At 65.8% G+C, this 55,691-nt stretch carries 60 protein-coding genes (2 of these 60 only partly in view); 34 read left to right on the top strand and 26 right to left on the bottom strand.

Annotation, left to right across the window (positions count from 1 at the left end):
• Positions 1–725, top strand: the 3' portion of a protein-coding gene (gene dnaJ, locus AC1DKN_RS07425; RefSeq protein ID WP_028276700.1) for a molecular chaperone DnaJ. The gene continues 406 nt to the left of window position 1, outside the view; the window shows 725 of its 1,131 coding nt (coding positions 407–1,131); its start codon lies off the left edge, out of view; its stop codon occupies positions 723–725.
• A 2-nt stretch (positions 726–727) separates the two neighbouring features.
• The gene (locus AC1DKN_RS07420) at positions 728–1,516 is read left to right on the top strand and encodes a 16S rRNA (uracil(1498)-N(3))-methyltransferase (protein ID WP_476849273.1); all 789 of its coding nucleotides are present in this window, start codon (positions 728–730) and stop codon (positions 1,514–1,516) included.
• A 50-nt stretch (positions 1,517–1,566) separates the two neighbouring features.
• Here the strand turns inward: AC1DKN_RS07420 and AC1DKN_RS07415 are convergent, their stop codons facing one another.
• The 3 genes from AC1DKN_RS07415 to AC1DKN_RS07405 form a co-directional block, all read right to left on the bottom strand.
• On the bottom strand, positions 1,567–2,448 hold the full coding sequence (locus tag AC1DKN_RS07415; RefSeq protein ID WP_476870897.1) for a GerMN domain-containing protein: 882 nt from the start codon (positions 2,446–2,448) through the stop codon (positions 1,567–1,569).
• 399 nt (positions 2,449–2,847) lie between these two features.
• The gene (gene srmL, locus AC1DKN_RS07410; protein WP_476870896.1) at positions 2,848–3,966 is read right to left on the bottom strand and encodes a PheS-related mystery ligase SrmL; all 1,119 of its coding nucleotides are present in this window, start codon (positions 3,964–3,966) and stop codon (positions 2,848–2,850) included.
• 313 nt (positions 3,967–4,279) lie between these two features.
• Positions 4,280–4,678 (bottom strand): NUDIX domain-containing protein, encoded by a 399-nt coding sequence (locus AC1DKN_RS07405; RefSeq protein ID WP_476870895.1) that lies wholly within the window; start codon positions 4,676–4,678, stop codon positions 4,280–4,282.
• 213 nt (positions 4,679–4,891) lie between these two features.
• Here AC1DKN_RS07405 and AC1DKN_RS07400 point away from each other — a divergent pair, with 213 nt between their 5' ends.
• Together AC1DKN_RS07400 and AC1DKN_RS07395 are read left to right on the top strand one after the other, a co-directional pair.
• Positions 4,892–5,965, top strand: coding sequence for a DNA polymerase IV (locus AC1DKN_RS07400; protein ID WP_476870894.1), 1,074 nt, complete (start codon positions 4,892–4,894; stop codon positions 5,963–5,965).
• Positions 5,966–6,053: 88 nt separating this feature from the next.
• Entirely contained in the window at positions 6,054–6,551 is a 498-nt protein-coding gene (locus AC1DKN_RS07395) for a GNAT family N-acetyltransferase (RefSeq protein WP_230009229.1), read from the top strand.
• A gap of 55 nt (positions 6,552–6,606) precedes the next feature.
• On the opposite strand, the gene AC1DKN_RS07390 is transcribed toward AC1DKN_RS07395, so the two are convergent.
• Together AC1DKN_RS07390 and AC1DKN_RS07385 are read right to left on the bottom strand one after the other, a co-directional pair.
• Positions 6,607–7,122 (bottom strand): GNAT family N-acetyltransferase, encoded by a 516-nt coding sequence (locus AC1DKN_RS07390; protein ID WP_476870893.1) that lies wholly within the window; start codon positions 7,120–7,122, stop codon positions 6,607–6,609.
• 46 nt (positions 7,123–7,168) lie between these two features.
• Positions 7,169–7,612 (bottom strand): GNAT family N-acetyltransferase, encoded by a 444-nt coding sequence (locus tag AC1DKN_RS07385; protein ID WP_476870892.1) that lies wholly within the window; start codon positions 7,610–7,612, stop codon positions 7,169–7,171.
• Between the two features lie 111 nt (positions 7,613–7,723).
• On the opposite strand from AC1DKN_RS07385, the gene AC1DKN_RS07380 reads away from it, so the two are divergent.
• Both AC1DKN_RS07380 and AC1DKN_RS07375 read left to right on the top strand, forming a co-directional pair.
• Positions 7,724–7,918 carry a hypothetical protein gene (locus AC1DKN_RS07380; protein ID WP_476849267.1) on the top strand — a complete coding sequence of 65 codons (195 nt, stop codon included), beginning with the start codon at positions 7,724–7,726 and terminating at the stop codon, positions 7,916–7,918.
• Between the two features lie 26 nt (positions 7,919–7,944).
• Complete coding sequence (locus AC1DKN_RS07375) at positions 7,945–8,991, top strand: NAD-dependent epimerase/dehydratase family protein (protein WP_476870891.1); 1,047 nt, start codon at positions 7,945–7,947, stop codon at positions 8,989–8,991.
• Here the strand turns inward: AC1DKN_RS07375 and AC1DKN_RS07370 are convergent.
• Positions 8,986–9,657 (bottom strand): class I SAM-dependent DNA methyltransferase, encoded by a 672-nt coding sequence (locus AC1DKN_RS07370; protein ID WP_476870890.1) that lies wholly within the window; start codon positions 9,655–9,657, stop codon positions 8,986–8,988. The genes AC1DKN_RS07375 and AC1DKN_RS07370 overlap by 6 nt on opposite strands.
• Positions 9,658–9,825: 168 nt before the next feature.
• On the opposite strand from AC1DKN_RS07370, the gene AC1DKN_RS07365 reads away from it, so the two are divergent.
• The 6 genes from AC1DKN_RS07365 (at position 9,826) to AC1DKN_RS07340 (ending at position 16,173) form a co-directional block, all read left to right on the top strand.
• Positions 9,826–10,341, top strand: a complete 516-nt coding sequence (locus AC1DKN_RS07365; protein ID WP_476870889.1) for a flavin reductase family protein — start codon at positions 9,826–9,828, stop codon at positions 10,339–10,341.
• 305 nt (positions 10,342–10,646) lie between these two features.
• Positions 10,647–11,741, top strand: a complete 1,095-nt coding sequence (locus tag AC1DKN_RS07360; protein WP_476870888.1) for a PhoH family protein — start codon at positions 10,647–10,649, stop codon at positions 11,739–11,741.
• The gene (ybeY, locus tag AC1DKN_RS07355; RefSeq protein WP_028276709.1) at positions 11,731–12,204 is read left to right on the top strand and encodes an rRNA maturation RNase YbeY; all 474 of its coding nucleotides are present in this window, start codon (positions 11,731–11,733) and stop codon (positions 12,202–12,204) included. The genes AC1DKN_RS07360 and ybeY overlap by 11 nt, the downstream gene beginning before the upstream one ends.
• A complete protein-coding gene (locus AC1DKN_RS07350; RefSeq protein WP_223917363.1) occupies positions 12,201–13,532 on the top strand; it encodes a hemolysin family protein in 1,332 nt (443 codons plus the stop codon). The genes ybeY and AC1DKN_RS07350 overlap by 4 nt, the downstream gene beginning before the upstream one ends.
• A complete protein-coding gene (gene era, locus AC1DKN_RS07345) occupies positions 13,516–14,475 on the top strand; it encodes a GTPase Era (protein WP_476870887.1) in 960 nt (319 codons plus the stop codon). The genes AC1DKN_RS07350 and era overlap by 17 nt, the downstream gene beginning before the upstream one ends.
• 132 nt (positions 14,476–14,607) lie before the next feature.
• Positions 14,608–16,173, top strand: a complete 1,566-nt coding sequence (locus AC1DKN_RS07340) for an LCP family protein (protein ID WP_476870886.1) — start codon at positions 14,608–14,610, stop codon at positions 16,171–16,173.
• A 127-nt stretch (positions 16,174–16,300) separates the two neighbouring features.
• Here the strand turns inward: AC1DKN_RS07340 and AC1DKN_RS07335 are convergent, their stop codons facing one another.
• From AC1DKN_RS07335 to AC1DKN_RS07320, 4 genes are all read right to left on the bottom strand, one after another.
• On the bottom strand, positions 16,301–16,882 hold the full coding sequence (locus tag AC1DKN_RS07335) for a dihydrofolate reductase family protein (RefSeq protein ID WP_476870935.1): 582 nt from the start codon (positions 16,880–16,882) through the stop codon (positions 16,301–16,303).
• A 159-nt stretch (positions 16,883–17,041) separates the two neighbouring features.
• Positions 17,042–17,809, bottom strand: a complete 768-nt coding sequence (locus AC1DKN_RS07330) for a cation diffusion facilitator family transporter (protein ID WP_476870885.1) — start codon at positions 17,807–17,809, stop codon at positions 17,042–17,044.
• Entirely contained in the window at positions 17,809–18,135 is a 327-nt protein-coding gene (locus AC1DKN_RS07325) for an ArsR/SmtB family transcription factor (RefSeq protein ID WP_028276714.1), read from the bottom strand. Before AC1DKN_RS07325 ends, AC1DKN_RS07330 begins: the two co-directional genes overlap by 1 nt.
• Before the next feature lie 89 nt (positions 18,136–18,224).
• Positions 18,225–20,177: a M13 family metallopeptidase gene (locus AC1DKN_RS07320; protein ID WP_476870884.1), complete on the bottom strand. Its 1,953-nt coding sequence runs from the start codon at positions 20,175–20,177 to the stop codon at positions 18,225–18,227.
• Between the two features lie 252 nt (positions 20,178–20,429).
• On the opposite strand from AC1DKN_RS07320, the gene leuA reads away from it, so the two are divergent.
• The 3 genes from leuA to AC1DKN_RS07305 all read left to right on the top strand — a co-directional run bounded on the left by leuA (position 20,430) and on the right by AC1DKN_RS07305 (position 23,975).
• Positions 20,430–22,169, top strand: a complete 1,740-nt coding sequence (gene leuA / locus AC1DKN_RS07315) for a 2-isopropylmalate synthase (protein ID WP_028276716.1) — start codon at positions 20,430–20,432, stop codon at positions 22,167–22,169.
• 181 nt (positions 22,170–22,350) lie between these two features.
• Positions 22,351–23,103, top strand: a complete 753-nt coding sequence (recO, locus tag AC1DKN_RS07310) for a DNA repair protein RecO (protein WP_476870883.1) — start codon at positions 22,351–22,353, stop codon at positions 23,101–23,103.
• 20 nt (positions 23,104–23,123) lie between these two features.
• Complete coding sequence (locus tag AC1DKN_RS07305; RefSeq protein WP_476849340.1) at positions 23,124–23,975, top strand: isoprenyl transferase; 852 nt, start codon at positions 23,124–23,126, stop codon at positions 23,973–23,975.
• A 6-nt stretch (positions 23,976–23,981) separates the two neighbouring features.
• On the opposite strand, the gene AC1DKN_RS07300 is transcribed toward AC1DKN_RS07305, so the two are convergent.
• Positions 23,982–24,953, bottom strand: coding sequence for an alpha/beta hydrolase (locus AC1DKN_RS07300; RefSeq protein ID WP_476849260.1), 972 nt, complete (start codon positions 24,951–24,953; stop codon positions 23,982–23,984).
• 36 nt (positions 24,954–24,989) lie between these two features.
• Positions 24,990–26,684 carry an FAD-binding dehydrogenase gene (locus tag AC1DKN_RS07295; protein ID WP_476870882.1) on the bottom strand — a complete coding sequence of 565 codons (1,695 nt, stop codon included), beginning with the start codon at positions 26,682–26,684 and terminating at the stop codon, positions 24,990–24,992.
• A 163-nt stretch (positions 26,685–26,847) separates the two neighbouring features.
• On the opposite strand from AC1DKN_RS07295, the gene AC1DKN_RS07290 reads away from it, so the two are divergent.
• Entirely contained in the window at positions 26,848–27,921 is a 1,074-nt protein-coding gene (locus tag AC1DKN_RS07290) for a quinone-dependent dihydroorotate dehydrogenase (protein ID WP_476870881.1), read from the top strand.
• Between the two features lie 102 nt (positions 27,922–28,023).
• Here the strand turns inward: AC1DKN_RS07290 and AC1DKN_RS07285 are convergent, their stop codons facing one another.
• Positions 28,024–28,623 (bottom strand): DUF3043 domain-containing protein, encoded by a 600-nt coding sequence (locus AC1DKN_RS07285; RefSeq protein WP_223917351.1) that lies wholly within the window; start codon positions 28,621–28,623, stop codon positions 28,024–28,026.
• A 106-nt stretch (positions 28,624–28,729) separates the two neighbouring features.
• On the opposite strand from AC1DKN_RS07285, the gene AC1DKN_RS07280 reads away from it, so the two are divergent.
• The 5 genes from AC1DKN_RS07280 to AC1DKN_RS07260 all read left to right on the top strand — a co-directional run bounded on the left by AC1DKN_RS07280 (position 28,730) and on the right by AC1DKN_RS07260 (position 33,929).
• On the top strand, positions 28,730–30,160 hold the full coding sequence (locus AC1DKN_RS07280; protein WP_476870880.1) for a M20/M25/M40 family metallo-hydrolase: 1,431 nt from the start codon (positions 28,730–28,732) through the stop codon (positions 30,158–30,160).
• A 169-nt stretch (positions 30,161–30,329) separates the two neighbouring features.
• Complete coding sequence (locus AC1DKN_RS07275) at positions 30,330–30,719, top strand: HesB/IscA family protein (protein WP_028276724.1); 390 nt, start codon at positions 30,330–30,332, stop codon at positions 30,717–30,719.
• Positions 30,720–30,926: 207 nt separating this feature from the next.
• Entirely contained in the window at positions 30,927–31,799 is an 873-nt protein-coding gene (gene ctaC / locus AC1DKN_RS07270) for an aa3-type cytochrome oxidase subunit II (protein ID WP_028276725.1), read from the top strand.
• A 10-nt stretch (positions 31,800–31,809) separates the two neighbouring features.
• Positions 31,810–33,531, top strand: coding sequence for an aa3-type cytochrome oxidase subunit I (gene ctaD / locus AC1DKN_RS07265; RefSeq protein ID WP_223917347.1), 1,722 nt, complete (start codon positions 31,810–31,812; stop codon positions 33,529–33,531).
• The gene (locus tag AC1DKN_RS07260) at positions 33,528–33,929 is read left to right on the top strand and encodes a cytochrome c oxidase subunit 4 (protein WP_018773077.1); all 402 of its coding nucleotides are present in this window, start codon (positions 33,528–33,530) and stop codon (positions 33,927–33,929) included. The genes ctaD and AC1DKN_RS07260 overlap by 4 nt, the downstream gene beginning before the upstream one ends.
• Before the next feature lie 196 nt (positions 33,930–34,125).
• Here AC1DKN_RS07260 and AC1DKN_RS07255 read toward each other — a convergent pair whose 3' ends face one another.
• Entirely contained in the window at positions 34,126–34,419 is a 294-nt protein-coding gene (locus AC1DKN_RS07255) for an HPr family phosphocarrier protein (protein WP_028276727.1), read from the bottom strand.
• 273 nt (positions 34,420–34,692) lie between these two features.
• Between AC1DKN_RS07255 and AC1DKN_RS07250 the strand changes: the two genes are divergently transcribed.
• Positions 34,693–35,484: a GntR family transcriptional regulator gene (locus AC1DKN_RS07250; RefSeq protein WP_028276728.1), complete on the top strand. Its 792-nt coding sequence runs from the start codon at positions 34,693–34,695 to the stop codon at positions 35,482–35,484.
• Between the two features lie 152 nt (positions 35,485–35,636).
• Here the strand turns inward: AC1DKN_RS07250 and qcrB are convergent, their stop codons facing one another.
• From qcrB to ctaE, 4 genes are all read right to left on the bottom strand, one after another.
• Positions 35,637–37,313: a cytochrome bc1 complex cytochrome b subunit gene (qcrB, locus tag AC1DKN_RS07245; protein ID WP_476857040.1), complete on the bottom strand. Its 1,677-nt coding sequence runs from the start codon at positions 37,311–37,313 to the stop codon at positions 35,637–35,639.
• Entirely contained in the window at positions 37,291–38,364 is a 1,074-nt protein-coding gene (qcrA, locus tag AC1DKN_RS07240; RefSeq protein ID WP_028276730.1) for a cytochrome bc1 complex Rieske iron-sulfur subunit, read from the bottom strand. The genes qcrB and qcrA overlap by 23 nt, the downstream gene beginning before the upstream one ends.
• A 100-nt stretch (positions 38,365–38,464) precedes the next feature.
• Positions 38,465–39,253, bottom strand: coding sequence for a cytochrome bc1 complex diheme cytochrome c subunit (gene qcrC / locus AC1DKN_RS07235; protein ID WP_476849256.1), 789 nt, complete (start codon positions 39,251–39,253; stop codon positions 38,465–38,467).
• 85 nt (positions 39,254–39,338) lie between these two features.
• On the bottom strand, positions 39,339–39,977 hold the full coding sequence (gene ctaE / locus AC1DKN_RS07230; RefSeq protein WP_230009034.1) for an aa3-type cytochrome oxidase subunit III: 639 nt from the start codon (positions 39,975–39,977) through the stop codon (positions 39,339–39,341).
• A gap of 148 nt (positions 39,978–40,125) precedes the next feature.
• Here ctaE and trpD point away from each other — a divergent pair, with 148 nt between their 5' ends.
• A complete protein-coding gene (trpD, locus tag AC1DKN_RS07225; protein ID WP_476858457.1) occupies positions 40,126–41,187 on the top strand; it encodes an anthranilate phosphoribosyltransferase in 1,062 nt (353 codons plus the stop codon).
• A gap of 74 nt (positions 41,188–41,261) precedes the next feature.
• Here trpD and AC1DKN_RS07220 read toward each other — a convergent pair whose 3' ends face one another.
• Positions 41,262–41,543 (bottom strand): Lrp/AsnC family transcriptional regulator, encoded by a 282-nt coding sequence (locus AC1DKN_RS07220; protein WP_028276733.1) that lies wholly within the window; start codon positions 41,541–41,543, stop codon positions 41,262–41,264.
• A gap of 88 nt (positions 41,544–41,631) precedes the next feature.
• Positions 41,632–42,075, bottom strand: a complete 444-nt coding sequence (locus AC1DKN_RS07215; protein ID WP_476870879.1) for a DUF3054 domain-containing protein — start codon at positions 42,073–42,075, stop codon at positions 41,632–41,634.
• Positions 42,076–42,214: 139 nt separating this feature from the next.
• On the opposite strand from AC1DKN_RS07215, the gene AC1DKN_RS07210 reads away from it, so the two are divergent.
• From AC1DKN_RS07210 to AC1DKN_RS07200, 3 genes are all read left to right on the top strand, one after another.
• Positions 42,215–42,691: a VOC family protein gene (locus AC1DKN_RS07210; protein WP_476857038.1), complete on the top strand. Its 477-nt coding sequence runs from the start codon at positions 42,215–42,217 to the stop codon at positions 42,689–42,691.
• 94 nt (positions 42,692–42,785) lie between these two features.
• On the top strand, positions 42,786–42,941 hold the full coding sequence (locus AC1DKN_RS07205; RefSeq protein ID WP_476870878.1) for a hypothetical protein: 156 nt from the start codon (positions 42,786–42,788) through the stop codon (positions 42,939–42,941).
• Between the two features lie 170 nt (positions 42,942–43,111).
• Positions 43,112–43,504: an SHOCT domain-containing protein gene (locus tag AC1DKN_RS07200; protein ID WP_476849251.1), complete on the top strand. Its 393-nt coding sequence runs from the start codon at positions 43,112–43,114 to the stop codon at positions 43,502–43,504.
• Positions 43,505–43,552: 48 nt separating this feature from the next.
• Here the strand turns inward: AC1DKN_RS07200 and AC1DKN_RS07195 are convergent, their stop codons facing one another.
• The 4 genes from AC1DKN_RS07195 to AC1DKN_RS07180 form a co-directional block, all read right to left on the bottom strand.
• On the bottom strand, positions 43,553–44,167 hold the full coding sequence (locus AC1DKN_RS07195; RefSeq protein WP_476849339.1) for a response regulator: 615 nt from the start codon (positions 44,165–44,167) through the stop codon (positions 43,553–43,555).
• 71 nt (positions 44,168–44,238) lie between these two features.
• Positions 44,239–45,375 (bottom strand): sensor histidine kinase, encoded by a 1,137-nt coding sequence (locus tag AC1DKN_RS07190; RefSeq protein WP_476870877.1) that lies wholly within the window; start codon positions 45,373–45,375, stop codon positions 44,239–44,241.
• 230 nt (positions 45,376–45,605) lie between these two features.
• Positions 45,606–45,992, bottom strand: a complete 387-nt coding sequence (locus AC1DKN_RS07185; protein ID WP_476857036.1) for a hypothetical protein — start codon at positions 45,990–45,992, stop codon at positions 45,606–45,608.
• A 118-nt stretch (positions 45,993–46,110) separates the two neighbouring features.
• Positions 46,111–47,472, bottom strand: a complete 1,362-nt coding sequence (locus AC1DKN_RS07180) for a DJ-1/PfpI family protein (RefSeq protein WP_476870876.1) — start codon at positions 47,470–47,472, stop codon at positions 46,111–46,113.
• Positions 47,473–47,761: 289 nt separating this feature from the next.
• Here AC1DKN_RS07180 and AC1DKN_RS07175 point away from each other — a divergent pair, with 289 nt between their 5' ends.
• The 5 genes from AC1DKN_RS07175 to AC1DKN_RS07155 all read left to right on the top strand — a co-directional run bounded on the left by AC1DKN_RS07175 (position 47,762) and on the right by AC1DKN_RS07155 (position 52,331).
• Positions 47,762–48,151 (top strand): VOC family protein, encoded by a 390-nt coding sequence (locus tag AC1DKN_RS07175; RefSeq protein ID WP_476855789.1) that lies wholly within the window; start codon positions 47,762–47,764, stop codon positions 48,149–48,151.
• Between the two features lie 123 nt (positions 48,152–48,274).
• Positions 48,275–49,465: a Fic family protein gene (locus AC1DKN_RS07170; RefSeq protein WP_476855790.1), complete on the top strand. Its 1,191-nt coding sequence runs from the start codon at positions 48,275–48,277 to the stop codon at positions 49,463–49,465.
• Between the two features lie 105 nt (positions 49,466–49,570).
• Positions 49,571–50,332, top strand: a complete 762-nt coding sequence (locus tag AC1DKN_RS07165) for a MerR family transcriptional regulator (protein ID WP_476870875.1) — start codon at positions 49,571–49,573, stop codon at positions 50,330–50,332.
• 115 nt (positions 50,333–50,447) lie between these two features.
• Complete coding sequence (locus AC1DKN_RS07160; RefSeq protein ID WP_052355065.1) at positions 50,448–50,897, top strand: cupredoxin domain-containing protein; 450 nt, start codon at positions 50,448–50,450, stop codon at positions 50,895–50,897.
• A 60-nt stretch (positions 50,898–50,957) separates the two neighbouring features.
• Positions 50,958–52,331 carry an FAD-binding oxidoreductase gene (locus tag AC1DKN_RS07155; protein WP_476870874.1) on the top strand — a complete coding sequence of 458 codons (1,374 nt, stop codon included), beginning with the start codon at positions 50,958–50,960 and terminating at the stop codon, positions 52,329–52,331.
• Between the two features lie 46 nt (positions 52,332–52,377).
• Here the strand turns inward: AC1DKN_RS07155 and AC1DKN_RS07150 are convergent, their stop codons facing one another.
• On the bottom strand, positions 52,378–53,430 hold the full coding sequence (locus AC1DKN_RS07150; RefSeq protein ID WP_476870873.1) for a S66 family peptidase: 1,053 nt from the start codon (positions 53,428–53,430) through the stop codon (positions 52,378–52,380).
• A 141-nt stretch (positions 53,431–53,571) separates the two neighbouring features.
• On the opposite strand from AC1DKN_RS07150, the gene AC1DKN_RS07145 reads away from it, so the two are divergent.
• From AC1DKN_RS07145 to AC1DKN_RS07135, 3 genes are all read left to right on the top strand, one after another.
• Positions 53,572–53,904 carry a hypothetical protein gene (locus AC1DKN_RS07145; RefSeq protein WP_476849242.1) on the top strand — a complete coding sequence of 111 codons (333 nt, stop codon included), beginning with the start codon at positions 53,572–53,574 and terminating at the stop codon, positions 53,902–53,904.
• A 160-nt stretch (positions 53,905–54,064) separates the two neighbouring features.
• Entirely contained in the window at positions 54,065–54,304 is a 240-nt protein-coding gene (locus tag AC1DKN_RS07140; RefSeq protein ID WP_476849241.1) for a hypothetical protein, read from the top strand.
• A gap of 201 nt (positions 54,305–54,505) precedes the next feature.
• The gene (locus AC1DKN_RS07135; protein ID WP_476870872.1) at positions 54,506–54,994 is read left to right on the top strand and encodes a GNAT family N-acetyltransferase; all 489 of its coding nucleotides are present in this window, start codon (positions 54,506–54,508) and stop codon (positions 54,992–54,994) included.
• Positions 54,995–55,445: 451 nt separating this feature from the next.
• On the opposite strand, the gene AC1DKN_RS07130 is transcribed toward AC1DKN_RS07135, so the two are convergent.
• Positions 55,446–55,691, bottom strand: the final stretch of a protein-coding gene (locus AC1DKN_RS07130; RefSeq protein WP_476870871.1) for a ScbR family autoregulator-binding transcription factor. 429 nt of this gene lie beyond the right edge of the window; 246 of the gene's 675 nt are visible here — the last part of the coding sequence; its start codon lies off the right edge, out of view — the gene reads right to left on this strand; its stop codon occupies positions 55,446–55,448.

The following is a 55,691-nucleotide window of genomic DNA, read 5'->3' as shown; positions in this document are numbered from 1 at the left end:
TCGACACGGCCGTCATCTGCCCCACCTGCGAGGGATCCTGCTGCCGGGAGGGCACCCACCCGGTCCGCTGCGACATCTGTGGCGGCAGCGGTCAGGTCCAGCGCGCCGTGCGGTCCATCCTGGGCCAGGTCATGACGTCCGCCCCCTGCGGGTCTTGCGAGGGCTTCGGCACCGTCATCAAGGACCCGTGCAACGAATGCAGCGGCCAGGGCCGGATCCGCAGCCGCCGCTCGCTGACCGTCAAGGTCCCGGCCGGCGTGGCCACCGGCACCCGCATCCAGCTGTCCGGCCAGGGCGAGGCCGGCCCTGCCGGCGGCCCCGCCGGGGACCTGTACGTGGAGATCAGGGTCAACAACGACGCCACTTACGTGCGCGAGGGCGATGACCTGCACGCGAGCCTCAACATTCCCATGACGGCGGCCGCCCTCGGCACCGAAATATCCCTCGACACCTTCGACGGACAGCAGGAGATCGACGTCAAGGCCGGCACCCAGTCCGGCGAGATCATCACCCTTCGCGGTCTTGGCGTCACGCACCTGCGCGGCCACGGCCGCGGCGATCTGAAGGTGCACCTGCAGGTGGAAACACCGGTCAAGCTCGATCACGTCCAGGAGGAACTTCTCCGCCAGCTGGCCAAGCACCGTGGCGAGCACCTCACGGAAGGAAAGCTTGCGGCCAGCGGCGGCGTCTTCGCCAAACTGCGGGACCGGCTCGGTAACCTGTAGCGGTGAGTAACCCGGTCTTCTTCACCGCCCCAGGCACCCTGGACCAGCAGGTCCCCGGCTCGGCCTTCGTCCTCGAGGGAACCGAGGCCCGCCACGCCGTCACCGTCAAACGGATCGGCGTCGGCGAAGCGGTCGACATCGCGGACGGCGCAGGCAAGCGCCTGACCGGCACCGTGACAGCCGTCGCTGCCGGGGAGCTGAGCGTCGAATGCGTGGACCTGGCTGAGGAACCACGGCCAGGAACACGGCTGGTCCTGGTCCAGGCCCTGGCGAAGGGCGACCGCGATGAACTGGCGGCCGAGACCGCGACCGAGTTGGGCATCGACGCCGTCATTCCCTGGCAGGCCGAGCGGTCCATTGTGCGGTGGAAGGCTGAGCGGGCCGCGAAGGCGCATGCCAAGTGGCAGTCGGTGGTGACGGCAGCCGCCAAACAGGCGCGCCGGGCATGGATTCCCGAGGTCCGGGCCGCCGTCGACGGCGCCGGGTTGCAGGCGGCCGTAACGGCGGCAGACCTCGCCGTCATCCTGCACGAAGACGCCGTGCGCCCGCTGCGGCAGGTACTCGAGGCCTGGCTGGAAAGTGTTGGGCCCGGCGATGTGGTGGCAGATGATGCCGGATCCCGTGAGGTCCTGCTGATCGTGGGTCCGGAAGGCGGCATCAGCCCGCGGGAGGTGACCCGGCTTTGCGACGCCGGCGCAGTTACGGCCCTTTTGGGGCACCATGTGCTGCGTTCGTCCACGGCCGGGCCCGCCGCCACTGTGCTGGCCAGTGACATCCTCGGCCGCTGGTGACCTGCGGCAGCCGCCGCCGCAGGTGACGTGATGCCTTGTTGAGGTGACGGCTACTTGACCGTGAACCCGCGGGTGTCCTGGAATACTTCCTTGGCGCTGTCGGATGCGTCCACCTGGGACACCCGGACCTCGTAATTGCCCGGGCCGAGGTTCACGGACAAGGTGAACAGCCCGGGCCGGGCTGCATTGGCGGAGGCGGTGGCGCTGCCGTTGAGATACGCGGTCTTGGCGTTGTCGCCGTCGCCGTCGACCTTGAGGATCGCCCAGCGGAGCTTCCCGCCCTGGACGGTGCTGCGGCCGCTGATCTTGACCGAACCGTCGGCCACGGACGTGCCCTCCTGCGGATCAATGATCCACACTGGTGCCACCATCCCGGCGCTGCGGGAGGTCGGCTCGCCCAGGCGGACATGGTTGAAGGCGACGTAGTCGGTGTGACCGTCCACCAGCACAACCACCTGGACCTGCTGTCCGGCATCGATGAGGCCGGCGCTGGCCGCGGCAGCTGTCGCCGTGTAGACGAGCTGCTGGATGGCGCGCTCGGCCATGGCCGCATCCACGTTGCTGTTGAAGGCATCAGCGGAGACATCCACCGTGATGACGTTCTTGCCGGAAATCGACGTCGCCAGCTTCTTCGGATTTTGCCAGGGCGTGAAAAAATCCGGGTCCAGTGGCTTCTGCGACATCATGACCCGCAGGGCGCGGGTGACGGGATTGTCCTGATCCGGAACGTCGCGGAACTCGCGGTAGAGAAACGCGTTGTCATTGCCACGGCCGATCCAATACACCGGAGCCTTGTTCGACGTCTGGGCAGTCTCCAGCGGTGCGCTCGTGGTGGGGGCGCCCGACGCCGGGGCGGGAATGAGCTCTGATGGGCTGCTGGAATTCGTGATGCCGCTCTGCGGCGTCGCCACGCAGCCGGACAGGACGAGCACGGCAGGCAGCGCCAACGCCAGCGCGACGCGGCGGACGCGCCCCGCCGATGGCTGCTGAACTCCACGCTTCCTGATGCCGCTGTCCCTTCGTCGTACGCCCCGCGTTCCGCGGTGATGATCCGTTTGTAGCCGTCGTCGGCCGTCGACGGCCGCCCCATCCCTCACCGGCCGGAGACCGGCCCGGCGATCCCGGGACAGCCGGATTCCAGCATGGCACACGGGCGCGGCGCGGCAGCCGGGTTTGGGCCCTGGCGTCGGAACTGCAACGGGAACGATATGAGGCCGATACAAAGTTGATACCTAATGGCGTCCGCTTGTGGTTCCTGGCACTGACATGGTCCGGCCGCGTCTCCATGCCTGCCGTGCCAGCAGCCCGATGGTGAACTGGCACGGCAGGCACTATCCTGCGATGAGTTCCTTGACGGGCCCCTCGTGCAGGGCCAGGTAGACGTCGTCCCGGATCCGATTCGCCTCCGGGTCTGTCATGGTCCGGGCGAGGGGACGCAGCACCAGGCGTATCAGTGCATTGGCCTGCCCATCGCTGAGGCGGAGTCGTTTCCTCGCCGCTGCGGGGAGGTCAGCGCAGGGCGTCAGGGCCAGGAGTTCGACACTTTCCAGATCGTCGGCCTTTGCGCCCAACGCTGTTCGCACCCGGTCTCCAAGCACTTCGGTATCCAGGTCAGCGGGAATGACGATGGAGATGTCCCGGCGGATGGAGGGCATCTGGGAAACTGGATTCCACCGGGACAGGTCCAGCATCTGCTGGTCCATCTTCCGGTCTGTGGACCGAAGCAGCCTGATGTCGGGGATGCCCTTGCGGAGCATGAGGGCGCGGTCCAATCCCATGCCCAGAGCCAGTCCCGACCACTTGGTGGGATCCAGGCCGGCCCCGGAGAACAGATGCGGCGCGATGAGCCCGCACTCGGCGAGTTCGAGCCACTCCCCGTCCGCGAGGACATCGACCTGCAAGCCTTCTTCGGTGTAGGGGTGATCTGCCGGAACTGCGCGCCAGGGTGCTCCTGGAAGCACCGCCTGCACCAGCGATCCGACCATTTCCTGCAGGTTGCCGGCGTCGAGTTGCCCCCGTGAGCTGACGCGCCATAGGTCGACCTGGTGGGGAGTTCCCACATGGGTGCGGTCGATGCAATCGCGCCGGTAGACCAGACCTGGGACCGCCCAGAGCTCGTCCATGGATTGGTCCGCGTGCAGTGCACGCAGCAGCTGCGGGATGGAAGCCGACGTGTGGCTTCGGAGCATGACCGTCGGGCTGAGATAGCGGGAATACCTTTGATCCCGCGTCACATCTGATTCCTTGAACCCCAAGCGGTCGTAATTGTCGGCCACGCTCACCAGCGGGCTGTGGCGGACGATTCGTTGTGGCACTCTCCATTCGCGGCTGAGCGCGTCGAGGATGCCCTGCAACAGCGGCTGCATTGCATGGGGCCCGCCGTCCGGATCTGAAAGATCGCGGATGGTCAAAGCGTCGTGGAGCTCGGAGGGACTGAGATATGAGGGCATTGCAGGTCCTTGTTTTCGGATTTCGAGTGGTGGGTTGACTTCCCCCGACTCAAACCCGGCGCCAGGACCTAGGCGCGCGCCTCAGAGCCCTCGCGGCCGGGGACCGGCCGGGGGCATATAAATCGACGCGAAAGTTGCATGCGCCGACTATACCCCCGATGCGCACCCGGCACGCGTTTCCTCGAGCCGGACGGTCTGGTTCCATATGCCAAGGTGCTCCGAAGGCCGACACCTATCAGAACCCATCCGCGGGCCGGCCTTTATCAGAATGCGTGTAAGTCTGTCCTCTTCAGGCGCCGCCGTTTCTTAAACTTCAAAGGTGTTGAAGTACTTCGGTGTAATGGGCGTGCGCGAGGTCCAGTCCGAGGGCATCGTTAGGGCTGAACCAGCGTATTTCGGAGTGCTCATCCCTGGCCAAGTTGGCAGGATCGCCGGTCCACATTTCCAGGACCCACCCCGAGAGCGCCAACCCCTCAGGTGAGCCCTCGTTGTCCTGGACCCTAAACGTGGGAGCGTTCGTAGGCGGGACGACGTTGACTGCGATTTCTTCGAGGAGCTCCCTGGCCAGCGCCTCGCCGGCTGATTCGCCGTCCTCGATGTGGCCGCCCGGGAAGTCCCACATACCCGGGTACCATTTCGATGTCGGGACCCGGCGGCACATCAGAACGCCTCGTGGCCCGAAGAGTACGCCGACGGCAATGCGGTGGGTCATCGCATCAGTCGATCACGGGGGCATCCAGCACACAAATTATCCCGTGGGGTCAGGCACGAACCCGCGGACCTCCCGCGCACAGCGGCAAGCGGCGGCGATCTTGGCGGCCCGCTCCAATGCTTCGTCACGGGAGGGCGCGTCGACGACGGCGAGTCCGGCCAGGCTTGGTGGAGGGCCGATGCTTGCAAGGGATGTTTAGGGCACACTGGTGGCGTGAGCGGAATCCCATGGGTGCTGCACGTCGATCTCGACCAGTTCATCGCGGCGGTCGAAGTGCTCCGGCGGCCGGAGCTTGCTGGCAAGCCGATCATTGTCGGCGGTCGGGGCGACCCCACGGAACGCGCCGTGGTGTCGACGGCATCCTACGAAGCGAGGGCATTCGGCGTGGGTTCCGGAATGCCCTTACGCATTGCGGCCCGGAAAGTGCCCGATGCTGTGATCCTGCCCGTCGATCAGGAGGCTTACCTCGCGGCGTCCGAAACGGTCATGGCTACCCTGCGCGCGCAGCCCGGCGCCACAGTGCAGGTGCTGGGGTGGGATGAAGCTTTTGTAGGCACCGAGACAGAGAATCCGGAAGCCTACGCCCGGCAGGTGCAGGCCGCTGTCCTGGAGCGAACGCAGCTGCACTGCAGCGTGGGCATCGGCGACACCCTGGTACGAGCCAAGGTCGCCACCGGTTTCGGCAAACCGGCCGGCGTCTTCCGTCTCACTGCCGCGAACTGGCTCGACGTCATGGGCAGTCGGCCCACCAAGGAGCTCTGGGGCGTCGGAACCAAGGTGTCGGGCAGGCTGGCCAAACTCGGCATCAACACAGTGGCCGAGCTAGCCGCGTCCGACCCCCGGGACCTGGTCCCGGAGTTCGGCCCCAGGATGGGACCTTGGTACGCGGAGCTCGGACGCGGGGACGGCGCCAGCGTTGTGGACGACACCCCGTGGGTTGCCCGCGGGCATAGCCGGGAGACCACCTTCCAGCGCGACCTGACTGAACCCGCCCAGGTCGACGACGCCGTGAGGGAGCTGACAGCGCGCGTCCTGGAGGATGTTGTGGCCGAAGGTCGGCCCGTGGTTGGGCTGACCCTCAAGGTCCGGTACGCGCCGTTCGTCACCAAGACCCACGCGAGGAAGCTTCCCGAGACATTCGACCGGAACGAAATCCTCGCGCAGGCGTTGGACCTCGCAGCCGGAATCGAAGCAGACCGTCCGATCCGGCTCCTGGGCCTGCGGGCCGAAATGGCAATGCCCGACGATGCCCGAAAGGGACATACGCCGACACGCGGCGGCTGGTGACGGCGTCGCTTCCTCCCCGGTGCGGCGTTCCGCCGGCCGGCCGCAAAATGACCCTGGGAAGCCCTCAAGTCAAAGTTAGGCTGGGACGATGGAATATCAGATCCGCCAGGCCGCGGTCGAGGACGCTGATGCCGTGGTTAGGATGCACACCCTGGCCCATGAGGAATGCTACGGGCACCTATTGTCCCCGGCGTTCTTCGATGCCCGCCGTGCCAGCATGCCGCTGCGCGTGGAAAAACGCCGGCCGTATCTGGACAGCGCCCAGCCGCGAATCATCGCCATGGACGAGAGCAATGAAATAGTTGGATTTGCCGACGCAGGCACGGGGCGTGACGATGACCTGCCCGGCGAACTTGAGCTTTACTCCATTTACACTCTGAGGCGCACCCATGGCACTGGGCTCGGGGTCGCCCTGTTGAAAGCCGCCCTCGGCGATTTACCCGCCTACCTGTGGGTCCTTGAGGCCAACGTGCGCGCTCAGGCCTTTTACGTCAAGAACGGTTTTCAGCCCGATGGGACGCGTAAGTTGCTTTCACCCGAGTGGGAGGAACTACCTGAAATACGGATGGTCCGCTCCGACATTTAGCCGGGCAGGGGCCACGCTAAACGTCGGCTGAGGTCACCCTTCGTTTCGTGCGTTATCAGGTGGTGCTGACCGACGAAAAGACGAGCGAATCCTGCCACTGTCCACGAATGAGTTTGTCCGCCCTCCGCACTCCTACCGGGACCAATCCGATCTTTTCCAGCACCCTCGCAGAAGCGGTGTTTTCAGGTCTGCAGGTTGCGGTAATGTCCTGCAGTTTGAGAGTTCCTTGGCCGAACCTGAGGAGGGCGGCTGCGGCCTCAGTGGCATATCCGCGCCCCCAGTGGTCAGCATCAATCACGTACCCCAGCTCGCCCCGGCCACGATCAATGCCGAGTCCGACAGAACCAAAGGGTTCGCCCCTGGGAAAAGTGACAGCAAGAGTGAAGTTTGTCCGGTTCGAACCGCGTTGCGCCGCCGAGCACATTTTAAGGAATTCCAGCGTTTCGCCGGTTGTATTCGGTCCCCAGTCCACGTATTCGGCGATCCTCAAGTCGGAAGCGAATGAATGTACCGCAGCGAAATCATCCAGGGTGTACTCGCGCAGCAGGAGACGATCAGTCTGCAATTCCATGTGTCCATCATGCCGGAGCCGGCGCAGCGGCCTGGCGGGCCGTGGGTCAAAACCTGAGAATGTTCAATTCCGCGGCCGGTTCGAAACCAAGCCGTGCATAAAAGCCGCGTGCTGCATCGGAGGGGGAAAGCACCATCCGTACGGCCTTGATGCCTTGCGCGAACTGGATCGATGCCTCCACGAGCCGGCCTCCGATTCCGGCGTTCCGAAACTCCGGGAGCACGTAGGCGTTGCCCAGATAGACCCACCGGGACGATTCCGTTCCGGGTTTGGGCATCCGCTCGAAAATCATCAGGTTGAGCATCCCGACGAGTTCGCCGCCGTAGTCGGCCACAAAGAACTTTCGGGGACTGGCATTCATCCACTCCATGAAGACGGCGTCGAAGGTGGGATCGTCCATGGGCGCGGGGTCCTGTTCCGCCGCCCACGTGGCCCTTAGCGTCGCAAGGCTGGGCACATCGTCTGGGCGCCCTTCGCGAATGATGAACATGGAAGTACCCTACTTTGGCGGGGCGCCCGCCTCCCACTGAAGGTCCGCAGGGCGACCTCGAAGAAGCGGCACGACGCTGAGCCTGACATCGACACAAACCAGGTCGGCCTCATGATCGCGGATCAGTTTCCGGGGTGGGCCGGGCTCCGTCTGAAGCCGGTGTCATCCAGCGGGACGGACAACGTCATGCTCACGCTCGGTGACCGGCTCGTCGTCCGGCTTCCCCGCACGGCCGCCGCGGTTCCCGCGCTCTCCAAGGAGTGGAAATACCCGAGGCTTCTTGGTCCCGGCATCGCCTTCGCCTGACGCACCCGTCCGTTAGAGTCGGACAAATGAAACGGGCTGTGATCCTTGGAGGCACTGGCGTTCTCGGCCGCGCGATTGCGTGGCGGCTGATCCGTGCCGGCTGGGCCGTGGACGTGACGGGCCGGGACCGGACCAAGATGCCGGCTGACCTGGCTGCCGCCGGTGCCCGATTTATCGCCGCCGAACGTCGTGACGACGCCGCACTGGCCGGGGTGATGGCCGGTGGTGCCGATCTCCTCGTGGACGCGGTGTGCTACACCGAGGCCGACGCCCGGCAACTCCTGCCGCACCTGGCCGCGGTGACCTCTGCCGTCATGCTCTCGAGCAAGGCTGTGTACGTTGACGCCGCCGGCAACCACGTCAATTCCGAGGTAGCGCCCCGCTTTGATGCGCCGATCCTCGAGAACAATCCGACCATGCGGCCGGGAACCGGGGACTACCAATCCCGGGAAGGCTATGGCGCCAACAAGGTGGCTGCAGAGAACACCCTCCTGGGCAGCGGCCATCCCGTGACGGTGATCCGGGCGTCCAAGGTACATGGTGAGGGCGCGGCCCTGCCCCGGGAATGGATGTTCGTCAAACGGGTGCTCGACCGGCGCCGGGCCGTGTTCCTGGCCCATGCTGGGCAGGGCGCGGACCACACGACGGCAGCGGTGAACACGGCGGCCCTCGTGGAACGGGTTGCCGCCGTGCCCGCGGCACGAATCCTCAACAGCGCCGATCCAGATGCGCCGAATGCCCGGCAGATCGCCGCAGCAATTGCCCGCTACCTGGGCCACCACTGGGAAGAGGTGCTTCTGGATGACAGCGCACCCACGGGCCTCGGTGACCATCCGTGGGATTTCCGGCCTCCGCTGGTACTGAGCACCAAGGCCTCCCTTAACCTCGCCTATGAACCTGTTGGGACATACGCTCAGACCATCCCGCATCAGGTGGACTGGCTGGTGAAGGCGGCAGCGGCCGGAGCCATGCCGGGAACCGGCGATCCGTCCCTCAAGCACTATCTCGACTACTCCCGTGAAGAGCAGTTCACCGCTGGTTCGACCCTGCGAACACGCCAACGTCCGCTATGAGGGACTAAGTGTTGAAGACACGAAGGGTTTGTCGACGAGGATGGCGGCCTGTGGATGTTTTTCCTTGGCCCTCGGTGAACGCACCAACTGGGCGCGCATCACAAAGCCTTGTTCGGTGAACCGGAGCGCCACCTCTTCGGGTGCGTGCAGTTCCGCCCGGAGCTGGACGTCGTGTCCGTAGGCACGGTCAATCGTGCGGTGGCCGCTGCCGGCGTGGAAGGCGACGAGCGCCGAACCGCCAGGGCGGAGCGCCCTCCAGAACTCGCGCGCGATCGCCGGCAGCGCCGTCGGGGGAGAGTGGATGATCGAATACCAGGCGAGGACGCCGTCCGCAGCTGCGTCCGCTTGGGGCAGGTCCGTCAGCTCTCCCAGCTCGAACAACAGCCCGGGATGCAGTTGTTGCGCGATCCGGACCATTTCGGGCGACAGGTCGACTCCGCTGACGTTCAGCCCCGCCTGGCCGAGATAACTGCTCATTCGTCCGGCACCGCATCCGACGTCGATCACCGTCCGGTCCGCCGTGCCGCGCATGTGGGCGATGAAATGGTCCATCATGGCCATATCCAGCGGGGCCTCGAAACTGGTATCCGGGATCACCGCTGAATAGGTCTCGGCCACTGTGTCGTACGCGGATCTGACGTCCATCAAATTTTCCTGGGTTGCCATCAACCGAGCCTAACGGCCATGGCCGGCGAACGCCTGGTGCCGAATTCTTACGTCATGCAACGGGTCCGTGACGCGTTGTGTCGTTGCGCGACTGTGCGTTGCAGCCGGGCTTGGGAACCCGCGTCCGCGGTGGTTGATTGGGGCTACCAGCGCTCGAAAGGACCCGCCATGACGGAACATTCTGACCCCAGCCCGAAGGAACTCCGCCACATTCTCGGACACTTCGCCACCGGCCTGACGGTGATCACTGCAGCAACCCAGCACGGGCCGGCCGGTTTCACATGCCAGTCCTTCGCCTCCCTGTCCCTGGAGCCGGCCCTGGTCACATTCAGCCCCGCACGGACATCGAGCACCTGGCCGCAGTTGCGTGCGGCGGGACGGTTTACCGTGAACATCCTGGCCGCAGAGCACCAGCTTCTGGCGGGGCAGTTCGCGCGCTCGGGGACGGACAAGTTCGCCGGCGTCGGCCATTCGCCCTCGCCGCTGGGCAACCCCGTCCTGGATAACGCCCTGGCCTGGGTTGATTGCGAACTCCACCAGGAGTACGACGGCGGCGACCACACGATCGTCCTCGGCGCCGTCCGCGCCCTGGGCGCCCGCCCCGACGCTGAGCCCCTGCTCTTCTACAAGGGACGCTACGCCGGCGTCGGGTCCCGCGCCGGCGCGCTGGAGAGCGCGGCCTGACCGTGTCGGAACCGAAGGCGGAACCGAAGCCGGAGCGGGAGCCGAAGCCGGAGCGGGAACCCGGCAAAGCGGAACAGCCGTGCCCGGCAACAGGCGCCCACTGGCTGGAGGGGTGGGTCGTCTTCGGAAACGCCTACCCGTAACAGCCGGCGCCGGCTGCCCTCCGGCGTCGGCCGCGCCGCGCTGGCGTAAGATGGAAGCACCCGTAGACCCTGGCCGCGGGCGGTGCGAACCGCCGTCGGCACGGATCACGGCGACAGACCATATTCATACTGGAGGGGACCAGAGGCCCGCGGGCCAACACCATGACTGAAGCAGCGAACGGCAAGGCCCGGTTCAGCGCCCGAGAACGCACCGCAGGGGAATTTCCCCACTCCCTACCAGGGCTGCGGACGGAGGTGGTCTTGTTCGACGACTCAGAGCAGATGGTCCAGTCGCTGGGCAGCCATGACGAAGCCTTAAGGTTCATCGAAAACCAGTTCCCCGCCGTCGATTTCCACGTCCGGGGCAACGAGCTCGCGATCAGCGGTCCTGCCGCCGACGTGCCGCGGATCATGCGGCTGCTCAACGAGGTGCGCGGGCTGGTGGCCCGAGGCACCGTCATCACCCCGGCCGTGCTGCAGCAGCTCGTCTCCCTGCTGCGCAGCCAGTCGCTGCAGAACCCCGTGGAAGTGCTGACCACCAACATCCTCTCCACCCGCGGGAAGACCATCCGGCCCAAGACGCTGAACCAGAAGAACTATGTGGACGCGATCGACGCCAACACCGTGATCTTCGGGATCGGTCCGGCCGGTACCGGCAAGACCTACCTGGCAATGGCCAAGGCCGTCCAGGCCCTGCAGCAGAAGGAAGTCAGCCGCATCATCCTGACCCGTCCCGCCGTCGAGGCGGGGGAGCGGCTCGGCTTCCTGCCGGGCACCCTGAGTGACAAGATCGACCCCTATCTGCGGCCCCTGTACGACGCCCTGCACGACATGATGGACCCCGAATCCATTCCCCGCCTCATGGCCGCCGGCACCATCGAGGTCGCCCCGCTGGCCTACATGCGGGGCCGCACGCTTAACGATGCCTTCATCATCCTCGATGAGGCGCAGAACACCACGCCGGAACAGATGAAGATGTTCCTGACCCGTCTGGGCTTCGGCTCCAAGATGGTGGTCACCGGTGACATCACCCAGGTGGACCTACCCTTCGGCACCCGCTCGGGGCTCAGGATCGTCGAGGAGATCCTGCAGGGGATCGAGGACGTCAACTTCTCGATCCTGGATGCCTCCGACGTCGTCCGGCACCGCCTGGTGGGGGATATCGTCAACGCCTACAGCATCTGGGACGAAGTCCAAAGGAACCGGGTCAAGCACTCCGTTGCCCGGGAAACGCGGGAGAACACGCATGAGCATTGAGGTCAACAACGAATCCGGCGTCGTCGTGGACGAGGCCGGGCTCGTGGCGCTGTCGCGTTTCATCTTCGAAAGCCTTTACATCCACCCGCAGGCGGAGCTGTCCATCCTGCTCGTGGACGAACCGGCCATGGAAAAGCTGCACCTCGAACTGATGGACGAGCCAGGCTCCACCGACGTCCTCTCCGTCCCCATGGACGAGCTGACCCCGGGCACGCCGGACAAGCCGACGCCGCAGGGCATGCTCGGCGACATCGCCATCTGCCCCCAGGTGGCCGAGGTCCAGGCCCGCAACGCCGGCCACTCCACCCAGGACGAGATGCTGCTGCTGACCACGCACGGCATCCTGCACCTGCTGGGTTATGACCACGCCGAGCCGGAAGAGAAGGAAGAGATGTTCGGGCTGCAGCGCGAACTCCTGACCGCCTTCACCGGCAAAGCGGCCCCGTCCGAGACGGTTCAGTGACCCCACTGATCCTTGCCGGCATGGCGCTGGTGTTCCTTAGCTTTGCCGCAGTGCTGACCGCTGCCGAGTCCGCGTTCAACTTCCTGCCCCGGCACGACGCCGAGCAAGCGGTCCTGAATAGCAGAGGCACCTCACTCAAACGCATCCTGGCCCAGCCCGTGGGGCACATGCGCGCCCTGCGGTTCTGGCGGGTCTGGTTCGAGATGGCCGCCGCCGTCGCCGTGACCGTGCTCCTTTACAGCATGCTGGACAACGTCTGGCTGGCCGGGCTGGCGGCCACCGGCATCATGGCGCTGCTCGGCTTCGTGATCGTGGGGGTGTCCCCGCGGCAGCTCGGCCGGGTCCACTCCGCCGCCCTGGTCCGGTTCAGCGCCCCGCTCGTCCGGTCCCTCTACGCCGTGCTCGGCCCGATTCCGGGCTGGCTGGTGCGGCTCGGCAGCGTCGTAGCTCCCGGCGCGCCGGCCGACAGCGAGGCATTCTTCAGCGAGGAAGAATTCCGCGAACTCGTGGACCGGGCCACCGAGTCCGACGTGATCGAGGACAACGAGGCCGAGCTGATCCAGTCGGTCTTCGACTTCGGGGACACCCTGGTCCGCTCCGTTATGGTGCCCAGGACCGACATCCTCACGATTGACTCCGGATCCAGCCTGCACCGGGCGATGTCGCTGTTCCTGCGCTCCGGGTACTCGCGGATTCCGGTCATCGGCGAAAACACGGACCAGATCCTGGGCATTGTGTACCTGAAGGACGTTGCCGCCTCGCTCCACAACCTCGGCCCGCACGAGGAACCGCCGGTGGTGGACGAGGTGGCCCGCGAGGTCCGCTACGTGCCGGACTCGAAGCTCGTCAGCGACCTGCTCCGCGAACTCCAGAAGGAATCCACGCATGTTGCGATCGTCATCGACGAATACGGCGGAACGGCGGGGCTGGTCACGCTCGAGGACCTCATCGAGGAGATCGTCGGCGAAATCGTGGACGAATACGACACCGAAAGCGCCGAGGCCGTGGCACTGGGGGACGGAAGCTACCGGGTCAGCGCCCGCATGAGCATCGATGACCTCGGCGAACTCTTCGACCTCGAGCTCGACGACGACGAAGTAGACACCGTGGGCGGCCTGCTCGCCAAGGCCCTCGGGCGGGTGCCGATTGTCGGCAGCACCGTCCAGGTCCACGGACTGTCCCTCCGCGCCGACAGGCTGGAGGGCCGGCGGAACCGCGTCAGCCACATCATTGCGGCCGCCGTAGCAAAAGAACAAACTGACCTTGAAGACCTTCTCGACGAGGCCGCACCAATCCAACAGGGAGTCTCACGTGAGCAAGCAGAATAAGTCCGACGGCGACGCAGCCTACGGCGGCTACCGCGCCGGTTTCTCGGTGCTGGTCGGACGGCCCAATGCGGGCAAGTCCACCCTCACCAACGCCCTGGTCGGCCAAAAAGTCGCGATCACCTCGGCCAAGCCCCAGACCACGCGCCACACAATCCGTGGCATCGTGCACCGGGACGACGCCCAGTTGATCCTCGTTGACACCCCGGGCCTGCACCGCCCGCGCACGCTGCTGGGGAAGCGGCTGAACGAACTGGTCGCCGATACCCTCGCCGAGGTCGACGCGATCGGCTTCTGCCTGCCGGCCAACGAAAAAATCGGCCCGGGGGACAAGTTCATTGCCGCCCAGCTCGCCGCCATCCCCAACAAGCCCATCATCGCGATCGTGACCAAGGCCGACACCGTCGACCGGCAGGCCCTCACCGAGCAGTTGCTCGCCGTCGCCGCCCTGGGCCGCGAGGTCCTCGGCGAGGACGGCTGGAAGGACATCGTCCCGGTCTCCGCCACGGACGGCTTCCAGGTCGAGACCCTTGCCGACGTCCTGATCGGTCACATGCCGGCGTCGCCGCCGCTGTATCCGGACGGTCACCTGACGGACGAGCCGGAAGCGGTGATGATCGCCGAACTCATCCGGGAAGCAGCCCTCGAAGGCGTCCGCGACGAATTGCCGCACTCCCTGGCCGTCGTCGTCGATGAAATCGTTCCGCGGGAAGGCCGGCCCGAGGACCGCCCGTTCCTGGACGTCCGCGTCAACCTGTACGTCGAGCGGCCCTCCCAGAAGGCCATCATCATCGGCAAGGGCGGCGCCCGGCTCCGCGAGGTCGGCACCAACGCGCGCAAGGCGATCGAGGCGCTGCTCGGTGCCCGGATCTACCTTGACCTGCACGTCAAGGTCGCCAAGGACTGGCAGCGCGACCCGAAGCAGCTCGTCAAACTGGGCTTCTGAGACGCGCTGTTCTTAGGCCGCTATTTTGACCGTTGGCCCTTCCCGCCGCTCCCAAGAGAGGGCCATCGGCGTTTTCTCAGATTCGGACTCTAAAATGGGCTGACTCCCCGTTCGTTTAGGAAGGCTCAACAAGTGGTTCGACCCCGTGACAACCGTGCCGACGGATCCGCCCCGCCGGCCCGGTCAACAGCCGCTGCCCGGCACACGGCCGATCCCGCCGTTGGCCCGGCCCGCCACCTCGGCTCCGCCCGCCGGACCCCCACCTGGCTGAAAATCTTCACGGGCGTGGTGGCCGTGCTCTTGGTCGGCGTGATCGCTTTTGGCGCCTACTGGACCATCCGGCTCCAGGGCAACCTCACCAAGGCCCCACTGAGCGCCGGCAGCATCAAGACCGAGGGTGCCGTGAACGATTCGACGGACCGGATGCAGATCCTGATCCTCGGCTCGGACACGCGCGACGGGAAGAACTCGCAGTACGGCACCAGCGATGACGCGACCGGATATGGGCACTCGGACGTGATGATGCTGATGGACATCTCCGCGGACAACAAGCGGGTCAACGTCGTCAGCTTCCCCCGCGACCTGCTGGTCGACATCCCCAAGTGCAAGGACCCGAAAACCAACAAGGAGTATCCGGCCCAGACCGGCGTCATGATTAACTCGGCGATGTCCGAGGCCGGCATCGGCTGCGCCGTGGACACCGTCAACAAGCTCACTGGCCTGGAGATCGACCACTTCATGATGGCCGACTTCAACGCCGTCAAGGAACTCTCCAACGCCGTGGGCGGCGTGTCAGTGTGTGTCAGCGACGCCGTGTATGACCCCGACTCGAAGCTGCGCCTGCCCAAGGGCACCTCCACCGTCCAGGGCGAGCAGGCATTGTCGTTCGTGCGCACCAGGCACGCCTTCGGCGACGGCGGCGACCTCGGCCGGATCAAGGCCCAGCAGGGCTTCCTGTCCGCGCTGACCCGGAAAATCAAGGACGACGGCACCCTCACCAACCCGGCCCGGATGCTCGGCATCGCGGACGCGATCACCAAGAACCTGACCATCGACGACGGCCTGGCCTCGGTGCCGACGCTGCTGACCGTGGGCAACCGGCTCAAGAACATCGACGTCGGCAAGGTAGCCTTCGTGGCCACGCCGACAGTCCCGGCCGAAACGGACATCAACCGGCTGCAGCTGGCCGAGCCCGCGGCATCCCAGCTGTTCGCCGCCATGCGCAACGACGTGGACCTGACGGATCCGACCGCGAAGCCGAGCGCTTCCCCGAGCGCCAGCGCCACGCCGACGCCCAGCCCCACCGCCCCGACCTATGACAAGACCCTGCAGCCCGTCACTGTGGCCAACGGCTCGGGTGTTCCGGCCCGGACCCAGGAGATCATGCAGGCCATCAAGGGCGCCGGCTTCACCCAGGTGGGCCAGTTGACTGCTCCGCCCGTCGCCGCGACGGCGGTCTACTACGGTGCGGATTACGCTGACGTGGCCGGGGACGTCGCGGCCCTGCTCGGTGTGGCGCCGGACCGGGTGCTCCCGGCCGCCGGAGTTGCCGGTGTCCAGGTCTACCTGGGCAGTGACTTCGCGAACGGGACGCCGACCGCCGCCGCCGCTGCCCCGCAGCTGCCCAAGGACATCGTCAACCAGACAGCCGGCGACACCGTTTGCCAGCAGGCCAACCCGGCACTGATCACCCGCTGACCCGGCAGCCAGGAAGGCCCCCGTTCAGATTTTCCTGAACGGGGGCCTTCTTTTTGTCATGGATGTTGGACGGCGGCCTTTGGAAGTTCTTCCACGTCCTGCTGGGTCGTGGCACACGGCGTGGACCTCAACGGCGCACCCGATAGCGCAGGTGAAGCACCCGGTTGCCCTGAATCACCACGTCGGGATCCTCCAACAGGTGCTGTGCGTGGACCGACCCGAAGTAGCGCTTGCCGGACCCGAGCACGACGGGTACGACGTCCATGCGCACCTCGTCGACCAGGCCCGCGGCAAGCATCTGGCCACCGACGTCACCAGCGGCGACCTCGACGATGCGGTCACCCGCAAGCTCTTGCGCCTTGGCCATGGCAGCCTCGACGCCGTCGACGAAGTGAAACGGCGCCTCGGGGTCCCAGCCCTCGGGCTGCGGCCGGTGCGTCACGACGACCACGTGATCGATCCCGCTCGGGGGTTTCCCGTCCCAGCCGTCCGTCAGGTCGAAGACGTGGCGGCCGACGAGGGTCGCCCCGATCTGGTCCCAGTACGGCCGGGTGTAGTCGTAGGAGGCCTGGGACACCTTCACCCCGCCGCTCTCGTCCAACGGGACGTCACCGTTGGACAACCAGTCGAACAGCGGTCCGGGCTGGTCATTCTCGTCCGCGACGAAGCCGTCCACCGACACCGAGCTGTACATGACCACCTTGCCCACGGGGCACTCCTCTGCTTTGGGGTGCCCCCACATTAGCGTGCCGTGAGCTGTCGCTCCAGTAAGAAATCAAGCGGCCGGCAGCGGCGACGAGCTCCTTGACCCGCTGTGCCAGATGAGTGCTGCTGACACCGCGGCTTCCGCAACCGGAAGCACTACCGACTACGCATGCTGCTCATCGGCGGCGGACTGTCCCACCCCCACCTCAGGTAGGAAGAGCGCCTTTGGGGGTGTTGAATCGGCACCGCATCCGTCACAGCAGGCCGGCTCCGTGGCCGTCGGAAGGGTGTCTGCCGCCGTATGGGGGACCGTGCAGCAGATGTCGCCGCGCCAGGCGTTGATGCCCTCCCGGAGGGCGATCGCGGCGATGACCAGCGCAGCGCCGGCATCGGCCCACCACCAGCCAAGGGTGCTGTTCAGCACCAAACCCGCGAGCAGGACTGCCGACAGATACGTGCAGAGCAGGGTCTGTTTGGAGTCAGCCACCGCCGTGCGTGATCCGAGCTCCCGGCCGGCCCGGCGCTGGAGCCAGGACAGGACCGGCATGATCACCAGGCTCAGTGCGGCAATCACGATGCCCGGGGTCGAGTGCTGTGCCTCGCCGGCGCCGAGAAGTGACCTGATTGCCTCGGCGGAGACAAAGGCCGCCAGCGCGAAGAATGAGACAGCGATAATCCGCAAGGTGAGGTGTTCACGCCGTTCAGGGTCCTTGGTGGAAAACTGCCACGACAGGGCCAGCGCCGACGCGACCTCAATGATGGAATCCAGGCCAAAGCCGAGGAGCGCCGACGAGTCCGCCGTACCCCCGGCCCACAAAGCCACAACGGCCTCGATGAGGTTATAGCTGATGGTGGCCGCCGCGAACAAGCGGATCCGGCGGCTGAGGACGGCGCTGCGGGCCGGGCCCGGCGACAGTTGGAGGGAAGCCATCACAGCGTGCACGTCCCGTCGGGTGCGCAGCAGGCCGGGTCCACCGCCAGCACGACGCCCAGAAGATCTTTCAGGGCATGGCCGAGGCGCTGATCGGCGAGCTCATAGCGGGTCCGTCGCCCCTCCGGCACGGCAACGACCAGCCCGCATCCCCGCAGGCACGTCAGGTGGTTCGACATGCTCTGCCGGGATACCCCGAGGGAATCCGCCAGCTCAGAGGGATAGGACGGCGCAGCCGTGAGGGCAAGCAGGATTTCTGCCCGTGTCGGATCTGACACGGCATAACCGAACCGTGCCAGCACCGGGGCATGCGTAAGAGTCTCCATCAATCGAAAGTACAGCTGTCGATGTATTCACGCAAGCGTGTACGCACAGCCCTCCCCGGCTGGGTCGGTGCCAGTGACCGGGCCCCCGGTCACCAGATGCTGACGCGCTCCTGCGGTGCCATCCACATGCCGTCCCGGTCCGTGACGCCGAATGCTGCATGGAAGGCGTCGAGGTTCTTGGCGATGGCGTTCGTGCGGAACTCGTTTGGGGAGTGCGGATCCGTCGCCAGCCGGCGGATGGCCTCTTCGGTCCGGATGACCTGCCGCCACCCCGCGGCCCAGGACGCGAAGAAACGCTGCACCCCGGTCAGGCCATCGAGCACCGGCGGTTCCTGCCCGTCGAGGCTGATCAGGTAGGCCTTGTAGCCGATGGTGAGCCCGCCCAGGTCGCCGATGTTCTCGCCCAAGGTCAGCTTGCCGTTGACTGTGTGGCCGGGGGCTGCCGTGGGGGAAAGGGCATCGAACTGCGCCACGAGCCGGGCGGCCAGAGCCTCGAACGCGGTGCGGTCATCCTCCGTCCACCAGTTGCGCAGCAGGCCGCTGCCGTCGTACTGCGAGCCCTGGTCATCGAAGCCGTGGCCGATTTCATGGCCGATCACGGCACCGATGCCGCCGTAGTTGACGGCGTCATCGGCGTCGGCAGTGAAGAACGGGGGCTGCAGCATGGCCGCAGGGAACACGATCTCGTTCAGGAGCGGATGGTAGTAGGCGTTGACTGTCTGGGGCGTCATCAGCCACTTCTCGCGGTCCACGGGCTTGCCGACCTCGTCGAGGTGGCGGTCGACGTCGGCGCTGTGCGCGCGCTCCACGTTCCCCAGCAGATCGGCGGGGTCGATCTCCACCGCGGAGTAGTCGATCCACTTATCCGGGAAGCCGATCTTGGCGCGGAAGGAGTCCAGCTTCTTCAGGGCCTCGAGCTTGGTTGCCTCGCCCATCCAGGTCAGCCCGGTGATGGACTCGCGGTACGCCTCGATCAGGTTGGCCACGAGGGTCTGCATGCGCGCCTTGTGCCCCTCCGGGAAGTGTCCGGCCACGTAGATCTGCCCGACCGCCTCACCCAGGGCCGCCTCGACCACCGCGACGCCGCGCTTCCAGCGGTCCTTGATCCGCGGCGTACCGCTCAGGGTGGTGCCATAGAACGCGAAGTTCGCGTCCACGAACTCGGAAGACAGGTACGGGGCGGCCGCGCTGACCACGCGCATGGCGAGCCATTCCTGCCAGATCGCCAGCGGTTCGGAATCCAGCAGCGAGGCCGCGCCGGAGAAGAAGTCGGGGGTGCTCACCACCAGCTCGGCGCGCTTCTCCGGCTCGATGCCGGCCGCGTCGAACCAGTCCGCCAGCAGGGGGAACAGCTCCGCGGCTTCTGCGGCGGACTTCAAGTTGTACGTCTTTTGCGGATTCCGCAATGTCACGTTGTCCCAGTGGTGCGAAGCCAGCGCAGTTTCCAGAGCCACCACGCGTCCGGCAGCCCCCTCAGGGTCGGCAACCTCCGCGAGGCCCAGCATGGCCCCCACGTGTGCACGGTAGGCCTGGACCATCGGGGCGAACTTCGCTTCCCGGTAATAAGACTCATCCGGCAGGCCGAGGCCGCCCTGGCCCGTGTAGAGCAGGACCCGGTCCGGGTTTCCGGCATCCGGGGCGGGGTAAATATAAAAGAGCCCGGACACATCGGCGCGGAACAGCCGTCCGGCCAGCGCCACGAGTTCGGGCACCGACGTCGTCGCGAACACCTGCGCCAGCCGCGCCCGGAGCGGGTCCAGGCCCTTGGCCTCGACCGCCGCTTCGTCCATGAAGCTGTTGTACAGGTCCCCGATCTTGCGCTCGATGCCGGTCGCCTCCGCACCGCGTGCGGCGGCCTGCTCGATGATCTCCTTCACCGCGAGCTCCGACGCGTCGCGCAAGGCGGTGAAGGTGCCCTCCAGCGGTCGGTCGTCCGGGATGACCGTAGTGTTGAGCCAGCCGCCATTCACATGCTGGTACAGGTCATCCTGCGGGCGGACGCTGGCGTCGATGGTGGACAGATCGATCCCCGAAAGTGGCACGGATGCTCCTTTGAGAGGCAGTCCGGCCCGGAGCGTTTGCCGGCGCGCGGTCTGCATGGTGGACGTTACGGTGGTCTGGCTCCTTCATCTTACGCACCCGTGTTACTGTGAAAAGGTGCGCGCAGAACTGCTCCTTCTTAGCTGCCGCGGCGAGGCCTCAGACGCGATCTAGCGCAAGGCCCACCCTCGCTGCGGAGTTTGTGTTGCCCGGCCACCCTTTCACCAAGAATCACAGAAAAGGCCCCGATTGTAATGCGAAACGCACAGAAGCCCTCAGGAATGCCGGTCCACCGTTACATCCCGTTCCAGGACCAGATCACCGTTGAACTGCCGGACCGCACCTGGCCGGACAAAGTCATCACCAAGGCCCCGCGCTGGTGCGCCGTGGACCTGCGCGACGGCAACCAGGCCCTCATCGATCCCATGAGCCCGGCCCGCAAGCTGAAGATGTTCGACCTGCTGGTCCGGATGGGCTACAAGGAGATCGAGGTCGGGTTCCCCTCGGCATCGCAGACGGACTTCGACTTCGTCCGGCAGCTGATCGAGGGCAACCACATCCCGGACGACGTCACGATCCAGGTGCTGACCCAGGCCCGCGAACACCTGATCGAGCGGACCTATGAGTCCCTGGTCGGGGCGAAGCAGGCAATCGTCCACCTCTACAACTCCACGTCCGTCCTGCAGCGCCGTGTGGTCTTCAACCAGGACGAGGACGGCATCCTCGACATCGCCCTGCAGGGTGCGCGGTTGTGCAAGAAGTACGAGGAAACCCTCGCCGATACGCACATCACCTACGAATACTCGCCCGAGTCCTTCACCGGCACCGAGCTGGAGTACGCCATCAGGGTCTGCAACGCGATCGCCGACGTCTTCGAGGCCTCGGCGGACCGTCAGGTCATCATCAACCTGCCTGCCACCGTGGAAATGGCCACCCCCAATGTCTACGCCGACTCCATCGAGTGGATGAGCCGGAATCTGCACCCGCGCGAAGGCATCATCCTGTCCCTGCACCCGCATAACGACCGCGGCACCGGCGTCGCCGCCGCCGAGCTGGGCTACCTGGCCGGGGCAGACCGGATCGAGGGCTGTCTCTTCGGCAACGGCGAGCGGACCGGCAACGTGGACCTGGTGACCCTGGGCCTGAACATGTTCGTCCAGGGCATCGACCCGATGATCGACTTCTCCGACATCGACGAAATCCGCCGCACGGTGGAGTACTGCAACCAGCTGCCGGTGGCCGAGCGGTCCCCGTACGGCGGAGACCTCGTCTTCACGGCGTTCTCCGGTTCGCACCAGGACGCGATCAAGAAGGGCCTGGAGGCCCTCGAAAAGGACGCGGCCGCGGCGGGCAAGGACGTGGCCGACTACACGTGGCAAGTCCCGTACCTGCCGGTGGACCCGAAGGACCTCGGCCGGAGCTACGAGGCGGTCATCCGGGTCAACTCGCAGTCCGGCAAGGGCGGCGTCGCCTACCTGCTCAAGAACGAGCACAGCCTGGACCTGCCGCGCCGCGCCCAGATCGAGTTCTCCGGCGTCATCCAGAAACGGACCGACACGGTCGGCGGAGAAGTCAGCGGACCCCAGCTGTGGCAGGTCTTCCAGGACGAATACCTGCCCTCGGGCTCTGCCGACACGCAGTGGGGCCGCTACGCCCTCGGTTCGATCAGCACGGAGACGGACGAAGACGGCGACATGACCCTGACCGCCGCCCTGAAGATCGACGGGACCCAGGTCCGCCGGACCGGGACCGGGAACGGCCCCATCGCGGCCCTGCTGAGCATCCTGCGCGAGGACGGCGTGGACGTCCGGGTCCTGGACTACAGCGAACACGCACTCTCCGAGGGTGGCAGTGCCCTGGCCGCCGCGTATGTCGAATGCGCCGTGGGGGAGCGCGTGCTCTGGGGCGTGGGGATCGATGCCAACACGAGCACGTCAGCCCTCAAGGCCGTCATCTCGGCCGTGAACCGCGCCATCCGGGACGCCCGCGCCTGATCCGTCCGCGCCTGATCCGTCCCCGGACGGGCAGGCACTGGCGAACCAATGCATGACTGCGCCGCCGGAACACTCCGGCGGCGCAGTATTTTGCCTCAGTCTTTTATCTCAGTCTTTTACCGTTCTGCCTCGGCGGCGCTGCCCATGCCGTGATTCCGTAAAGACAGTGCGAAGATTAACTGTGGTCCAACAATCCTTTGCAGCGCGTGCCTACCGTGATGACGCCGTCGTGCTGCGCACCCATAAGCTGGGCGAGGCCGACCGGATCATCACCCTGCTGACCAAGCACCACGGCCAGGTGCGGGCGGTGGCCAAGGGGGTCCGGCGCACCAGCAGCCGGTTCGGCGCCAGGCTGGAACCGTTCATGGTGGCCGATCTCCAGCTGATTTCCGGACGCACCCTGGACGTCGTCACGCAGGCCGTGGCCAAGGGCGCCTACGGCGGGAACATCGCCGCGGACTATGGCCGGTACACGGTGGCGGCCGCCATGACCGAGACGGCGGAGAAGCTCACCGACGTCGACGGCGAAGCCGGCACCGCCCAGTACAACCTGCTGGTGGGGGCCCTCGCGTCCCTGAGCCGGGGCGACCACGCCCCCGAACTCATCCTGGATTCCTACCTGCTCCGCGCCCTCGCGACCGGCGGCTGGGCGCCCAGCTTCACCGACTGCGCCCGGTGCGGTGTGCCCGGGCCGCACACCGCCTTTTCCGCGCCGCTCGGCGGCATGGTCTGCCACGGGTGCCGGCCGCCGGGATCGCCCGCGCCAGCCCCGGAGACAGTGCTCCTCATGGGTGCCCTGCTCACCGGAAACTGGACGACGGCGGATGCCTCCGCGTCCGTCCACCGCCGGGAAGCGGCAGGCCTGGTAGCCAGCTACCTCCAGTGGCACCTGGAACGAGTCCTGAAATCCCTCAAACATGTGGAGCGAACGTAAAAGTGGCATTGGGAAGAAGCCTGGGAAAGAACCTGGAGAAAAGCCAGACGAAACAGTCCAACGGTCCGCGGCGGACCACCCCGGTGGTGGCTCCCTACCCGCATCCGTCCGGCGCTGTTCCGCCCGCGATTCCCGCGGAGTTCATCCCGCGGCATGTGGCGATCGTCATGGACGGCAACGGGCGCTGGGCGAACCAGCGCGGCCTGCCCCGGATCGAGGGCCACAAAGCAGGGGAGCCTGCCCTGCTGGACGTCATGGCCGGCGCGATCGAGCTGGGGATCGAATACGTCAGTGTGTACGCCTTCTCCACCGAGAACTGGCGGCGGTCCCCTGAGGAGGTGCGCTTCCTGATGGGCTTCAACAAGGACGTCCTGCGCCGGCAGCGGAACCAGCTCGATGAATGGGGGGTACGGATCCGCTGGTCCGGGCGGCGCCCGAAGCTGTGGGGCTCGGTGATCCGCGAACTCGAAGAGGCCGAGGACTACACCCGGGGCAACAGCACCTGCACCTTGAACATGTGCGTCAACTACGGCGGACGGGCCGAGATCGCCGACGCCGTCTCCGCGATCGCGGAGGAAGTGGCCCAGGGCCGGCTGAAGCCGGGGGCCATCACCGAGCGGACCATCCAGAAGTTCCTCGACGAGCCGGACCTGCCCGACGTGGACCTGTTCCTGCGCAGTTCCGGGGAACAGCGGCTCTCCAACTTCATGCTCTGGCAGTCGGCCTATGCCGAGTTCGTGTTCATGGACACCCTGTGGCCGGACGTGGACCGGCGGACGCTGTGGGATGCCGTCGAGATCTATGCACAGCGGGACCGCCGCTACGGTGGAGCCATCGACGCCGCTCCCGCCGCGGGCGGCCAGGTCAGCTGATCCGCGTCAGTCGTAGACGTACGCCCTGATCCACCGGGACAGCCGGGCATAGGCGTCCGCGCGGACCCGCGGGGCGGAGAGGAAGACGTCATGCAGGGCGCCGTCAATCCGCTCCAGCGTCACGGTGCGGCCCAGGCTGAGCGCGCGGAGGGCGATTGTGTTCACGTCCAGGACCGCGTCCGTGCGGCGCATGGACTCCTTCCAGAACATCCCGTTGGCGCTGGCGCCCGAGATGAGCACCAGGATGGGCACATCGATGTTCAGGCCACGCGCCACCTTGGACTGCCCGGCGAGCACGGCGCTGAGCCAGCCGGCGCGGACCGGAAAGGCGTGCGGCGGACGGTAGGCATCGTCCAGGGCCCATTCGCCTTCCGCGGCGCTGCTGATGCTGCGCCAGTAGAAGGCCCGCTCAGGCAGCCGGATCACCGACTCCGGCCAGAACCGGGCGAACGGCTCCACCATGGTCCGCGCGGCCCGGCGCAGGGCGGGGCTGCCGTGGACTTCCAGCCATGGGCTGTCCAGGACCAGTTGTGACACCATCCCCGGATGCCGGTCGGCCCACAGCGCCGCGATCAGGCCGCCGGTGGAGTGTCCCATCAGCGTCACCTGCGGCGCCGCACCGTCCGGCCTGAGGGAACCGATGATCCCGAGCGCTGCAGTGATCTCGGCGTCGTAGTTGTCCAGGTCCGCGACGTAGCCGCCGTGGGTGCCCGGACGCAGGCTGCGGCCATGGTTGTGCATGTCGAGGGCGAAAAACTCAAACCCCTGCCCCGCCCAGAATTCCGCGAGCTCCTCATTGAAGAAGTAGTCACTCCAGCCGTGCAGGAACAGCACCGCCCGGGCCGGCAGCGCCGATGGTGCCGGCGGGAGCGGGGTATGGCGGACCAGGGTGGCAGTGCGCAGCACACCGTCAGGGCTGACGGCCTCAAAGGTGCACGCCTGGAAATCATCCCCGAGAATGTCGGTCCGCCACTGCATCGACTTTCCTCCTGTGTTGCTGAGAGCCTGCCCGGACTAGGACGCGGACGCAGCGGCCCGGCCCGCGGAACGTCCGGAGAAGAGGCATCCGCCCAGGAACGTTCCCTCGAGGGCCCGGTAGCCGTGGATTCCGCCGCCGCCAAACCCTGCGGCTTCACCGGCCGCGAACAGCCCGGGCACGGGCTGCCCGGCGGCATCCAGGACCCGCGACTGCAGGTCCGTCTGCACACCGCCAAGGCTCTTGCGCGTCAGGACCGAGAGCCGGACGGCGAGCAGGGGACCGTGCCGCGGATCCAGCAGCCGGTGCGGCGGGGCGACCCTCATGATCTTGTCGGTGGCGAAACGCCGCGCTGCCCGGATCGCCGCCAGCTGCGGATCCTTGCCCATCCCGCTGGCAAACTGCCGGTCCCGGTCGCGGATCAGCTGCTCCAGGGCAGCGGGGTCGATGAGCTGCCCGCCCGTCAGATCGTTCATCTGCCCGGCGAGCCCGGCGGGGTCCGCTGCCTGCAGGAAGTCGACCCCGCGGTCCAGGAACCGCTGCAGCGGTGTATCGCTGCCGGGCTTCAGCCGTGAGACCAGCCGACGGACGTCCTTGCCCGTGAGATCCGGGTTCTGCTCGGATCCTGACAGCGCGAACTCCTTCAGCGCGATGCTGCGGTTCAAGACGAACCATGAATGGGCATGTCCCGTGGCCAGGATGTGGCGCAGGGCGCCGAGCGAATCGAAACCCGGAAACAGGGGAGGCGGGAGCATCCGCCCCGTCGCGTCCAGCCACAGGGCCGACGGTCCGGGCAGGATCCGGATGCCGTGCCGCGGCCAGACCGGGGCATGGTTGTGGATACCCTCCGGGTAATGCCACATCCGGTCCCCGTTGATGAGGTGTCCGCCGGCGCGGCCCACGGCCGGGAGGAAGTCCCCGTCCACGGATGCCGGAACGCCACTCAACATCCGCTCCGGCGCCGCGCCGCCCGGCCATTGCTTGCGGACCACATCGTGGTTGCCGCCGATGCCGCCGGATGTCACCACCACGGCCGCGGCCGCAGCCTCGAAAGTACCGTCCGGGCGTCGGGAAGAGCTTTCGCCCCGGCCTGCGCCACTGGCTTCGAGCAGTTCGCCGCGCACGCCGCTCACCCGGCCCGCGGTTTTCACGAGCCCGGTGGCGCGGTGGCGGAAATGGAAGGACACGCGGCCGGCGGCTTCGCCTTCGCGCAGTTTGGCAAGGAAGGGGGCCACCAGCGCAGGGCCCGTGCCCCACGCGACATGGAAGCGCGGGACAGTGTTGCCGTGGCCGTCCGGGCCGTAGCCGCCGCGTTCGGCCCACTGCACCAGGGGAAACAGCCCGACGCCCAGCGAGGCGAGCCAGGCACGCTTCTCACCGGCGGCGAAGTTCACGTACGCCGCCGCCCACTCCTTTGCCAGGGCGTCCTGCGGCCGGTCGAATCCCGCGGACGCATGCCAGTCGGCGAGGGCCAGATCTTCGCTGTCCCGCACCCCTAGCCGCCGCTGTTCCGGAGTGTTGACCATGAAGAGGCCGCCGAAGGACCAGTGCGCCTGGCCGCCGACGGAGGCCTCGGGTTCCTGATCGAGCACCGCCACCCGGCGGCCGGCCGCATAGGCCTGGGCCGCGGCCACGAGCCCTGCCAGGCCGGCGCCGACCACCACCACGTCGGCCTCGATCCCGCGACCCGAAGCCCCACGGCCGCCCGTTCCGACACCCTCATTGCTGGTCATGGCTTCATGCTAACTCGCGTCGGAGCACTTCCGCCGCCGGGCCCGGGGCGCGGGGCGCCGCAGTCACAACCGCAGTCACAACGGGCAGTCACAACGGCAGTCACAACCGTGCCGGCGCGCGCGCTGGTTTGGTCTGCGCGGCCCGAACCGGAAAACTAGAGGCATGCGCGTATATCCCACATTTTTCCGGCTGGCCTTCTCATGGATGGACGCCGAACGCGCCCATAAGATCGGGTTCAAGGCCATTCGTCTCGCCCACAGCTGCGGTGCCGGGCGGTTGCTGCAGAAGTTCACCGCCCCCGCGGCGTCGCTGCAGACCCAGGCGTTAGGCCTGACCTTCCCGTCCCCGTTCGGCCTTGCGGCCGGCTTCGACAAGGAAGGTCACGGCATCGAGGCGCTGGCGGAGCTCGGCTTCGGCCATGTGGAGGTCGGCACCATCACCGGCCAGGCCCAGCCCGGGAACCCGGCGCCGCGGCTGTTCCGCCTCGTGGAGGACAGGGCCGTCATCAACCGCATGGGATTCAACAACGACGGCGCCGCGGCGGTGGCCCCGCGCCTGAAGTCCGCCCGCGCCGCCCTGCAGCGCCAGCACCCCGGCGTCCGGCCGGTGATCGGGGTGAACATCGGCAAGAGCAAGGTGGTCGGGCTCGAGGATGCGGTGTCCGATTACCTGATCAGCGCGCGCAGCCTGGCCCCCGCAGCGGATTATCTCGTGGTGAACGTCAGCTCGCCCAACACCCCCGGGCTTCGGCTGCTGCAGGACGTGGAGACCCTGCGTCCGCTGCTGGCCGCAGTGGGGGAGGAGGCGGACAAGGCCGCCGGCCGCCACGTTCCCCTCCTGGTCAAGATCGCGCCCGACCTCAGTGATGAGGACATCGACGACGTCGCGCGCCTGGCGCTTGACCTGAAGCTGGACGGCATCATCGCCACCAACACCACGATCGCCCGCACCGGGCTCGCCTCCAGCCCCGACAACGTCGAGGCGTGCGGAGCAGGAGGTCTTTCCGGGGCGCCCCTGAAGAAACGGTCCCTGGAGGTCCTGGCCCGGCTCAAGTCCGTAACCGGCGGGGCGCTGACCCTGGTCTCGGTGGGCGGCGTCGAAACGGCACAGGATGTGCAGGAACGGCTGGACGCCGGCGCCACCCTCGTCCAGGGCTACACGGCGTTCCTTTACGAGGGGCCTTTCTGGGCCGCCCGCATCAACCGGCTGCTGGCCACCCACCCGAGCCGGCGCTAGACCTTACGCTGCGATCGGGCCCGGACCGGTCGCCGCAACCAAGAAAGCCCCCGGCAGGTGACTGCCGGGGGCTTCTTGGTTGAAGAATCGTGGAAGGGAAGGTCAGGCGGGGAACTCGCCGCGCCGGACCTGGGGCTTGGGCAGGCGCAGGCGGCGGAACTGCAGGGAGCGCATGGAGCCGTACCAGACCGTGCCGCGCTCGACGTCGCCGAACTTTTCGCCGAGCCGTTTCTTGAGCTTGCGGGAGAGGATGAAGACGTCCACGAAGACCGCGAGGAACATGACCCAGAATGCGCCCAGGACGTAGACCATCTGTGCGCTGGAGGCCGGCACGAGCAAGGAGATGATGACAAACAGCAGGGCGCCGAACATGAGGAACTCGCCAAGGCTGAAGCGGGCATCGACGAAATCGCGGGCGAACCGCTTCTGCGGACCCTTGTCCCGCAGCGGCAGGAACTTCTCGTCACCGGTGTCCATGGCCTGCCGCATCTTGAGCCGCTGCTCCGTGACGGCGGCGCGCTCGGCCGCCTTGGAAGCCTTGCGGTCCTCCGGCACGAGGGGCCGCTTGCGGGCCGCCTCCTGGGCGCTGCGCTTGGGCGTGGGTGCGCCCTTGCCGGTCACGGCGCTACGGGCTGCTGCCTCGGATGCCTGCTGGTCAACTACGTCCTGCGCCGATGGCGCTTCCTTTTTACGTCCAAACACCCCTAAAGAATACCCCGCAGACACAGGCCCGAGACCCAGCCCACACGGCGCAGGCCCGGGCGTGACGCTGTTTGTAGTGATTCAGAGCACGGGTAGTGTTTTGGCCATGACTTCATCTACCGCGGGGAACCCGCAGACCACCATGGACCACGAGGGCACCATCGATGCCGAGGCCCTCCGCCAGGCCGTTGCCGAATCGTTCGACGAGACGATCGGCCAGCTGACGGACCTTGTCGCCATACCGGGCATCGCCTGGCCGAGCTTTGATCCTGCCCCGTTGAACCGCAGCGCCGACGCCGTCGCCAGCCTCGTGCGGGCCAGCGGCTTCGACGACGTCCGGATCCTCCGTTGCGACAAGGAAGACGGGACGCCCGGCGGGCCCGCCGTCGTCGCCCGCCGCCCGGCCGCGGAGGGCAAGCCGACAGTCCTGCTGTACGCCCACCACGACGTCCAGCCCACTGGCGACCTGGCACTGTGGGAAACCGACCCCTTTACCGCCGTCGAGCGCGACGGCAGGCTCTTCGGCCGCGGTGCCGCCGATGACAAGGCCGGCATCCTGGCGCACATCGCCGCCTACTCTGCGGTCACGCGGGTGCTCGGTGACGAACTGGGCCTGGGCGTGACGTTCTTCTTCGAGGGCGAAGAGGAAGCCGGCTCGCCAACGTTCCGGCAGTTCCTGGAAACCCACCGCGAACTGCTCCGCGCCGACGTGATCGTCGTGGCGGACTCCAGCAACTGGAAGGTCGGCATTCCGGCCCTCACCACCAGCCTGCGCGGCCTGGTGGACGGCACCATCGAGGTCAAGGTCCTGGACCACGCCGTGCATTCGGGCATGTTCGGCGGCCCCGTGCTCGACGCCCCGACCCTGCTGTCCCGCCTGATCGCGACCCTCCACGACGACGAGGGCAGCGTTGCGATCAAGGGCCTGGTGAGCCGCGATGACGTGGTTGTCGACCTCACCGAGGAGGAGTACCGCGCCGACGCCTCCGTGCTCGACGGCGTGAAGCTCGCCGGGACCGGCAGCATTGCCTCACGCATGTGGACCAAGCCCGCCCTGTCCATCATCGGCTTTGACGCCCCGGCCGTGGACGTAGCTTCCAACACCCTGCTGCCGCGGGCCCGGGCCAAGTTCAGCCTGCGCCTGGCCCCGGGGCAGGACCCGGCAGCCGCCATGGAGGCTGTCCGCCAGCACGTCGAAACCCACGCCCCGTTCGGCGCTGACGTGGTGTTCACCCCGGGGGAGAGCGGCAACTCATTCCTGACGGACACGAGCTCGAAGGCCGCGTCCGTGGCCATGTGGGCCCTGGGCGAGGCCTGGGGCGTGCCCGCCGTCGAAATGGGAATCGGCGGATCGATCCCCTTCATCGCGGACCTCACCGAGCTCTACCCGGACGTGCAGATCCTGGTCACCGGCGTCGAGGATCCCGATTCCCGAGCCCACAGCGCCAACGAATCGCTGCACCTGGGCGACTTCCGGAACGCAATTGTCGCCGAGGCCCTGCTGCTCGCGCGCCTGAACAACGAAGGCGCGCTCTAGCCCCCGCGCCCGGCGGGTCCCGGGGAACATCCAGCCGTCTCCCACGGTTACGTCAGAAGTTAGAGCTACAGGGCTGCGCGAAGTAGCATGTAGCTATAGCCCATACCGTTTAAGTAGGGGCGGGCACCGTGCGAGCGGGGCCGCCACCACCGTTGCAAGAAGGTAGGCCATGAGCACTACAACCAATGAAAACAGCGCCGGCAACTCTGCCGCCGAGGCCGGCGAGCTGGCCACGCACGAGGTCATGCTGACCGACGTCGCGGCTGGAAAGGTCCGCAGCCTGCTGGAGCAGGAAGGCCGCACCGATCTGCGCCTCCGCGTTGCCGTGCAGCCCGGCGGTTGCTCCGGCCTGATTTACCAGCTCTACTTCGACGAGCGGCTGCTCGACGGGGATGCAGTGCGAGACTACGACGGGGTCGAAGTCGTCGTCGACAAGATGAGCGTTCCTTACCTCAGCGGTGCCAGCATCGATTTCGAGGACACAATCGCCAAGCAGGGCTTCACGATCGATAACCCGAATGCCGGCGGGTCCTGCGCCTGCGGAGATTCTTTCCACTAATTCCTTCCACTAAGGCCGGGCATTTCGCCCGGCCTTAGTGCCGCAGGATCCTCAACGAGCGGCGCCTACAAAAAGCTCCCGACGCACGGTGTGGACATGTGGGCGAAAACTCCCGGGGAGCGGTAAGCTCTACACCGAGTAGTAAAACTTTTCGTTTGCCCTGCCCGTAATTTGCGGGGCAACAGCAACAAGTAGGAAGGGCCGTCTGTGAGTTCGCAGAACCGAACCGGCAGCCGACGCAAACAGATCACTACGATCACTGGCTTGGCACTAGCCGGCGCGTTGGCTTTGACTGGATGTTCACCAGAGGTACAGAAGGGCTGGTTGCCCACCGAGCGTGGCACCACCAATCACACTGACCTCATCATGGACCTCTGGGTCAACTCATGGATTGCCGCGCTGGTCGTCGGCATCATCACCTGGGGCCTGATGATCTGGTGCATCGTCGCTTACCGGCGCCGCAAGGGCACCGTGGGCTTCCCGCGCCAGAACAGCTTCAACCTTCCGCTTGAAGTGTTCTACCTGACGATCCCGCTGTTCATGGTCCTGGTGTTCTTCTACTTCACCGACCGCGACCAGCAGTCGATCGATGACCGCTCAACGCCGGCCGACGTCGTCGTCGACGTCCGCGGCAAGCAGTGGGCGTGGGACTTCAACTACTTGAAGGGCAACGTCGTCACCGAGGACGTTCACGAAGCGGGCGTCCAGGCGCACCTGACCGGTAACGACGTGGACAAGAACAAGCTGCCCACCCTGTACCTGCCGGTCAACAAGTCGGTTGACCTCGAGCTCAACGCGCGCGACGTCATCCACTCCTTCTGGGTTCCTGCCTTCCTGCAGAAGCGCGACATGATTCCCGGCAAGACCAACTACATCCGGTTGACGCCCACCAGGGAGGGCACCTACGACGGTAAGTGCGCCGAACTCTGTGGCGAGTACCACTCCGAAATGCTGTTCCGCGTGAAGGTTGTCTCCGAGTCGGAGTTCCAGGCGCACATGAACCAGCTGCGCCAGGACGGGAACACCGGCCTGCTCGGTGAAGAGTACGACCGCAACCCGGCCCCGGCCGAAACCAAGTAAGGGGAGCGACGTGGCAACTTACACTCAATCCGCCGGGATCCTCGAGGCTCCCGTAGTACCGAAGTCCAAGGGACGCATCGTCGTCAACTGGATCACCTCGACCGACCACAAAACGATCGGGTACATGTACCTGATCGCGTCGTTCATCTTCTTCTGCTTCGGCGGCATCATGGCGCTGCTGATCCGTGCCGAGCTCTTCGAGCCCGGCATGCAGATCCTGCAGACCAAAGAGCAGTACAACCAGCTCTTCACCATGCACGGCACCGTCATGCTCCTGATGTTCGCGACGCCGCTGTTCGCCGGCTTCACCAACGTCATCATGCCGCTGCAGATCGGTGCCCCCGACGTCGCCTTCCCGCGATTGAACGCGCTGGCCTTCTGGTTCTTCCTCTTCGGCTCCACGATCGCCGTCTCCGGGTTCATCACCCCGCAGGGTGCCGCGTCGTTCGGCTGGTTCGCGTACGCGCCGCTGTCCAACACGACGTTCAGCCCCGGCGTGGGCGGTGACCTCTGGGTCTTCGGCCTGGCGCTCTCCGGCTTCGGCACCATCCTCGGCGCCGTCAACTTCATCACCACCATCATCTGCATGCGCGCCCCGGGCATGACCATGTGGCGGATGCCGATCTTCACCTGGAACGCCCTCGTGACCTCCATCCTGGTCCTGATGGCCTTCCCGCCGCTGGCCGCCGCGCTGTTTGCCCTCGGCGCCGACCGCCGGTTCGGTGCGCACATCTTCGATCCCGAGAACGGCGGCGCCGTCCTCTGGCAGCACCTGTTCTGGTTCTTCGGCCACCCTGAGGTGTACATCATCGCGCTGCCGTTCTTCGGCATCGTCTCGGAGATCTTCCCGGTCTTCAGCCGCAAGCCGATCTTCGGCTACAAGGGCCTGGTCTACGCGACCATCTCCATCGCCGCCCTGTCCGTGACTGTGTGGGCCCACCACATGTACGTCACCGGCTCGGTCCTGCTGCCGTTCTTCTCCTTCATGACGATGCTCATCGCCGTTCCGACCGGTGTGAAGTTCTTCAACTGGATCGGCACCATGTGGCGCGGTTCCATCACGTTCGAGACCCCCATGCTGTGGAGCATCGGCTTCCTGGCGACGTTCCTTTTCGGCGGCCTCACCGGCATCATCCTGGCCTCGCCGCCGCTGGACTTCCACGTCTCGGACTCCTACTTCGTTGTGGCGCACTTCCACTACGTGGTCTTCGGCACCGTCGTGTTCGCCATGTTCGCCGGGTTCTACTTCTGGTGGCCTAAGTGGACCGGCAAGATGCTCAACGAGCGCCTCGGCAAGATCCACTTCTGGATGCTGTTCCTGGGCTTCCACGGCACCTTCCTGATCCAGCACTGGCTCGGCGTCGAGGGCATGCCCCGCCGTTACGCCGACTACATGCCGCAGGACAACTTCACGTGGATGAACCAGTTCTCCACCATCGCCTCGTTCGTCCTCGGCGCCTCGCTGATTCCGTTCTTCTGGAACGTCTACATCACCTGGCGCAGCAACGAGCGTGTGGAAGTTGACGACCCGTGGGGCTTCGGTGCCTCGCTGGAATGGGCCACGTCCTGCCCGCCGCCGCGCCACAACTTCACCTCCCTGCCCCGCATCCGCTCCGAGCGTCCTGCCCTGGACCTGCACCACCCGGAGCTCTCCCAGTCCTACACCGCGGATTCGCCTGCTCCGGCAGCAGCGGCTCTCGGTAACGCCGACCAGAAGGACACCGCCAAGTGAAAATCGAATCAAGGATCTTTGGCTTCGGCGTCTTCTTCTTCGTGCCCGTTGCATTCATCTACGGATACCTGACCAACTGGACTGAATGGGTGGGCGCACTGGCCATCCTGCTGGTTGGCGGACTCGCCGGCATGATCGGCGCTTACCTCGGCTTCACCGGCCGCCGCGTGGGCATGCGCCCCGAGGACCGCAACGACGCCGAGATCCACGAAGGCGCCGGCGAGCAGGGACACTTCAGCCCCTGGAGCTGGTGGCCGCTGATGCTGGGCCTGTCCTGCGCCGCAGGGTTCCTCGGCCTGGCCGTAGGCTGGTGGATCGTCTTCATCGCCGGCGGGATGGCAGTGGTCGCACTGGTCGGCTGGGTCTACGAGTACAGCCGCGGTGACCACGCGCACTAGCGCCCACCCGGACTAAAAGTTCAGAACGCACGACGGCGGGCCCCACCATTGGTGGGGCCCGCCGTCGTTGTGTCTTGGTTCTTGAGTTCCTGCCGGCCGCGTGCGGCGCGTCCCTGCACGCCCAGCCCGCCTGCGCAGCGTCCCTCCTGGAGGGCGGCACCGCACTGCGGGCCGCCGAATTGGAGCGGGGAGGCCCTCAGGCGGCGGCTGCCGATTCCAAGAGGATCCGGAGTTCCTCCAGCGCACCCTCTGCCTCTGCGGGGCTGCAGGAGGCCGGGAGGGCGTCCGCAGCGACGGCCAGCTCCACCTCACAGCCGCACTCGAAGTCCTCGGTCATGACCTCCAGCAGCGAGCGGGCGTCGACGCCTGGCCTGCCGTCCTTGCTGATGGTCACCGGGAGGCCGGTCGCCGTGACAGCCCGGACAAATACTGCCGCGGGCCGGGCGTGGAGGCCGATGGCGGCCGTGACGATTGCCTTGCGAACTGGCAACGGGACTCCCTCATGCTGGTGTTGTGCTGTACGTGTTGCTGCTGCACGGGCCGGCCACGCGAACGGTGACCCAGATGGAGGGCGTCCGGCAGGCAGTCCGTCAGACCGGGCGGGCGGCATTGCCCCGGCTCTGGCCTGTACCTACAAGGGTAGCGGCGGGGGAGTACCCGGCACGACTTGAGTCGACGGCGTGGTCTAGACCTGCCGGGTCACGGGCTTACCCTTGAGATATGAGTGTATTTCCCGCGCCGGGCCGCAACCGGAGGCTGAACCATGGCGTCCACTAACGCGTCCAAGATGATTGGCGAGATCGACCGTCAGAGCGGGGTGCCAATCTACGTGCAGTTGCGCGAGATCCTCCGCGCGCACATCGCCGCCGCGTGCCCGCCCGGATCTGCGCTGCCCTCCGAACGGGACCTCGCCCAGCGCTTCGGCCTCGCCCGGATGACCGTGCGCCAGGCCATCGATGCCCTCGTGGGTGAGGAAGTGATTGAACGCGTCGTGGGCCTGGGCACGTTTGTGCGCAAACCCAAACTGGATCTCCAGGTAAAGCTGACTTCCTACAGCGAAGAGATGCAGCGCCGCGGCATGGTCCCGGCCGCCAAGGTCCTGAGCTTCGAACAAATTGGCGCCAGCGCGTTCCTGGCCCGTGAGCTGCAGTTGGAGGAGGGGACACCCCTTGTCAGGTTCCGGCGCCTCCTGCTGGCCGACAACGAACCCATGAGCGTGGACGAAAACTTCATCCCGGCCCACCGGGTTCCAGGCCTGCTGGACGGCGAACCGCCCACATCGCTCTACAACGTGCTGAGCGAACGCTACGGGCTGGTGATGGAATGGGGCGAGGACATGATCGAGGCGACGGCTGCGTCGCCGTCCACGGCCCGTCTCCTGAACGTCGAGGTCGGAACCCCGCTGCTCAAGATCCAGCGCCACGCGTTCGTGGCCCGCGCCATGGTGGACTACTCCGTGTCCTACTACCGGGCTGACCGCTACAAGCTCTGGGTGCCCCTGCAGCGCCCTGGCGTCCGGCCCACCCGGAACTACGCCTCGGGGTACCGCCCCTAACCACAGCAACGCGGGGTCACGTCGCGTCCATCCCGAAGGGGTTGATGGGCGCGACGTGACCCCGCGTTGCCTCTTGTTTCTGCAGCTTCGGGGGGACGCAGGAAGGCCCGGTCCCAAGGGACCGGGCCTTCTTTTGTATTGCTTGGTGCAGCCTAGTGGCTCAGCGACTTCGACTCAGCGGTTTCGATCGCTTCGTGGGCGCCGTGGTGGCCGTGAGCGGCCTCCAGCTCTGCCGGAGTGGCCGGGGCAACCCGGTCCTCGAAGAACCAGCGGGACAGCTTCGCGCGGCGCTTTTCCTTGCGGTCAACGACGCCGTGCTCGTTCGGCACCGCTGGCAGCGGGGCCGGTGACTCGAAGCCGACCAGCTTGTAGCGCTTGTATTCATCCAGCGGGGCGTGGACCTCGATGAACTCGCCGTGCGGCAGACGCACGATGCGGCCGGTTTCACGGCCGTGCAGGGCAATCTCGCGGTCCTTGCGCTGGAGCGCCAGGGCGACGCGCTTGGTGACGATGAACGCGATGACCGGGCCGATGAAGAACAGTGCGCGCAGCCAGTAGGTGACATCGTTCAGGGCCACGTGGAAGTGGGTGGCGATGAGGTCCGAGCCGGCCGCTGCCCACATCACGCAGTACCAGACGAAACCGGCCATGCCGATTGCCGTACGGGTAGGAGCGTTGCGGGGGCGGTCCAGGACGTGGTGCTCGCGGTTGTCCTTGGTGATCCAGCGTTCAATCCACGGGTAGGCGAACATGACCGTGAAGAGGATGCCCGCCGGGACGAGTGCCGGCAGCAGCACGTTGAACGTGAACATGTGGCCGAACCAGATCTGCTCAACCTTCCAGTCGCCGACCGTGCCCGGCATCAGGCGGAGGGCGCCGTCAACGAAGCCGATGTACCAGTCAGGCTGGGTGCCCGCAGAAACCGGGGAGGGGTCGTACGGGCCGTAGTTCCAGATCGGGTTGATGGTGAAGAACGCCGCCATGATGGCAACGACACCGAACACGATGAAGAAGAAGCCGCCGGCCTTTGCCGCGTAAACCGGTCCCAGGGGGTAGCCGACGACGTTGCCGTCGTTGCGGCCCGGGCCGGGGTACTGCGTGTGCTTGTGCACAACCACCATGAAGAGGTGCATCACGATCATCAGCAGGATGAGCGCGGGAACCAGGAGGATGTGGAGCATGTACAGGCGGCTGATGATCATCGTGCCCGGGAACTCGCCGCCGAAGAGGAAGAACGAGGTGTAGGTGCCGATGACCGGGATGGACTTGATGACGCCGTCGATGATGCGCAGGCCGTTGCCGGAGAGCAGGTCATCGGGGAGCGAGTAGCCGGTGAAGCCTGCGGCCATGGACAGGATGAGCAGAACGCTGCCCACCACCCAGTTCAGTTCGCGGGGCTTCCGGAATGCGCCGGTGAAGAACACGCGGAGCATGTGCACGGAGACAGATGCGACGAACAGCAGGGCAGCCCAGTGGTGTACCTGGCGCATGAACAAGCCGCCGCGGACATCGAAGGAGATGTTCAGGGAGGAGCTGTAGGCCACCGACATTTCAACGTTCTTCAGCGGCGTGTACGAGCCCGCATAATGCGTCTCCGCCATGGACGGATCGAAGAAGAACGTCAGGAACGTGCCCGAGAGCAGCAGGATGACGAAGGAGTACAGCGCCACTTCGCCGAACATGAACGACCAGTGGTCCGGGAAGACCTTCCGGCCGAATTCACGGAGGATTCCGGAGCCGCCAACACGCTGGTCGACGAAGTCGGTGATGCGGCCGCCTGTGGTTTTGGCGACGAAAACAGGGGCATCAGGCGTTGTTGTTGAGGACATGCTGCTCACGCTCCCAGTAGGTCGGTCCAACGGGTTCATGGAAGTCGCTCGTGGCGACGAGGTAGCCCTCAGCGTCGACTGCGATAGGCAGCTGGGGGAGGGGGCGGCTGGCCGGGCCGAAGATAACCTTGCACTGCTGGGTCAGGTCGAAGGTTGACTGGTGGCACGGGCACAGAAGGTGGTGGGTCTGCTGTTCGTACAGGGCAACAGGGCAGCCAACGTGGGTGCAGATCTTGGAGTATGCAACGATTCCGTTGTAGGCCCAATCTGCGCGCTCGGGGGAGGGGTTGAGCAGTGCCGGGTCCAGGCGCATGAGCAGAACGACCGATTTGGCCTTCTCGTTCAGCTTTCCTTCGCTCAGTTCGTTCAGCCCTTCGGGGATGACGTGGAACGCGGAGCCCATGGTGACGTCCGCGGCCTTGATGGGGGTGCCATCCGGGTCGCGGGCCAGCCGCTTGAGCCTGCCGTCCGGGGCCGGGGCCCACAGAGTGTGGGCCAGCTTGTCGTCCGGACGGGGACCGAGGTCACCGAAGATGGCCAGGGCCGGCAGGGGGGCGAGGGCGACGGCGCCGAGCAGGGTGTTGCGGATCAGCGGCCGGCGCTTAATGCCGGTTTCCTCGACGATGTCATCGACGATGCGCACGGCAGCCTGGCGGTCTTCCTCAGTGCGGATCGCGTGGCGCTCTTCCGAGACCTCGTGGTCCGGCATAAGGGCCTTGGCCCAGTGGACGATACCGGTGCCGATGCCCAGCATCGCGAAAGCGGTGCCGATGCCCAGCAGGGCATTCTGGAGGCGGATCGTGGCGATCGCGGAGTCTTGCCCCAGATCGATCGCGAAATACGCCACCAGGAATATCAAGGTGCCAACGACCGAGATGCCGAACAGAAGGGCTACCTGCCGTTCTGCCTTTTTTGCGGCCTTCGGGTCCGTGTCAGCCAGGCGCAAACGGTGCGGGGGAATTCCAGGATCCTGGAACTTCTCCACCTCATTCTGACCAGCCGTAGCTACGGTGCCCGAGTCGTTCGGACCGCCGTCACTATGGTTGCCCATAATTCGCCTCATCCTTCTCTCGTCTCGGCGAGTGCCGAGTTAGGTTTCAATTCAAACTGCTGACGGGTCAGCAGAAAATTCTTACAGGTGCAAGGTCCGCTTATGAAGTGCGGGAAGTCAGCCAAATGGTGAACGCGATGATGACGCCCAGCCCGGCGATCCAGACAAAGAGACCTTCGGAGACCGGTCCCAAAGCACCAAGATCGGCGCCGCCGGGTGAACCGTTGGCCTCAATCTGCTTCAGGTAGGTGATGATGTCGCGCTTCCCCTCGGGGGAGATGTTCGCGTCACTGAAAACCGGCATGTTCTGGGGGCCGGTGACCATTGCTTCGTAGATGTGCTGCCCGGAGACACCCGCGAGGGCAGGGGCAAACTTGCCCCGGGTCAGTGCGCCGCCTGCAGCGGCGGCGTTGTGGCACATGGCGCAGTTGGTGCGGAACAGCTCTCCACCGTTGGCGGCGTCGCCCTTCTCATCGAGCACGCCTGCCTCGGGGATGGCCGGGCCGGGGCCGAGGGAGGCAACATAAGCAGCCAGCTGCTTGGTCTGTTCCTCGTTGAACTGGGCGGGCTTCTTGTAGGCCTGCGGGCCATTCATCTGCATGGGCATGCGGCCGGTGCCGACCTGGAAGTCAACAGCGGCGGCGCCGACGCCCACAAGGGACGGTCCGGCCTGCGAACCGCTGGCACCCATGCCGTGGCAGGTGGCGCAGTTGGCGGCAAAGAGCTTGCCGCCCTCCTTTACGTCGCTTGCGCTATAGGTGGTGGTATCGGCCTTGGCCTGGTTGACGGTGGTGGCAACGGCGTACAGCCCACCCGTGACCAAGAGGCCCATCAGCAGCAGTGCAATTGCTGCCAGTGGGTGACGTCGCTTCTGCGAGAGTGCCTTCACGTGGTGGTTCCTTTATTCGATCCTGCGGTGGCTCCGGGAGCCGCTTCTTGAAATTCTGCCTCTTGTAGAAAAAGAGTCAAGCTGACTACTTAAGGACGTAGATGACCAGGAAGAGGCCAATCCAGACGACGTCCACGAAGTGCCAGTAGTACGAGGTGACGATCGCTGAAGTTGCCTCAAAGTGTCCGAACTTCTTCGCGGCGAAGGAGCGGCCCATGATGAGCAGGAAGGCAATCAGACCGCCGATGACGTGCAGGCCGTGGAAGCCCGTCGTTATGTAGAAGGCCGAACCGTAGGCGTTGGAGGACAGCGAGACATGCTCGGAAACGAGCATGGCGTACTCGGTCGCCTGGCCGGCCACGAAGAAGGCACCCATGAGGAACGTCAGGATGAACCATCCGTTCATCCCCCACTGGGTGAAGCTGAAGCGTCCGCCGGTCCGGCGCGGCTGGAGCCGCTCGGCAGCGAAGACGCCCATCTGGCAAGTAAAGGAACTTGCCACGAGGACGATCGTGTTAACGAGCGCAAACGGGAAGTTGAGCTTGGCTGTCTCTTCGGCCCACATCAGTCCGGAAGTCGAACGGAGTGTGAAGTACATGGCGAAGAGACCGGCGAAGAACATCAACTCACTGGACAGCCACACAACGGTTCCAACAGAAACCATGTTCGGGCGGTTCAGCGTCGGGTGCGCCGGGGTACTGGGGGCATGGGTCGCAGATGTCACATAGACATTATGTCTATAAAAGTCCGTCCTGCCCAACGCAAACCGCGTTTTCGGAGGACTTTTTCTACAAAGACGCGAATTCGCGCGGAAAAGTTCCCGGCGGGGTTCACATTGGTCTTTGCGGGGCCGACCTCGATAGCATCGGGAGGTGACTTCACAGGCATCTGCACAGGCGGCAGGCAACACCTGGCCGCGGCTCATCAACGCACTCATCAGCGGCGCCGACCTCACAGCCGGGAGCACTGAGTGGGCCATGAATTCCATCATGTCCGGTGAGGCGACGCCGGCCCAGGTGGCGGGTTTCCTGGTGGCGCTGCGTGCCAAGGGCGAGACCGTGGATGAGCTGGCCGGCCTGGTGGAGGCGATGATCGCCAACGCGAACCCCATTGACATTGCCGGTGAGAAGCTGGACATCGTGGGCACGGGCGGCGACCAGCAGAACACTGTCAACATCTCCACGATGGCCGCCCTTATCGCCGCGGGAGCGGGTGCCCGGGTGGTCAAGCACGGCAACCGGGCGTCGTCGTCCTCGTCGGGATCCGCCGATGTCCTGGAGGCCCTCGGCGTCCGGCTTGATCTCCCCATTCCCCGCGTGGCACTCAACGCCGAAGAGGCGGGAATCACGTTTTGCTTCGCCCAGGTTTTCCACCCCTCCATGCGGCATGCCGCCGTCGCCCGCCGCGAACTCGGCGTTCCGACGGCGTTCAACTTCCTGGGCCCCATGATCAACCCGGCACATGTCCAGGCGTCGGCGGTGGGCGTCGCCAATGAGCAAATGGCCCCGCTGGTGGCCGGAGTGCTGGCCAAGCGAGGCAGCCGCGGCCTGGTTTTCCGCGGCAATGACGGCCTGGATGAGCTCACCACCACCGGCCCGTCGCGGGTGTGGGAGATCCGCAACGGTGAGGTAACTGAAGCGATGTTTGATCCGCGCGATCTGGGCATCCGGACGGCCACGCTGGAGGAACTGCGCGGCGGGGACGCGGTGGCCAATGCCGCCGTCGTCCGGGCTGTCCTCAGCGGTGCGCCGGGGCCGGCCCGCGATGCGGCGCTGCTCAACGCCGCGGCCGGGCTGGTGGCGTTCGACCTCGACGCCGTGGGTCCGCTGGCGGAGCGCATGGCCGCCGCGTTCAACCGCGCCGAGCAGTCCATTGAATCCGGAGCCGCGGCCGCGGTGCTGGACAGGTGGGTCGCCCTGTCGCAGACAGCCTAAAGATCACATGAGACGGGCCCGGCAGATTTCTGCCGGGCCCGTCTCATGTGAGCTGTTCGTAATTCGGTTGTTCGCTACTGCTCGAATCCGAGGGCAAAGGCCGCATCGAGGTCGTGCTGGGAGTAAGCGCGGAATGCGATCTGCGTTGTGGTGTGCGCGACGCCGGGAACCTTCGAGAGCTTGTCCGCGATGACGTCCGCCAGGTCCTCGTGCTTGGCGACCCGGGCGATGGCGATCAGGTCCCACTCGCCCGTTACGGAATAGACCTCGCTGATGCCGGCGATGGCGGAGATTTCCTCGGCGGTCTCCGGGATGCGTGAAGCGTTTGTCTTGATCAGGACGAATGCGGTGACCACGTGTGAACCTTTCCGGATCGGTTGCGCCGTTTGCGGGCCTGTCGGCGGCCCTTGCACGGGCGCTGCCATCTTCTGCAAGCCTAGTGCATTAGGCCTGGCGGCTGCGTGAACGCAGCCGCCGAACGCCCGCGGCCACAAGGCGGTAGCCCAGGAGGAAAACGGCCAGGCTCAGCAGGGCCACGATGATGAAGGGCAGCACCACCGTCTGCCCGGTGAGGGCCCGCAGGATCATCCCCATGCCGACGGTTCCGAGCCAGACAGCGACGCCGGCGGGCCACACCCGCAGGGGGTCATGCCACAGCCGCAGGGCCAGCCATGCCAGTGCCGCGCCTGCCAGGAACGGCCACGCCGTCGCAAAGACGCCGGTGATAATTTCCCCGCGCTGGTGCGCGTCGCGCCCGATCGCCGCGAACAGCAGAATCAGGAGTGCATCCGCGCATGCTGCCAGGGCTGCTGTCTGCGCGGGCCGGAGGCCGGAATGGGGAGCGTCCTGGGCGGACGGGCGGGGGAGTTTGGGGGTTGGAGAAGGCATACATCCAAGCCTAGTCCCGTCAGGATGGGCTCCGGGCGGGGACCGTTGTGTGTGAAGTCACCTCCGGGCTAGGCTCGGCCCCATGCCGCTGATCGCCGCCGGAGTCTGCCGGCGGCGCGGCAAACGCAAGGGGAGCGCTGTGAGCGAAAAGATCACCACCTGCCTGTGGTTCGACAGCCAGGCCGAGGAAGCCGCCGAGTACTACGTCTCCATCTTCGACGGCGGCAAAATCCTCGATGTCTCGCGGTATGGCGACGGCGGTCCCGGGCCTGCCGGCCAGGCCATCACCGTTCAGTTCCTGCTTGACGGGCGGACCTTCACGGCATTGAACGGGGGTCCGGCCTTCACTTTCAATGAGGCGGTGTCCTTTGTGATCGACTGCGCGTCGCAGGAAGAAGTGGACCGGTACTGGTCGGCCCTGACCGACGGCGGCCAGGAAAGTCAGTGCGGCTGGCTCAAGGACCGGTACGGGGTCTCGTGGCAGGTTGTGCCGGCCGTGCTGGGACAACTGATCGCCGGCCCCGACCCCGACGGCGCCCGGCGTGCCATGCAGGCAATGCTCGCCATGCGCAAGCTGGACATCGCCGCCTTGCAGGAGGCCTACGACGGCGCATGACGCCCCTGGTCCGCGTGGCGTCCGGTGCCCCTGTCCGTGACCCCGGTCGGCGTGGCCCCCCGGCCCAGGGACTGTCCGCACATATGATCGTGGCATGAGTAGCGACGCCGTTCCGGAGGCTGGTGTTACGGTGCAGCTGGATCCTCAGCTGGACGGCCAGCTGAGCATTAACGACATCCTGCTCGAACTTGGCCAGGCTCCCGTGGTGCACCCCTCGCCGGACGCGGCCAGTGAGCTGCACTTCTTCTAGGCCCGCCGCTTCCGGTTCCGCCATCCCGCGCCTGCTCCACAGTTCCTTCTGCTGACCCCGCAGAGAGGCGCTCCCGCGCCGAATTCGGGCCCTTTGGTCCTAACGGGGCACGGCCCGGGGGGCTAGTTTGGCGCTTAAGGATGCCAGCAGGGCCTCCTCAGAACGGAAGGATGGCTCCCGTGGAGCAATTCTGGAACTTCATTTGGCTGTTCTTTTGGTCATTCGCGTTCATCGCGTATCTTTTCGCGCTGTTTGCAGTTATCTCGGATATTTTCCGGGACCACGAACTCAGCGGTTGGCTCAAGGCTGTGTGGATCATCTTCCTGGTCTTTGTGCCGTTCCTCACGGTTCTCGTGTACCTGATCGCGCGGGGCCGCAGCATGGCCGAGCGCCAGGCCCGCAGTGCCCAGCAGTCCGAAGCCGCAACAACGGAATACATCCGCTCCGTGGCCAAGGCGTCCCCCTCCCAGGAAATCGCAAAGGCCAAGGAACTCCTCGACGCCGGCACCCTGACCCAGGCCGAATTCGACGCCGTCAAGGCCAAGGCGCTGAGCCAAGCCTGACCGTCCCGCTGCGTCCTATAGGTGCATTTCCCGCCCTCGGACCACCGGTCAGTTCGGCCGCCGGTAGCTGGCCAGGCCATGTTCGTAGGCGAAGATGACGGCGTGCACACGGTCGCGCAGCCCGAGTTTCATGAGGATGCGGCCCACGTGGGTTTTGACTGTTGATTCCGCTACGGTCAGTCGTTCCCCGATCTCGGTGTTTGTGAGTCCCAGGGCAATGGCCGAGAGTATTTCCCGTTCCCTCTGTGTCAGTGATGCCACCGCTTCATCACCCGCGGCCGGGGGACCGGAGGGAAGCCTTTGGCTGAAGAGGTCCAGCATCCGGCGGCTGACCCGGGAGGAAATGGCGGCGTCTCCTCCGGCGACGGCCCGAAGGCAAGCGAGCAACTCAGCTGGCCCCACATCCTTGAGCAGAAAACCACTGGCACCGGCCCGGAGGGCCGCGAAGGCATACTCGTCGAGATCGAACGTCGTGAGGACAATGACCCGTGAGTGCGGGCACTCCTCGACAATGCGCCGGGTCGCGGCAATCCCATCCGTGCCGGGCATTCGCACATCCATCAGCACGACGTCCGGTGCCAGAGTTCGACACATGTCGACGCCACTGCTGCCGTCAGCGGCTTCACCGGCAACTTCCACGCCGTCCTGGGCTTCCAGGACCATGCGGAAGCCCGCCCGGACGAGTGTTTGGTCATCGACGAGCAGCACCCGGATCGGGCGCGTGGACGGGGCAGCTACGGCTTCCAAATGGCTCCTTCCGGCAGCGGGAACCGTGCGGTCACGGACCATCCACCGTTGGTCAGGGGTCCCGCGCGCAATGTACCGCCGTAGAGTGCGACGCGCTGGCGCATTCCCGCCACGCCGTGTCCAGCACGGTCGGCAGGGGCGTCCACGGGCTGGCCGTCGTCGGTCACCGAGACCATGATCTCCTGGCCGGTGAACTGCGAGCGAACCGTGACCGCTGTTGCGGCGCGCGCGTATTTGAGCGCGTTGGTGAGCCCTTCCTGGATGACCCGATATACGGCCAGCTGGATCCCGGGGTCAGCGGGAGCGACTCCGGCCGACTGCAGAACCACGGGAAGCCCCGCAGAGCGGAAAAGCTCCACCAGCGCGGGAACATCCCCCACCCCCGGCGATGGTGCTGCCGCGCCGGCCAATTCGCCGGTGTTGTCCTCGTTCAAGACTCCGAGCATCCGGCGCATGTCCGTCACCGCAACGCGGCCTGTCTCGGCGACCTGGCGCATGGCTTGGACGGCGCGGGCAGGGTCGGTCGGGGCGATTTCCGCCGAACCATGGGCCAAGGAAATCATCACCGCCAATCCATGAGCGACGATGTCGTGCATCTCCCGGGCGATCGCGTTGCGCTCGGCGGCGGCCGCAATGCTGGCCAGATACTTGCGTTCATGCATCAGCCGGTCGGCACGGTCCACCAGGGCGGACACGTAGTTGCGGCGCATGCGTACGTTCAGCCCGAGCAGGGTCGCGATCACTAGTACGGCAATCGCCTGGACGGCTTGGCCAAGGTCCACCATCGACCGGGGTTGCTGGACCGCGGCGGCAAGGAGAATTGCGCTGATGGCCAGAAGGGCAAGGACGGCGTGCCGTGCGGACCGGTAAACGCCGACGGCGTAGAGCGCCATGGCTGTCGCCACCGCTGCGAAGCTGGCCGGAACCGAGAACGTGATGAGCATGATGCCGGCTGTGGCGGCCAAAGAAGACATCGGAGCCTGCCGGCGGAACAGCAGTGCGGTGCCGGAAACCACCGCCGCCATCAATGGCAGAACCAACGCTGGGCCGTCGGCAGTGGGAATGGCAACGGCTGCTGCCAGGGCCGGCCCTGTGTATGCGATGGCGGCCAGGACGTCTGTCATACGCGGACCAGGGCGCCATCCGCCCAGCCGAAGCGCTTCGTCCGACGAAACCGGCGACGTCAAGGCCACACCCGGCAGTGTTGCGGGGTGTGCAGTGTTCCTGCGTCGGTCATGCTCCGGACTGTACCGGTCGTGGAATGCATGAGGGTCCTTGGGTCATGGCGATGGTGGCGTTGTTGGCGTGCGGCCAGTACTGCCAGGTTGCCGCTCCTGGAGCTGCTGGCACGAGATCAGTGGAGTGCGAGGACCAGGTAGAGGGCTGCCAGGGCCATCGTGGTGGGGGTCATGACGAAGCGTTCGGGTTTGCTCCGGGAGATTGCGTTCATGAGGACTCCGAGCACGAAGTATGCCGTCAGCACCCACACGGTGATCGCAGTAAATGATTCGCTGACCAACAGCGGGACAAAGCCGGACTTGGCCAGCGCCGCATAAGCGAAGAGGGCGTACAGGGGTATGGATGCTGCGCTCCCGATTCTGAGTTTGGCCGGGAGGACGCGGTGTTGTCCGCCCCATGCCATTCTCCCCAGCGGTGCTCCCGCGATCAGCGCCACCTGGAAAACAGCCAGGCCGGCCAAGAGTGCGCAGGCGAGTATTGCGGAAAGCTGGTCCAACAGCATCTGGATCCATCCCCTTGTCGAGTCCTGGGCAGCAACGCGTGTTGCGCCGTGCGATGCACGCCGTCTTGTGGTGGCTGTGGAGAGCATATTCGTGAATCCGAGGCAATTACGGGACCCGCTAGCCGCGCCCTTCCCTTCGGCGCCGGATGGCGCTTCGAATGACCGCTGGGATTGAACCGATCAAGGTGGCGAGCAGGAGGCCGAGCGCGATCAGTCCGGGAACCCGGCCAGAAGCTTCTCCGGCCGGAAGGTTGAGGTGCGCCGTCGGGTAGTCGATCATCTTAGCTGCCGATACAGCGGTTGTACGGTCGGTGTGCTGCGCCAGATACGTGATGGCGCCGTCGAACCCGAGCACCCCGCCGGCGCCAGCAAAAGCATCCACGGGAATGTCGCGGGACGCGGCCCAGCCGCGCAATTGCGGATCAATGCCCTCGTCCCCAGCCGCGCCAGGGGCAATGACGTTGTCCACCGGAGGTGCCTCGTGTTCCGGGACGGTCAGGAGAATCATCCCGTGTTTGGTGGTGACCGTTTCCGTGGCGGCAACCGCCACCGTCCGGGCAGCGAATGACATGTTGTAGACCTCGAATTCGCTGGCGACGTCGATTTCACCCACCCCGTTGAAGAGGCCGACGGCGATCGTCGGCCGGAACCAGGGGAGGAGGGCGTTGAGCCCGACGGGAATATCCGAGGCGGCGAAGGACTGGTCAGGTATCTGGGCTGCCGCCGCCACGTGCCAACCCGGGTAATTCATCAGCCGGCCGACTCGCTCGGCTTCGGCCGTGCCGGCCAGGTCCTCCAAGACTTTCAGGGCGCCGGGGATGCCGGAGGACACACCGGCCGTGGTGGTGATCCTGCCGTCCTGAACGAATCGCAGGCCTCCCATCCATTGGACCTGGGGGCGGCTCCGCTTGAGCGCACCCAGGCGGGACCAGTGGCTCGTAGCCTTACGCCCGTCCAGCACACCGGCTTCGGCCAGGACCATTGATCCGCTGCACACGCCAAGGATGCGGGCGCCGCGCCCCGCTTGTTCCGCGATCCAGTCCCGCATGGGTGCTTCTTTTGCGCTCCCCGGGGCGCCGACGGCCGGGACCACCACCAGGTCAGGCTGCCGCGCCCTGCCCGAACGGATGTCCTCGAACGTGTACGTGGGCACAATCGCCGGACCCCCGTCGACGGCGGCAGGGACGGCCCGCGCTGCGATTGTGTAGACCGAAAAATCCGGGGAACTGGCAAACACTTCGTAGGGGGCCAGAACGTCACTTCCCACGGTGCCTGACGATCCCAGGACAACGGCGACAACTATCGCGCCGGAAGAGGAGGGCCGGTTCGTGGGCAGGTTGGTCAGTTCTTGAGCGGCGGGGCGGATGTGACTTTGCGCGTCCGCCACCACCGCGCCCGCGAAAGCCATCGCGGTCACAGCTAAGAGGGACAGGCCAACCGAGAGAGCGGCGTGAATGAGTCGTCCAGAGAGGGGAGCCATGAGTGAGTCTCGATTCCGTGTGAAGTTGCGGGGCTTGTGCCGTCCATGTCCCCAGCGTTGTTCTTTCACGCTACGGATCGCCCAATCCACACACATCGGCCCCGAGGACACTCCTGAACAGGGACAAGTGGTACCTGGGTACTACCCGGGCGCTCCATCGGATGCTTCCTGTACGCCGCAGGTTGCACGTCCCACTCCGCGGTGACCGACAAGAATCTGGCATCACCTGTAGGGCGCGCCTTTGATCCACGGCCTGTGCGCAGCTGGAAACAGGGGTACTGTGAGCCGCATGGAGATGCGCCTCGAGGTAGTGCAAGTACCGGTCAGTGATGTGGACCAGGCCAAGTCGTTCTATACGGACCGGCTCGGGTTCGTTCTGGACCACGACGTCGAATACATCCCGGGAATGAGGGTCGTGCAACTCACGCCACCGGGCTCCGCCGCCTCTATCGTCGTCGGTACCGGAATGACCAGCATGCCGCCGGGCAGCCTGGAGGGCCTGCAATTGGTGGTCCCCGATATGGCGTCCACGCGGGCTGAGCTGCTTCGGCGGGGAGCCGAAATCAGCGAAGTCCAGGACATGGGTGGAATCGCCTTCGCCTACTTCAGCGACCCGGATGGCAACCGCTGGGTGCTGCAGGAAGCCACGCGGCCGGACGTGAGGGAAGCCGGCTCCTAGGGCTGGACGATCGAGGGCAGCGCGCCCCGCCAGGGCAGGTTTTCCGAAGCACGCGTCGCGTTATTCATGTTTAGCCCCTAAAATCTAAATAGTAGGGTGACTATTTAGACTTCCGGAGGATCCATGACCCGCTGGCCCGCGCACGGCAGCAAGATGATGCCCTGGAAGTCGTCCGGGCGGCCGCCGCGCGAAGACCGGGAATTCACCGAGGTGGTGGTCTCGCTGCCACCCTTGATCGCCGGGAGCTGGTTCGATCCGGGGCGTGAGACCATCGTCGCCCTGGAAGAGGCCGCCGTCGCCATCGCGTCCCTGGACGTCACCGCCGGCACGCGGATGGCCGCCATTAGCGGGTTCCTGCTCCGCAGCGAGGCGGTCTCCTCCTCCAAAATCGAGCACGTCAACGCCAACCGCGACGACTACGCCCGGGCCATGATCGGGCTCAAGGCCAGTGACGACGCCCGCTCCATGGTGGCGGCCGCCGACGCCGTACAAGGAATGATCGACGACGCCGGGCGAACCGGCGAGATCCGGCTGGAGGCAATGCTGGCCGCCCATCGCACGCTCATGAAGGACGACCCGATGGACGGCCCACACGCCGGCCGGTTCAGGGAGGTTCAGAACTGGATCGGTGGCAGTGACCATTCACCACGCGGCGCCATCCACGTCCCGCCCCCGCCGGAGCTCGTGCCGGACCTGATGGAAGACCTGATGGTCTTCTGCAACCGCCGCGACGTGCCGATCATGGCGCAGGCGGCAATCGCGCACGCCCACTTCGAGTCCATCCACCCGTTCACGGACGGCAACGGCCGGATCGGGCGGGCACTCATCGGTGCGATTTCCCGGCGTCGTGGGCTCACCAGGAACACCGTTACCCCTATCGCGTCGGCGATGGTCGCCGACGTCGACACCTACTTCAGCCTGGTCAATAACTACCGCTCCGGTGATGCCGATCCGTTCGTGCTCTACCTGGCCCGTTCCGCTGTCCGTGCCTCGGATGCTGCCCGCGAATCCGTCGCCGCCCTCGATGCGCTGCCGGCGATGTGGCTGGAGCTGGCCAGGCCACGCAGAGGATCCGCGGACGAGAAGATCATTCCGTGGCTGCTGGAGCGGCCCGTGTTCGAGGCCCACAGCGCAGCCCACATTGCCGGCGTCGCCGAAAGCTCCGTGTACGCCGCACTGCAGCGGCTCTCCGCCGCCGGGGTCATTACCCCCGTCACCCAGTCCAAGCGCAGCCGTGCCTGGGCGGCGACCGAAGTCCTCGACGAGGTGGACCGGCTGAACAACCGGCTGGCCGACGTCGGGAAGGCTGGCTGACGCCGGGAAGACGGGCTGACCGGACGGGACGGGGCCGGCGGCCGGCACGCGGGGCCGGCGTAGGGTCTTGATCCTCACGCGGGGTGAGGATCTACGGTTGTTCCCATGACAGAGACGAGCGGTGCCGCAGATCAATGGAGCATCGGCGAGCTTGCCAAAGCGTGTGGCGTAACGGTCAGGGCGCTCCATCACTACGACGAGATTGGGTTGCTGCCGGCAGGCCGGCGGACGGCTTCCGGCCACCGCCGCTACACCGAGGACGACGTCCGGCGGCTCTACCGGATCCGGTCGCTGCAGATGCTCGGCCTTCCGCTGGCCGAAATCGGCGCCGCACTGGGAACCCCTGCCGAGGACATGGGCTCGCTGCGCACGCTCCTGGAAAGGCAGTTGCTGCACCTGCGCCTGCACGCCGAGCAGGTCCGGGCGGTGCAGGACCGGATACGCGACCTGCTTTCACGCATCGACGGGGCCGCCATGCCGGCGCCGGAACAGTTCATGGCAACTTTGGAGATGATCACTATGCTCGAAGACTACTTCACCCCAGAACAGCGCCAGGAACTGGCCGGCCGCAGGGCCGAACTTGGCAGCGACAGCATCGAGGCCGCCAAAGTCCGGTGGGCCGCATTGGTCGAGGAGGGTCTCAGGCACGTCGAAAACGGGACGCCGGCATCCGATCCGTCCATCCGGGAATGGGCCACGGCATGGGGCGAGATCGGATCCATGTTCCATGCAGGCGAAGAGACCAAAGCCGCTGCCCGTTCCATGTGGCAGGACAATAAGACTGCCCTCAGTGCCGGTCTGCCCTGGACCCCTGAGCAACTGGCCGGACTCATGGCCTACCTGCAAGAGTCCAGGACGCAGCCCTGATGGCCCGTGCTCTCTGTCGGAGCTTTTCAGCGGTGCTTTTTGATGGTGGCGGATGCAGAATGGAAGGAAGCCGGGCTGATTTCTCAGCCCCCTCCAGCGTCGAGGACGGCACATCATGACGAGCAACAAGACACGGACTGCACTTGTGTTGGCGACGGTACTGATCGGGTTGAGCGGCTGTGCTGGAGGCGGCGGAACGCAGGCGTCGGCGCCCGCCACGACCGCCGGGACCTCTCCCAGCATGTCGATGGAACCGTCTGCCCCGGCCGGCTCCACCGCTTCGGGGCCGGGAAGCGGGGCGGCAAACGCCGCCGCCGCGACCATCACGATCAGCAACTTCGCCTACGAGATACCGGGTGCGGTGGCTCCCGGCGCGGAGGTGAAGGTGATCAACATGGACACCGCAGAGCACACGGTAACCGCAGACCAGAATGCGACCCTCTTTGATGTCGAGGTCAAGGAAAACGGCGGGACGGCCACATTCAAGGCACCTTCCGAACCGGGGACCTACGCCTTTCACTGCAACTACCACCCCAACATGCACGGCTCATTGACGGTCAAATGAGCGCGACGCCGCCGGCCGGCGCGCGTTCTTGACGATCTCGAACGAGAAAGGTGCCGTCGCGTGGCTTTCGGGACCCCCGCACCGTCGCTTGACCCATCCGCCGTCGATGGCCTCGGCTCAGCGCTCCGGGGCCGGCTGTTCCGGCCCGGAGACGCCGGCTACGACGAAGCCCGGAAGGTCTTCAATGCGATGATTGACCGCCGTCCGGACGTCATTGTCCGCCCTGCCGACGCCGAGGATATTCGCCGTGCCGTGAACTTCGCCCGGGAAAATGATCTCCCTGTCTCCATCAAGGGCGGCGGCCACAACGTGGCAGGGAACGCCGTCGGCGCCCATGGGCTCATGCTGGATTGCTCCGGCATGAAGAACGTTCAGGTCGACGCCGAACGGGGCGTCGCCGTGGCCGGAGCGGGTGCGCTCCTGGCCGACCTTGACGTCGCCACCCAGGCGCACGGCCTGGCCACGCCGCTCGGAGTCGTGTCGGTTACCGGCATCGCCGGTTTGACCCTCGGAGGTGGCATCGGCTGGCTCAACGGCAAACACGGGCTCGCTTGCGACAACGTGCTGGCCGCCGACATCGTGACATCTGATGGCAGGCTGCTGACGGCGAGCCCCGACCAACACGCAGACCTCTATTGGGCCATCCGCGGAGGCGGCGGCAACTTCGGTGTTGTCACGTCTTTCACCTATCGTTTGCATCCGGTCGGACAGGTTCTTGCCGGAGCGCTCTCATTCCCGGCCGAACGGACAAGGGAGGTCCTGGGCTTTTATCCCGGATTCGCCGCTTCGTGCCCCGACGAACTCTCGATGTCGGCCAGTCTGGGGTGTGACGCCTCAGGACGCCCTGTCTTCGGCGTCGGCGTCTGCTGGAGCGGCGGGCATGATGAGGCGGAGCTGGCGCTCCGGCCCCTGCGCGACCTCGGCCCAGATGTGGACGCGGTGGTGCCCACCAACTATGGCGTTTGGCAAAGCGCCCACGACGGCGGCTTTCCGTCGGGCCGGCACCACTATTGGAAATCGAGCTTTTTGACTGACCTCACCGCCGACGCCATCGATGTCCTGCTCCAGTTTGCGGCCGAGATGCCTTCAACGGCGAGCGGCATCGGAATGCAACAACTGCACGGTGTGGCCGCTCGGGTTCCCCCTGCGGCCACGGCATTTCCCCATCGCCGGTCACAGAGCGAACTCCTCATCCTGGCCCAGTGGTCCAATCCGGCAGAAACGGAGCGACACGTCGGCTGGGCCCGCGCCTTCTTCGAAGCGATGCAGCCCTTTGCTGCTAGCGGGGTGTACGTCAACGATCTTGGCCAGGAAGGGGAGGAGCGGGTGAGGGCAGCCTACGGCGCCAACTACGACCGGCTGGCCGCCGTCAAAGCCGCATACGACCCCATCAACCTCTTCCGATCAAATCAGAACGTGCGTCCGACCGCATAGGAAATGATGATCACCCGACGTGTGCTCCCGGCACTGCCTGCCACGATCAGGCATAGCTGGCTGTAACCCTCCTGGCTTCGCCGTCGAGTTGGATTCGACCGCCGTAGGGGAGGATCCACTGCGGTCGGGTGTGTCCGAAGGGGACCCCGATGCACACGACGGCGTCCGGGTTGTATCGCGCGATTTCGGTGCTGACCACATCGCGCTGTGCGGCGCGGAGCCGAGCCCGTTCGGCGGCAGGCGGAACCTGCCCGTGGCTGCTGACTGGAGGCCTGGCGACCATCACGCCGTCGACCGCCCCCAGGACACCACGCTCACCGAGCGCTCGAACCCATCGCTTGACCCAATCGGCGGGAACCAGCAGTTCGCTGGATTCGAGGATCAGGATTGTGCCCCGGAGCGCGTCGACGGAGGGCAGCCTGTCGGCGATGGCGAGCTGGTCGAGGACTTCGATGCAGCCACCCCAGGTGTAACCGGAGACCGTGCGCTCGGGACCTGTCCACGTCCAGGGTTCGGTGGGTTCGCGGTCGCCGTATTCGACGAGTGCCCGCGGCTCGAGCCAATCCGGCCCGAAGTCCTCTGACTCTCCGGGATCGGTGACCTCGAGCTCGCCTCCAGTGAGCAGCGCGGCCCGCAGGGAAGCGAGGTGAACGTCGTCAGCGCCCGGCCCGGCGCCGAGGTGGACCTGGGTCGAACCGCCATAATATCCGCGTATCCCGAGTGACCACAGCCAGTTCAGCAGGTTGGTGTTGTCGCTGTATCCGACGAAGATCTTTGGATTCGCCCGGACGGTCGCCTCGTCAAGATGAGGTACGACCGTGATCTGGTCGTCGCCGCCGATCGTGGCGAGAATCGCGTGGATGCTGGGATCGGCGAACGCCGCATTGATGTCCGCCGCCCGTTCCTCGGGACTGGATCCGAGCTTGCGCGTCGTCGGGAATTCCACAGGAATCAAACCCGTAGCCGATGTAAGCCGCCGCATCGCCTGCTCATGCACGGCCGGGGCGAACCCGGGGGCGGCGAACGACGGGGAGAGAACCGCGACTCGATCGCCCGCATTGAGTTTCGGGGCGGACAGCTTCAGTTGCGAATGATCCATGCACTCATCGAACCAGACGGGACGCGGTTCGAGGCAACTCGACGACCCGACGTGCCGGTGCAGGATCCTTTAACGTGCTGCGGAGAGGAGCAGACCAAATAGCGGTGCCGATGACACGCCCAATAACTCCGTGATTCAGAAATGGTGTGGGTCAAAGCCGTATCTGGCGCGCACCCATTTTCGGTATTTGGTGCAGCCAGTGCTGTAGGCTCCGATTCGAACCTTGGGGGACTGATGCTGAACTACTTTCGCGAAACGCAAGAGGCACGATTTGCAACCCGTGCACGCCGGATCTATGGCTACGTCTCCGTCGGCTTCGTTGTTGCTGTCGGGGTCTTGGTGATTGCCGGACTGGCGCCGGTTTGGACTTCCTGGACGATCCTCGGCGTTTCTTGCGTTCTGGACGCTTTCCTGACCCGAAAGTGGATCAGAGAAGACGCACTCAGGGCTTATCGAAGCGACCGGGCCGGCTGACGCCGCCCCGGCGGTGGGCAACGGGCAATGCATTCACGGCGGCCGCAACGGCCACGGCCGACACTAAACGGGGGAAGCTATGGACAAACGTCCGTTAAGCCACAAGGGAAAGCCGTCAGTATGGTCCGTCGTCCAGCTGGCCCTCAGTCTCTGCGCGTTGGTGGCAACCAGTGTCGCGGCCATCCTGTGGAATCCGATCGACGCAGACTTCATCAATCGCGCCGACAATGCAGGGTGGGACGAATCCATGCTTCTCCCGCACCAAATGGAACTCTCGCTCGTCCTCAACGCGTCAGTTCTGGCAACGTTTGTCGTCGTCATGACCGCGATCATTGGCGTGCTGGCCTCACGCCGGCGGACCAACGCCACGCAGCCCGGAAATCCGTCCGCTATCGCCTGATCCGTGCCACTGCAGTTCCCGGCCCGATATTCCGAAGGTCTAAATGGACTCGTGAAACGGTGGCCCGAAAGTTGGAGCCGCAATGTCGCGTGGCTCCAGCCTGCGGCTTTTTGGCCAGCGGCAGTCCAGAATTCACCACGTAGTTTCGAGTCGACGGAGGCCGGCGCCTGACTGATTCGAGATGGCTGGAATACTGGGGAAATGACTCTCGCTGAACTGGAACTGCCTGGCGGCCCATTCACCATCAGGAAAGCTGAATCATGTGATGTGGCTTCGATTGTTGGGCTTCTGGCTGCCGACCAGCTCCGGGCCTCTGTCGACTCGATTGCAGTCGAGCACCGGCGTCCCTACGATCTTGCTTTCCAGGCAATTGATGCGGACCCCGCGCAGCTTCTTCTCGTAGTTGTCTCAACCGACAATGAAGTGGTTGCGACCATGCAACTGACATTCATTCCCGGCCTCGCCAGAGGCGGAGCGACACGACTGCAGATCGAGGCAGTGCGGGTCCGGTCTAGCCTCCGGAGCAACGGCCTTGGAGGGGCGATGATTACGTGGGCGATCGCTGAAGGGCGCCGGCGTGGCGCAAGGCTGGTTCAGCTCACGTCTGACGAGTCCAGGGTCGCGGCACACCGGTTCTATGAGCGTCTTGGCTTCGAAGCGTCGCACGTGGGCTTCAAACTGCCCCTCTGAGATTGCGTCTCGACGGTAAGCGGCGCAGTTTTGGCGTGGGTAGTGGCCTAGGGAAGGGCTCTCGAACGGCCTCACTCGTCCCGCTTCACGCCTCGGCACATGGGGGCGCCCCGATGCTATTGGGGGATGCATCGGGGCGCCACCCACAACCATAGGCGGAGGCCTGTTCAAGTTCAAACGTGACGGCGGCGGCCGCCGCCGTCACGTTTGGATCGCCATGGCGGACAGTCCAGGCCAGGGGTCCGTGCCGGCGCCCCCCAAAAAATGCGCGCCGACACAGCCGCTCTCCGAGCGGAGTCCCCGATGGATCCGAGACAAGAATAAATGACCACTCACCCTAAAACAAGGCGGTCATCCGGTTTATGGGAGGTGGACTCGCTGAAAGTCCCGCGGATGGCAAGCAAGGCGCCACCTGCCCGGGGCTGCAGTACTCGGTGGCCGTGTGAGCCCGTCACGGTGCTGGTGGGGTGGGATTCCGCGGCGGGTTGGGGCTTCCAGCGGAAACCAGTCCGGAGAGAGCATGGGGGTCACCGTTGAAATCGTCATGCATGATCCCCGGCAGCACGATCTCCCACATCTCTTCGATCCGTTGCATGACGTCCGCTCGGTCGGTAAGTACTCCGGAGACCATCTGAACCCCGGTGAACGAAGCAACAAGGTATCGGGCAAATGTCCCGGCGTCGACGGAGGGCCGGAC

Source organism: Arthrobacter sp. 01N444 (genome assembly GCF_056399305.1).
The sequence above is the reverse complement of the archived record's forward strand: the minus strand, read 5'-3'. Positions and strand labels throughout refer to the sequence as shown.

Excerpts from the sequence above, each read along its gene's own strand:
- AC1DKN_RS07145 (WP_476849242.1), top strand. The coding sequence starts at position 53,572 with ATGGTGTGGGTCAAAGCCGTATCTGGCGCGCACCCATTTTCGGTATTT.
- AC1DKN_RS07370 (WP_476870890.1), bottom strand. The coding sequence starts at position 9,657 with ATGGCAACCCAGGAAAATTTGATGGACGTCAGATCCGCGTACGACACA.
- qcrA (WP_028276730.1), bottom strand. The coding sequence starts at position 38,364 with ATGGGCAACCATAGTGACGGCGGTCCGAACGACTCGGGCACCGTAGCT.
- AC1DKN_RS07390 (WP_476870893.1), bottom strand. The coding sequence starts at position 7,122 with ATGGAATTGCAGACTGATCGTCTCCTGCTGCGCGAGTACACCCTGGAT.
- AC1DKN_RS07280 (WP_476870880.1), top strand. The coding sequence starts at position 28,730 with ATGACTTCATCTACCGCGGGGAACCCGCAGACCACCATGGACCACGAG.
- srmL (WP_476870896.1), bottom strand. The coding sequence starts at position 3,966 with ATGCCCTCATATCTCAGTCCCTCCGAGCTCCACGACGCTTTGACCATC.
- AC1DKN_RS07360 (WP_476870888.1), top strand. The coding sequence starts at position 10,647 with ATGACTGAAGCAGCGAACGGCAAGGCCCGGTTCAGCGCCCGAGAACGC.
- qcrB (WP_476857040.1), bottom strand. The coding sequence starts at position 37,313 with ATGTCCTCAACAACAACGCCTGATGCCCCTGTTTTCGTCGCCAAAACC.
- ybeY (WP_028276709.1), top strand. The coding sequence starts at position 11,731 with ATGAGCATTGAGGTCAACAACGAATCCGGCGTCGTCGTGGACGAGGCC.
- AC1DKN_RS07290 (WP_476870881.1), top strand. The coding sequence starts at position 26,848 with ATGCGCGTATATCCCACATTTTTCCGGCTGGCCTTCTCATGGATGGAC.
- leuA (WP_028276716.1), top strand. The coding sequence starts at position 20,430 with ATGCGAAACGCACAGAAGCCCTCAGGAATGCCGGTCCACCGTTACATC.
- AC1DKN_RS07175 (WP_476855789.1), top strand. The coding sequence starts at position 47,762 with ATGGAGATGCGCCTCGAGGTAGTGCAAGTACCGGTCAGTGATGTGGAC.
- AC1DKN_RS07150 (WP_476870873.1), bottom strand. The coding sequence starts at position 53,430 with ATGGATCATTCGCAACTGAAGCTGTCCGCCCCGAAACTCAATGCGGGC.
- AC1DKN_RS07170 (WP_476855790.1), top strand. The coding sequence starts at position 48,275 with ATGACCCGCTGGCCCGCGCACGGCAGCAAGATGATGCCCTGGAAGTCG.
- AC1DKN_RS07250 (WP_028276728.1), top strand. The coding sequence starts at position 34,693 with ATGGCGTCCACTAACGCGTCCAAGATGATTGGCGAGATCGACCGTCAG.
- AC1DKN_RS07375 (WP_476870891.1), top strand. The coding sequence starts at position 7,945 with ATGAAACGGGCTGTGATCCTTGGAGGCACTGGCGTTCTCGGCCGCGCG.
- AC1DKN_RS07325 (WP_028276714.1), bottom strand. The coding sequence starts at position 18,135 with ATGGAGACTCTTACGCATGCCCCGGTGCTGGCACGGTTCGGTTATGCC.
- AC1DKN_RS07160 (WP_052355065.1), top strand. The coding sequence starts at position 50,448 with ATGACGAGCAACAAGACACGGACTGCACTTGTGTTGGCGACGGTACTG.
- AC1DKN_RS07365 (WP_476870889.1), top strand. The coding sequence starts at position 9,826 with ATGACGGAACATTCTGACCCCAGCCCGAAGGAACTCCGCCACATTCTC.
- AC1DKN_RS07205 (WP_476870878.1), top strand. The coding sequence starts at position 42,786 with ATGAGTAGCGACGCCGTTCCGGAGGCTGGTGTTACGGTGCAGCTGGAT.
- AC1DKN_RS07200 (WP_476849251.1), top strand. The coding sequence starts at position 43,112 with ATGGCTCCCGTGGAGCAATTCTGGAACTTCATTTGGCTGTTCTTTTGG.
- AC1DKN_RS07135 (WP_476870872.1), top strand. The coding sequence starts at position 54,506 with ATGACTCTCGCTGAACTGGAACTGCCTGGCGGCCCATTCACCATCAGG.
- AC1DKN_RS07275 (WP_028276724.1), top strand. The coding sequence starts at position 30,330 with ATGAGCACTACAACCAATGAAAACAGCGCCGGCAACTCTGCCGCCGAG.
- AC1DKN_RS07395 (WP_230009229.1), top strand. The coding sequence starts at position 6,054 with ATGGAATATCAGATCCGCCAGGCCGCGGTCGAGGACGCTGATGCCGTG.
- AC1DKN_RS07215 (WP_476870879.1), bottom strand. The coding sequence starts at position 42,075 with ATGCCTTCTCCAACCCCCAAACTCCCCCGCCCGTCCGCCCAGGACGCT.
- AC1DKN_RS07385 (WP_476870892.1), bottom strand. The coding sequence starts at position 7,612 with ATGTTCATCATTCGCGAAGGGCGCCCAGACGATGTGCCCAGCCTTGCG.
- AC1DKN_RS07165 (WP_476870875.1), top strand. The coding sequence starts at position 49,571 with ATGACAGAGACGAGCGGTGCCGCAGATCAATGGAGCATCGGCGAGCTT.
- AC1DKN_RS07300 (WP_476849260.1), bottom strand. The coding sequence starts at position 24,953 with ATGCAGTGGCGGACCGACATTCTCGGGGATGATTTCCAGGCGTGCACC.
- AC1DKN_RS07180 (WP_476870876.1), bottom strand. The coding sequence starts at position 47,472 with ATGGCTCCCCTCTCTGGACGACTCATTCACGCCGCTCTCTCGGTTGGC.
- AC1DKN_RS07380 (WP_476849267.1), top strand. The coding sequence starts at position 7,724 with ATGATCGCGGATCAGTTTCCGGGGTGGGCCGGGCTCCGTCTGAAGCCG.
- AC1DKN_RS07185 (WP_476857036.1), bottom strand. The coding sequence starts at position 45,992 with ATGCTGTTGGACCAGCTTTCCGCAATACTCGCCTGCGCACTCTTGGCC.
- AC1DKN_RS07330 (WP_476870885.1), bottom strand. The coding sequence starts at position 17,809 with ATGGCTTCCCTCCAACTGTCGCCGGGCCCGGCCCGCAGCGCCGTCCTC.
- AC1DKN_RS07295 (WP_476870882.1), bottom strand. The coding sequence starts at position 26,684 with ATGACCAGCAATGAGGGTGTCGGAACGGGCGGCCGTGGGGCTTCGGGT.
- AC1DKN_RS07190 (WP_476870877.1), bottom strand. The coding sequence starts at position 45,375 with ATGACAGACGTCCTGGCCGCCATCGCATACACAGGGCCGGCCCTGGCA.
- AC1DKN_RS07195 (WP_476849339.1), bottom strand. The coding sequence starts at position 44,167 with ATGGTCCTGGAAGCCCAGGACGGCGTGGAAGTTGCCGGTGAAGCCGCT.
- AC1DKN_RS07405 (WP_476870895.1), bottom strand. The coding sequence starts at position 4,678 with ATGACCCACCGCATTGCCGTCGGCGTACTCTTCGGGCCACGAGGCGTT.